Here is a 44,763-nt window from a genome sequence, read left to right on the forward strand (position 1 = left end):
CCCCCTCCCCCACGAGGGGGGAGGGGAGCGGTATTTCCCTCGCTCCCCGGATGGGAGCGGGAGGCGGGGGGCTAGGGGCAGGCGGGCAGAGACCACACCATATCCCCCTCCCCCTCCCCCTCCCCCACGAGGGGGGAGGGGAGCGGTATTTCCCTCGCTCCCCGGATGGGAGCGGGAGGCGGGGGGGAGGGGCAGGCGGGCGCAATGCCGCGTCGCAGTGGGCGAAAGCCCGCCCTACCCCTGCGGGATGTTATCGACCCCTCCCCTCGTAACTTTTTCTTGACGAATGCGGTAGCAGTAGCAGGGGGTGACGATGACCCTGATTGTTCTTGCCATTGCCTGGATGGTCGGCATCTTTCTCGCTGATGCACTACACTTGCCGCTCTGGCATCTGGTCGCCGGCAGCAGCGGGTGCGGCATTGCCGCCATCGCACTGCGTCGCAGTCCGCGTGCACGGCTCGTATTCCTGGCGTTGTGCGTGGCAGCGGCCGGTGGCGCGCGCCTGGCAGCAGCGGAGATTCCGGTGTCGCCCCACAGCATTCGGCTGCTGAATGACAGCGGCAAGGCGCAGATCCGCGGTATCGTGATCGAAGACCCGCGTCGTCTTGCCGACGGGCAACGGGTGGTGTTCGCCGCCGATAGTGTGCGTATCGGGGATGCATGGCGCCCCGCCGAAGGTCTGGCGCTGGTGACCCTGCCGCGCTACCCGGAGCGGTTCTACGGCGACCGGCTGGAACTGACCGGTGCGCTGACGACGCCGCGCGCGGCGGCGCGCCCCGGCGATTTCGATTATCGGGTTTATCTGGCGCGGCGCGGCATCTTCTCGTTGATGAAACCAGAACAGACGCGCCTGATCGCATCGGATCAGGGACATCCGTTGATCACGACGCTGCTCCGGTTCCGCGATCAGGCGCGCCGGGTGTTGCTGCGCGAACTGCCCGAACCGCAGGCGGCGCTGGCAGTCGGCATTCTGCTGGGGCTGCAATCGTCGATCCCGGATGAGGTACTGGACCACTTTAGCGCCACCGGCACGTCACACATCCTGGTCATCTCCGGCTGGAACATCACAATCATCAGCGCGGCGCTGTACAGTCTGGCGGATGGGATGAAACTGGAGCGGCGCAGGGCATTCTGGCTCATTCTGATGACCATCTGGGTCTATACGCTGTTCGTCGGCGCCACGCCGACGGTCATTCGCGCGGCGGTCATGGGCAGTATCGTGGTAATCGGGCAGCGCCTGGACCGCCCGGCGCACGCCTGGACGACCCTCTTCGCGGCGTGTTGGGCGATGACGCTGTGGAATCCGCAGACGCTGTGGGACATGGGGTTTCAACTGAGCGCACTGGCAACCGCATCACTGTTTGCGTATGGCAAAGGAACCGAGGCGCTGCTCATGCGCACGCCGCTGCGCGCCGGGTGGCTCGATTGGGCGCGTGAAGCGCTCACGGCGACGCTGGCGGCGCAAATTCTGGCGCTGCCGCTCATTCTCTACGCTTTTGGCAATCTGTCGCTGATCGCGCCACTGGCAAATGTGGTGATGCTGCCGATGGTTCCGTCGGCGATGTTGTTTGGGGCGATCGCGCTGGTCGGTGGACTGATCTGGCTGCCGCTGGGTCAATGGCTGGCGCTGCCGGCGTATCTGTTCCTTGCCTGGTTGACCGAGGGGGCGCGTCTGTTCGGTCAGTTGCCGTGGGCAGCGGTGCAGTTGCCGCCGTTTCCGCTCTGGCTGCTGCTAGCATACTATGCGATTGTGGTGGGGGCGTGGTTGTGGAATGCGAGTGTGGAGGAGGTCAGGGGTTAGGGCGGTTTTCCCCTCTTCCCCCTGCCCCCTTCTCCCGCCAGGGGAGAAGGGGGAATTTGTTCATCCCGATGCCTACAGCGGTTGTCCCCCTCTTCCCCCTGCCCCTTCTCCCACCAGGGGAGAAGGGGGAGTTTGTTCATCCCGATGCCTACAGCGGTTGCCCCCCCTTTCCACCAGGGGAGAAGGGGGAGTTTGTTCATCCCGATGCCTACAGCGGTTGTCCCCCCTTTCCACCAGGGGAGAAGGGGAGTCTGACATCCCGACCGGTAGGCGCCCGATGGTGCAGGCGCCTACCGAACGCAGGCGCGCCCGATCCCCGGATGTGGTCGATGCCATTGCATCGCACCGGCGGCAACACTCTTGACCGAGATAGAAAATACAGCACAATGTATCAAGAAGCATTGCCCGATGTTGAGTCCTGATGCCAGCCTGTCGTATCATGATTAATGCGCGGTCATTCGTACCATACTGCCGGGTCGCGCAGCGGACGCCGGGGCGCTGCGGGCTAAAGCCCTCGCTGAGGACGCAGTTCGACCATGCTCACTGCACGTGAAAGCCCCGCTGGGGCTGCTGATGCCAATGCACAGTCCATGCAGTCCACGACCGCCAACGCGCGTTGTAGAAACCGGGCGCTCGAACATCTTGCCTGACTGACCGCAAATTAGTATCAGGATCGAACTGTGGGAGCTACAGCCGTTCTCATCAAACATAAATCTCATACAGACAGTTGTGCAGTCAGCGCACGCTGAGCCTGTTGCAGCCGACGCCCGCCAGCGCAGGCAAACCCTGGAACGGATAGACTGCGTCGACTGTTTCGATAGACCGGCGCACTGCCGGACATAAAGAGGGATGATACTCTCTCTCCAACCCGCGCCCTGGCGTCATTCGGCGGCGTTTGCGCCTTGCCGCGTGTTGCCTGGCGTCGGGGCGCGCTTATTCCAATCAAGCGGCGACCACGTAGATTCACATTGCCTGCGGGCACAGCCTGCGCTGGAGCACGGACCTGCGCGGATTGCACCGGGCGGCGCGTCTTATAGCGCGACCAACCAGATAGTTGACTGTCTTGCGGCTGACAGTGGCTTCGACAGGCTTAGCCGGCTTCGACAGGCTCAGCCGGCTTCGACAGGCTCAGCCACCGTCAGCCGCTCCGCGTCCTTGATTGTCCAGATTTGGGGTGATCGCTCTGGCAGACGAGGCGCACGTTGCTGAGGACGATAGCGACGCCAGAACTCGATCCTGCTCACAAGGGTTGCGGGTTTCAGGCGTGAGCGGCATCGCGGCGGCGGACGCATTCCCCATCTGCCCGCTGCGACCGGGCGTGAGCGGCATCGCGGCGCGGCAGCGGTCTCTTTCCCCGTCTCTCGCTGCGACCAGGCGGGTGCGGCTTTCGGGCGTGAGCAGCGTCGAGGCGCAGCGGCGCCCCTGGCGGTGAGCCTGCCGAACCGCGCCCCTGCTGGCGTCCTCATACCCGCAAACGTCCCGGGCATCAAGGGTCCTGACGCGCAGCGAGGCGCGCCGCGAAGGCGGCGTGTTCGGCGCTTGCCAGCCCCTGCTGCGCCACCGCCAGCAGCCGCGCCAGGTCGTTCGCCCAGAATGCATCGACCGCCAGCCACAAGCCGGGGAACGCCTCGCTGCGCACGACTCCGTCAGCCGTCGGCAACGCCGCGTACCCCTCGTCGCGCAACGCAAACCAGTCGATCCGCCGTTCGTCAATCTGCACCACCAGATACTCGCGCACGCCATTGCGCATATAGGCGCGCTTCTTGTCGTGCAGGTCGTAGGCGGCGCTGCTGGCGGCAATCTCGACCACCAGTTCCGGCGCGCCTTCCAGGTAATCGTCGTCGCCGACGCGCGACCTGCCGCCTTCCAGTCGCAGCAGCGCGTCGGGCTGCACTTCGTTCTCCAGGTCGAGCCGCACCGTGGCGCTGTCGGCGAGTTCGACCCCCGGCGTTGCAGCCGCGTATGCACCCAGCCAGACAATAATCATTGCGTGCGGACGACCGTGCTGACGATAGCGGATGGGGGACGTCACGTAGACCACTCCTTCGACCAGTTCGGCGCGCAGCGTGTCGGGAGCGGCGTGATAGCGCCGCTCGAACTCCGCGCGCGAGAGCCGGTCGCCTGAGACGAGCGGCGGAACCGGTTGGGGCGCGGCGGCGGGCGTTTCGATTGTGGGGGAGGTGGTCATCGCTCTGCCTGCAACAATGTCGTCTAGCGTTATTATACCCCAACGCATTGCAGAGTCCACTGTACAAAGGCTTAACCACCAAGGACACGAAGCGCGCGAAGGTGAATAAAAAATGAAGCGCATTTCCTGTGTGTCCCTTTGTGACCTTCGTGGTTGCTTTTTGCAGTGAAGTCATTGCTAATACTTATGTGCAGTCATTCGTCCATACTGCCGGGGCGCTGCGAGCGAAAGCCCTCGCTGAGGACGCAGTTCGACCATGCACACTGCAGGCGGTTCGACGGTGCTCACCGCAAGTGGAAGCCCCGCCGGGGCTGCTGATGCCAGGGCGCGGTCAGCGTCCACAACTGCCGGCGCGCGTTGTGGGATCGTTGCGCCGTGAGCGCCGGGGGCGCGAACATCTTGTCTGACTGACCACAAGTGAGTATACAAAAGGTTGGCGCAACGAGCAACGCCCGCTGACAGTCCGATTCGCCGTTCAGCGTCGTTCTGAAAAAAACGGGAAGAGGCAATGCAGGTTCTCCGGGGTAAGAGGCGCGCCGTACTCACACCCCTCGAAGGCTTCGGCGTACACGACGCTGCGCCCGCGTTCGACGCCGTACAGTGCAATGAGCGTCGCGCGGAACCGGTCGGCGTCCTGCCGCATCCGTCCATCGAGACGGCGCCGCAGCCAGGCGAGGCGTTCGGCATCACCTACGGGAACCTCAGTCAGGATGCCCTGATTGTACGGCAGCCACTCATACATCTGCGACGTATGGGCGTGCAGCATCGCAAATTTCAGATCGATCACCTCGTCAATGGCGACGACGACATCCGCAGTGAAGGGGTAGGGTTTCTGGAACGTGTCGCTGACGTACACAATCACCGGCATCATGTCAAGATGCGGCGTGTCAGCGCAGACATTCGGGACGGTCACCATATATGAGGCATCCTGGATCAACTGCGCCGTATAGCGGTGATCGGGGTGATAGTCATTCGGGCGCGGCGACATGATCAGGTCGGGCCTGAACTGGCGGATGAGACGAATGATCTGGCGGCGATTTTCCAGGGTGGGCATCAGTTCGCCGTCGTGGTTATCGAGCGTGATATAGCGCACACCAATGACCCGTCCGGCTGCTTCGGCTTCGGCGCGGCGGCGGCGCGCCAGGTATGCGCCGGCTTCGGTCTGATGCCCGGCGTCGCCGTTTGTCACCGAGACGCACAGCACCTCGTGCCCCTGACGTGCATAAAGCGCCGCTGTGCCTCCTGCGGTGAAATCGACATCATCGGGATGGGCGCCAAAGATGAGCACTCGCAGTTGCTCGCCGGTCATTGGAAGACTCCTATGGCTGATACAGATCGATACGGTACGATGCCGGTTCTGTCGTGAATGGCGTAGCGCCGCTGAGCAGGAGAATGGCGCGTTGCCCTGGAGTCAGTTGTACGCTGGCGCGTCCCTGAGCATCAAGGGCGGGAGCAATGACTTTCGTCTCATCGCCATCGAACAACACCAATCGCACAATCCAGTGCTGCGGAAGAATACCGGACGTGCGCACAAACCCCATCGCCTCCCAACCGCCATCATCGGTTTCAGCACCATCGCTGAAGGCAATCTCTGGAATACGAACGTCGTCGAGCAACAGACCAGGACCGTTGATCGCAGCGTCGGAGATGACCCAGAAGCGCAGCAACACCTCCTGACCAGCGAATGGCGTCAGGTCGATACGTTCGTCGATCCAGCGTCCGCGCGCGCCACCGAGTGCGGCATCCGGCACACCGCTGATGCCGGTGAGTCCATCGCCTAGATTGTGTCCCTGGGGATCGTCGGTGCGCGTGGTAATGCCGGAGAGGGTCTGCCAGCGCATACCGCCGTCGGTGGAGACGGTCACGAAAGCGTAGTCATAATCGCGCTCGAGTTCGTGCCAGAGGCGAAATGTTAACGTTGCGCGCGGCACATTGCGTAGATCGAAGCGTCGCGTCAGAGTGGAAACACTTTCATCGCCGCGGTGGCTCCACCAGGCGAACCGCCCTTCAAGCGGCAACGCACCAACCAACTGCACCGTATCGGTCCCATCGAAATCGATGGTCAACGGACCTTCGAGCGGACCCAGGTAATCCACCCCAAACTGGCGCACCGTGGCGGAGGTTGTTCCCGCTTCGAGTCGCACAGTCGTAGCGCGCGTCGGCAGACCGCGATACGCATAGCGTCCGTCGCCTGCGGTTGGATCGTTCAAAACATTCGCCACTGCCCAATCGGCGAACAGATCCGCGAAACTGCCGATGTCCGCGCGCCGTTGTGCGGCGAGATCCGCGAGCGCCTGCGGATTATTCCCCACATCGGCGTCGATCCAGTCGGCGGGGCGAGTGTCGCCGGCGTAGTGCTCGTACACGTAGCGCATAAAGAGTTGGGAAGCGCCGTAGTGGCGCATCACGCCGCTTCCTGGCATCCATGTCGTCAATTGCGTGTCGGGGTTGCGCAGATACGCCAGCGCAGCGCCGTTGTCGCCCAACCCGTTCAGGTCCTCGGCAAGCGTCGAGAGACCTTCATTGAACCAGGTCGGGCTGCGCGGCTGGCAATGCCAGTGGATCATATGCTGAAACTCGTGCGCCAGCGTCGCGTTGTAGATGTCACTGCCAGGCGGGAAGGCGACCGCATCGATGACGAACATCTCGCGTTCGTTGCTGAAGCGATTGACCGCGCGCGTCACACCGTCGGCTGAGGAAAAATACCCGCCTGCTCCGCGAATGCGAGTGTTGAGAATGGTCAGACGTTCATCGCCATCGACGCCGGGGATGCGTTCCTCGCCGAACAGGAAGCGATTGCGCGGGTAAATTCGCTCCTCGAAGACCTGCGCCGACTGCTCGATCAGATGTTGCGGAATATCGAGGGATGTATCGACGTACATCAGCACAACCGGGCCGGCATAGCGCAGTTGTGCTGTCACGGTATAGTTCACATTGTTCGAGACATCAGCCACCCAGAAGGTCTCGATCGCACCGACCCGAACATCGAGCGGCGTAGTCCGCGCAACGTCGGGGATGTCGGCGCCGCTGAACACGGCGCTGATAGCGCGCTGATCACGGGGAGCAGGGACGGCAGCGGCCATTGCCGCCAGTTCATCGAGGGGCGTAATGGTGGACGTTGTCGGGCGCACAGGGATAACAGGCGCAGGCGAGGAAGCAATGGACGGCGCAGCCGTGGGCGACGCAGTTATCTGGATAGATGACGGCGTCGGCGCCTGCGTCACGCCTGTACAGGCGGACAGGAGCGCAACGGCGAGCAGGGCAAGGATGCCACACAGCGATTGCGATCGTCGGATCGGGAAGTGATGCATTGGTGCAGACACTTTCAATGCGCTGCTCATTGATCGCGGGTATTATACCAGTTGCGACAAAGAACGGGCAGGATCAGCGCACATCCCTGGAGCGCACAGGAGCATGCTTTTTGCACGGCGCATGGGCGTCACTGCCTCATAACCCGGCAGAAAACGCACCCTGTTTCCCCGTCACGTATGTAATACTAATCCGCGGTCATTGGACAATAATGGTTTTTGAGCAAATAATCCGGCATCGCCCGGTTTAGCCCGCGCAGGCGGGCTTTGCAGCCGTAGCCTGCGGCTTCAGCCACCGGATCGCGGAAGAAGTATTCAAAAACCGTTATTGCCGGGGCGCGGGGCGGGGCGCCAGGGCGCTGCGGGTGAAAGCCCTCGCTGAGGACGCGGTTCGACCGTGCTCACCGCAAGTGCAAGCCCTATCGGAGCTGCTCATGCCAGGGCGCGGTCAGCGTCCACGACCGCCGGTGCGCGTCGTGGATCGTTGCGCCGTGCAAACCAGGCGTTCGAACATCTTGTCTGACCGACCGCCGCTTGACACAAGAAGACACAGAACGACATTCGGCAGAGCGCCGATCCGAAGCATTCGCTACACCAACAGTCCGAGGGCGAGCAAGAAGAGCATCACGGTGATCTGGGTGCAGCGCAACCCATCGATCTGAACGGCGCGCCAGAACTCTTCGCGCCCCAACCACCACCAGACACGCGACAGATTCTGGCGCAACTGGCGACCGCGAAGCGACGCGGGCGCTTCGACACGTGCGAGGCGCAGCAAGCGGCGAGTGTGAACGGTAATCATTGCGCCCCAGAGACACACAACGACAATCTGAACAATCAGCTCAACCATGGTGTTCCTCCGGATGTGATAGTTACGCTGCTGACTGAATAGAATCTCCTGCGTCGTCCGATGTGGTGATACCTGCACGTGTGGCTGGTTCCTCATACGCGCAAGGCGCCGGGTTGCACATATCTGGGTGGCATCGCTGGCATATCCCGATCAGTGCAGATTCTTTGTGAAGCCAGGAGCACCTGCGCTGTTGCAAGGTGTATTATACCGACTTGTCCGCTCCATGTGAAGCCTTTTTGTCGATATTCTTTGCACGAGTTGCACCGCAGCGTTCTCTCTTCGGCGCATCGCCGCTCGTCATTGCTTCCAAGTATAGCCGACGTCGCTCGCCGAGATCATTTCGATTTCGTGGCAGGATGCGTGTAGTTTCGTCGCACGGACCATCTGTGGAACGTCTGCTCAGCCGACGCTGAACATCAGCCTTTCCGCACCATGCTATAATCCCATGCACACCATTGGCGAACAGTCCGCAGTTGACGAGGACGCTATGCCAGAAGAATCGCCGATACTCTTCGATTTCCCAATCAATCCGGAGTCTGCGCTGATCGACGGTCAGAGGCAGGAGCGCATGCTGCCGGTTGTGCCCCTGATCAACACCGTGTTATTCCCGCATATGCTGACACCGCTCTTCGTCGGGCGCGAACGTTCAGTGGCGGCCATCGAAGAAGCAATGAGCGGCGATCGCACGATTCTGGCGGTTGCGCAGCGCGAACCCGACATTGAGGAGGTAGGACCCGCCGATCTGTACACGATCGGCGTCGAAGCGGTGATTCAGCGCATTCTCAAAATGCCCGACGGTTCGATCTCGATCGTCGTTCAGGGGCAGCGGCGGATGCGCGTGGTGGCATACGTGCAGGATCAGCAGGCGCTCCATGCGCAGAGCGTCGCCATTTACGAAAACACCGAAAAGACCATCGCAGTCGAAGCCATGATGCGCGCGGTGCTCTCATTATTCGAGAAGGTCGTCAAACTGTCGCGCACCCTGCCCGACGACGCCTACATCATGGCGATGAACGTCGGTGAACCGGGATGGCTGGCAGATCTGATCGTCTCGACGTTGCCGCTCGATGTACCGCGTCGCCAGGAGATTCTGGAGACGCTCGATATCGAAGAGCGGCTGCGCCGTCTGTCGATCATGCTCTCGCAGGAACTCGATGTCCTCGAACTCGAAAGTCGCATTCACACCCAGGTTCAGAAGGAAGTTGATCGGTCGCAACGCGAGTTCTTTCTGCGCGAACAGATGAAAGCCATCCAGCGCGAATTGGGGCAGACCGACCCGATCCAGCGTGAGATGGACGAACTGCGCGAGCGGATTCTGGCGGCGGCAATGCCTGAGCGCGCTCAGGCAAAAGCGCTCGAAGAACTGGAGCGCATGGGGATGATGCCGCCAGCCTCGCCTGAGTATAGTGTGTTGCGCACCTATCTCGACTGGTTGATCCATCTGCCCTGGAGCCAGCAGACCGAAGATGATACCGACCTGGTGCGCGCAGCCGCAACGCTCGAGCGCAATCACTACGGATTGCCGCGCGTCAAGGAGCGGATCCTGGAGTTCATGGCCGCGCGAATGCTGGCCGGCCCGCGTCTCAAGTCGCCGATTGTCTGTTTTGTCGGGCCTCCCGGCGTGGGAAAAACCTCACTTGGTCGCTCAATCGCCGAAGCGCTCGGACGGCGCTTTGTGCGCATTTCGCTGGGGGGCGTGCACGACGAGGCGGAGATTCGCGGACACCGGCGCACCTATATCGGCGCGATGCCGGGGCGGATCGTCAAAGCGATGAAAGATGCCGGAACGATCAATCCGGTCTTTATGCTCGATGAAATCGACAAACTGGGCAGCGATTTTCGCGGTGACCCGGCTTCGGCGCTGCTCGAAGTCCTCGACCCGGAGCAAAATGTTGCATTTACCGACCATTATCTCGACCTGCCGTATGACCTGTCGCGCGTGTTGTTCATTACCACCGCCAACCTGCTCGACCCGATTCCACCGGCGCTGCGTGATCGCATGGAAGTCATTCATCTGCCGGGATACACCGAGGAAGAGAAACTGGAAATTGCACGCCGCTTTCTGGTTCCGCGTCAACTGGAAGCGAACGGTCTCGCAACCCCTGAGTACGTTACACAGAGCGCCGTGGCGCTGACGAAAGACCCGGAGGCTTTATCGAGGATGCCAGGCACAGCGCTGCGCTTTAGCGATAGCGCTCTGCGTCAGATGATTCGGGGCTATACCTATGAAGCAGGTGTGCGTAACCTCGAACGCGAAATTGGCGCCATTTGTCGGAAAGTAGCGCGACGCCTGGCGGAAGGTCGTCATCATGCCCATATTATTCAGGCGTCTGCCCTTACCCGCTACCTGGGTCCGCCGCGCTATCTCTACGGTCTGGCGGAGCAGCACGACGAGGTCGGGGTAGCGACCGGCATGAGCTGGACGGCTAACGGCGGCGATGTGATGGCGGTTGAGGTCTCATTGATGAAGGGACGCGGCGTGCTCTCGCTGACGGGGCAACTTGGCGAAGTGATGCGCGAGTCGGCGCAGGCGGCGCTCTCGTTTGCGCGCGCCAATGCCGAAGCGCTTGGCATCAAACCCAAGCGCTTCGAGACGACCGATATTCATATCCATGTGCCGGTCGGCGCCGTTCCCAAGGATGGACCATCTGCCGGGATCACGATGGCGACGGCGCTGATCTCGGCGTTTACCGGGAGGCCGGTGCGCCGCGATGTAGCGATGACGGGGGAGATCACGCTGCGCGGACGAGTGTTGCCCGTCGGCGGGATCAAGGAAAAGGTGCTCGGCGCGCATCGCGCCGGTATTCTGACTATTATTCTGCCACGGCGCAACGCCGTTGATCTCGAAGAAGTCCCGACGCACGTCAAGCGGCGGCTGAACTTTGTCTATGTCAATCATATGATGGATGTCATCGCCTGTGCGCTGTGCGAACGCAGCAGCAACAAATGCGCACCACCCACTCCCGCTGAAGAAGCGCCGGTCAATGGGGCGCAACCCTGATAACCGAGGTGACGGTCATCTGAGATGGGCTATGAACAATGCACCGCTTAGCGGCACAACCGTCCTTGATCTCTCGCGCCTGATCCCCGGTCCGTATGCGACCCTTCTGCTGGCGCACCTCGGCGCGCAGGTCATCAAGGTCGAACCGCCGGGCATGGGCGATTACCTGCGTCTGCTGCCGCCGCATGGTCCCGACGGAATGAACCCGATCTTTACGACGCTCAATCGAGGCAAACGAAGCATTGTCATCGATCTGAACGACGCAGAGGGCCAGCGTGTGCTGCGTGAACTGGCGAAACGCGCCGATGTGCTGGTGGAAAGTTTTCGTCCTGGCGTGCTGGAACGCTTTGGCGTCGGGCTGGAGTCGCTGCGCCGCGATAATCCGCGTCTGATCACCTGTTCGCTGGCGGGGTACGCCGCTGAGAGCCAGCGGGCGAGTGCGCCGGGGCACGATCTGACCTATCAGGCGGTGGCCGGCGCGCTGTGTCTGACCGACGCGCCGCCAGCGCCGCCGGCGCTGCCGCTGGCTGATCTGGCAGGCGGATTATTCGCTGCGCTTGGCATTGTTGCGGCGCTGGTGGCGCGCAGCGTTAGCGGTGAGGGGCGGCATGTGCCGGTCACGCTCGAAGAGAGCATTGGCGCACTGCTGGTGCTGGAACGCGCCGAGATGGGTCTGCCGTTTCGATTTGGTGACATGCTGCGCGGCAACCGCGCCGGTTACCGGCTGTACCAATGCAGCGACGGTCGTTACCTGGCGCTGGCGGCGCTCGAAGAAAAGTTCTGGAACGCCTTCTGTGACGCTGTCGGGCAGGAGGCGTGGCGCGCACATTTTGCCGAGATCGATCAGGCGCCGCTGGCTGCGGAGGTAGCCGCATTGCTGGCGGAACGTCCGGCGCAGGAGTGGGAAGCGTTGCTGCGCGCTGCCGATGTACCGTGCGCTGTAGCGGCGACGCTGACGGAAGCGCGTGCATATGCACCGCTGCCATTTACTCTCGGAGGCGCACTGCTTGAGGCGCCGGCGCCGAAACACAGCGAACACACCGCAGCAGTGCTGCGCGAATGGGAGATCGGATAGCCTCGTACCATCCAGGAGATGCGTATGCCGGCGATTGGGCGGAATGACCCCTGCCCTTGCGGCAGCGGCAAGAAATACAAACATTGTCACCTGCCGATTGAAGAAGCCGCGCGCGCCGAACAACTGCGCTTGCGACGCGCCGTCGATACCCTGATGCCGAAAGTGATCGATGCCGCACGCACTGCACCAGAAGTTGTCCCTGATGCGCTGCAACGCTTCTGGAACGGCAAATACGCTCCAGAGCAGATTGCCGAACTCGACGATCTGGAAGACCGTGGTGCCGACCGCTTCCTGACCTGGCTGGCGTTCGACTATCGCTTCGACGATGGGCGCACCCTGGTCGAGCGATTGGCGGAGGACCCTGCGTCGCTCGATCTGAGCGAAGCGGAGCGCCAGTTGCTGCCGCAGTGGACCGGTGTCGGGCTGCGCGCCTTTATCGTTGACGCTGTGCGCAAAGGGCAGGACATCGAGGTGCATGACCTGTTGAGCGAGCAGTCGTATGCCATTGCCGACAGCGCAGCGTCGCGCCGTCTGACGCCGGGTGATGTGGTGGTCGGGCATCTGCTGCCAGCCGGAGAAAAGCGCGTGATTGGCGGCGCTGCGGCGCACCTGACGCCTGACACCGCCGAAAAGTTGCGCGAATTTGTCGAACTTCACCTCGAAGCCTTTCGCCGCGATCATCCCGCTGCTGGTTTCGACGACCTGCTGCGTGTGAAATCAGAGGCGCTGAACCACTTCGTGATGGAACTGCCAGTCGAAGCGCCCGACCCGTCGCTGCTGGACCAGATCATCCTGCAAACGCGGGTAGCGCTCCGTCTGGCAGGCGAATCGGTCGGGCTGGGAGAGCGGAAGAAGGACGACGATGATCAGGAGAAATAAGCTCTGATGCATCGGCAGCACCCCGGCGACACCGAACGCACATATGGTGAAAATACGTCATGACATAACTCACGGTCCAGCATTCTGGCTGGCAGTCATCTGGCTCCTGACACTGCCGGCGTTATGGTATAGCCTTAATGCAGCAACTGAATTGCGCGTGGACGTTGGTCAGTGGGGGGACCACACCATATTGCGCGGCGTGCATGGCAGAGAGTCTAACCCATCGGAAGACTATCGCTGGACCGAAGAGCATACCACGATCATGTTCCCGAACCTCAGTGATCGGTACCGGATCTTGCAGATTCGGGCGCATGGTTGGCGACCGGAAGGCGTTCCGTCGCCATGTGTGCGTTTGCTCGCAGGGGAACGACTGTGGGGCGTATTTCAGACTGAACGCGCACTGCGCACGTACACTATTCTGTTGCCAGACGCTGCATTACGTTCGACCATCGATATGTCGCTGATCAGCGAGACATACACCCCATTCGGGGAAACCCGATCAGTTGGCATTGCAATCGACCGGATAACACTGCGTGCACTTAGTTCTCCGGGCAGCCCGGTGACAGGTCAATTCGCCGGTCAGGCGCTGTTGCTCGGACTAACCCTGGCGCTGATCGCGCTGCTGACGCTGCCCGGCGCGGTCCCAGCGGTTGTCGGGCTACTGGCGTCAACGACGCTGGTTTTCCTGAACGTCATTGAACCGTTATGGGTAGGGCTGGGATTAATCCACTGGCTGACCGTCGCTGCGCTACTGGCGGGCGCCACATGGTTGGTTGCGCCGCGTCTGGTGCGAGCATTGCAGCCGACAACCGACACTGATCCTTCAACGCACCCATCACCGGCGACCTGGATCACCCAGTTGCAGGTGCGGATCGCGTGGGCGCTGCTCGTAGCCGCGCTGCTTGTGCGACTGGCAGGCGCCGTTCATCCGCTCTTCGACGCGCGCGATATCCATGTCCATACCCGATGGTTGAGAACCGTCGCTGGCGGGCAGTTGTTCTTCTATTCAACTCCTGCCGAGTTTCAGAACCGGCAAACCTTCAACCCGCCCGCGGCCTACATCGTCCTGTTGCCGCTACATCTGGCGCTTAACGATATGCGCCTGACGATGCAGGCTGGCGTGGCGGCGCTGGATGCGCTGATCGCACCATTGCTGCTCCTGATTGCGCGCGAACTCGGTCTCTCGGCGCGAGCCGGGCTGTTTGCAATGGCGCTGCACGTCGCCCTGCCAATTTCGATGACCATGATGTGGTGGGGATTTGCCGCCAATGCCATCGCACAGGTGTGGTGGGCGTTGCTTCTCTGGTTGCTGCTGCGCCTGACACGCGCACCAGACCGGTCGCTCTTTGCGCTCTTCACGATTGTTGCGATCCTGTGTCTGACCACCCACATCAGCGCACTGGTGACACTCACGGCTTTCCTGGGACTGATCACGCTGATCGGATGGCGCGTCCTGCCCGATCATGGATGGCGCGCCATGGTTGCCGGGCTGTTGCTTGCGGGAACAGGCGCCGTGCTCATGTACTTTATGCCGGCTGCCGCGCCGCTGGCGAATGCTCCACGCAGTCCGACCACACTTGATCCGGTTGCATCGTTTACCGAAGGGCTGGCGTTGTGGCCAGAGCGCGTTGATCTGGTGCAACGTGGACTGATGCTGGGGTTTCTGCCACCGGTGCTGGCACTGGCAGCGGTCGGGCTGCCGTTGTTGTTCATGGCGCACCGGCGCCATCCGCTTCAACGCACGATTGTGCTATCTATGGTGGCGGTATGCATCGCCTTTTTCCTCTCGTATGTCTTTCTTCAATTGCTGACACGTTACATCTATTTTGCAACGCCGCTTGTCTGCCTGGCGGCGGGCGCTGCTCTGGCGCCGCTGGCATTGCGCCCCGGCGGACGCTGGATGGCGTACAGTCTGACGCTGTTCGTGGTCTGGAGCGGTGTTCTTCTCTGGTTTGGCGGCGTGTTGCTGCGGATCAAGCCGTCGCTGGTTCCATTGACGCAGTAGATTTCATCTTCGCCATGTGCATATATAATCTCTTATGAGACAGGTGGACGCCAGGGGACGCTGTGCGCGTCTGATGAGCACATGCATGGAGGACACAGAAACGCAATGACCACCTTCTACATCATCCGGCATGGTCAGACCGATTGGAATCTGCAGGGACGCTGGCAGGGCAAGGCGGATATTCCGTTGAACGATACAGGACGGGGGCAGGCGCAGCGTCTTGCCGGGCATCTCCACCGACAACGCATCCGCTTTGATGCGATCTACAGCAGCGACCTGCTACGGGCATGGGAAACCGCCACGCTGATCGCCAACCGGCTAGATGTCACCCCGGCGCCGCTGCCCGCGCTGCGTGAGATCGATGTTGGCGCGTGGAGCGGGCTAACCCGCGATGAGGTCGTAACCCGGTTTCACGATCTGTGGGAGCGGCTGCACTCGGGTGAGGACGTGCCGCGTGGCGGCAGCGGTGAAACCTTTGGACAACTCTATGACCGCGTCGTTGGTGCGGTGGAACGCTTGATGAGTGAGCGCCCAGGACAGACCATCGCTCTGGTGACGCACGGCGGTCCCGCGCGCGCATTGTTGCTTCACGCTGCGCGTGATAAGGTTGGCGTATTGCCGCGCCCATTGCACGTCGGCAATACGTCGTTGTCGGTCATTGCGTGCATGGCGAACGACTGGCGCATCCTCGTGGTCAATGATATGTCGCATCTCGATAGCGCCATTGAAGCGCCTGATATGATGGAGACGCAGGTGGATGATGCAGAGCGGGCGTAGGAGGTAGGGGTTAGGGGTTACGAGAACCGGGAACCGAGCAACCGGCGATGACGTTATCAATGTCTGGCGATCAGCGGCAGATGCCCAGAAAACAGTCGATCAACGATGATCAGTTTGACCGGAACAACGACCGGGAAGAGATTGCCGACATACCGGGCATAAACTCACACCAGGGGACGGGCTCATGAGCTCTGGCGACTATATTGTTGAGACCCCAGAACAGATCGAACTGGCATACGATGTAGCCGGGATCGGTTCGCGGTTGCTGGCGGCGATTGTTGATAGCGTCCTGATCGCGCTTGCCGAAGGTGTTTTGTTTTTTGCCCTGGCGCAAATTGCAAACGTGATCGAGTTTGCCGAAAGCATCTTTGTCGCAATCGGCGCGGCGCTGGGATTTGCCATTTTGTGGGGATATTACATCACCTTCGAGTTGACCTGGAATGGGCAAAGTCCCGGCAAGCGCCTGATTGGGCTGCGGGTCGTTTCGGAGGGAGGACGCCCGATTACGGTCACGGGATCGATCATTCGCAATCTCATCAGAATTGTGGACTTCCTGCCGTTTCTGTACGGCATCGGTGTGATTGCCATGTTCATCGACGGGCGGGCGCGGCGGCTGGGCGATCTTGCCGCCAGCACGCTGGTAGTGCGCGAACGCGCCGATGTGACGCTGGAGAGTCTGGTCAACAGCGATACACTAAACCTTTCGCCGCCATCCGGTGATACGACTGATCTGATCGATATCAGTTTGCTCACACCCGACGATTACGCCCTGCTGTACGACTTTCTCGATCAGCGCCGCAACCTGGCGCAGCCGGTGCGTCGGCGGCTGGCAGCGCACCTCGGCGAGGGATTGCAGGCGCGGTTAGACGTGGCGCTCGATGGCGACCCAGAACGGCTGGTCGAGCGCGTGGTGCGCGCATATCAGCGCCAGCGACGCCAGGGGACATAGGACAGATTGGATTCGCTTCGATACGCGGTTATCCCTCACTCCCCGCTTCCCCGTGCTGCGGGTCAACTGGACATTGACGCAGCCAGGCGCAATGTAGCGATGTGGATGTCAACCGTATCGGCAATGTTGTGGGCATACCCGCCAGCCATTGTGATTGCCAGCGGGATACCCGCGCGCTGACAGGCATCGAGCACCATCCGGTCACGTTCCAGCAGACCCGCCTTTGTCACCTTCAGGCGTCCAAGTCGGTCGTATTCATAAGGATCGGCGCCTGCCAGGTAGATCGCCAGGTCGGCGCGGCTGCGCTCGATTGCCTGGCGCAACCCTGCCTCCAACGCCGCCAGGTATGCGGCGTCTCCTGTTCCGTCCTCGAGTGCGATGTCGAGATCGCTGCGCTCTTTGCGAAACGGGTAGTTCCTGGCGCCGTGGATCGAAAACGAAAAAATGGTCTCGTCACTGGCGAGGATGGCGGCAGTCCCGTTTCCCTGATGGACATCACAATCGATGATGACAACCCGCCGGACGCGACCTTCCGCCTGCATGGCGCGCGCTGCGATCACACAATCGTTGAAGACGCAATACCCCTCGCCATGGTCGGCGAAGGCGTGATGGGTGCCGCCTGCCAGACTTGCAGCCAATCCATCGCCATTCAATGCCGCGCGACAGGCAGCGATGGTTGCGCCGACCGAACGCCGTGAACGCTCGACGAGTTGTGGCGACCAGGGAAAGCCGATCTGGCGCATGTCGCGGTCGCTCATTGCGCCGGTTGTGATGCGGCGCAGATAATCAGCGGCGTGAGCGCGCAGAATGTCGCGATCGCCGGCAGATTCAGGAACGATCAGATCCCCGAGACTCTCAGCCGATGCCCGTTCGCGCAGCATAGCGTATTTGACAATCGGGAAACGATGGCCCACTGGCAAAGGAAGAACGAACGTGTCAGAATAGAAGAGCTTCATTAGTCTTTCGGCAGGAGTGCGCGCACCTGTTCCAGCGTGTCGGCATCGGCAGGACGCTTGTCATGCCGCCAGCGCAGAATACGCGGGAAGCGAACGGCAATCCCCGATTTATGACGACTCGAGCGCTGAATGCCCTCAAATGCCAGTTCAAAGACCAGTTCCGGCGTGACGGTGCGCACTGGTCCGAATTTTTCCACAGTATTTCGTCTTACGAATGCATCAACCTGCAGGATCTCCTCATCGGTCAAACCGGAATACGCTTTGGCGAATGGCATCAAGCGGTCGCCGTCCCACACGGCGAACGTGTAGTCGGTGTAGAGGCTGGCGCGTTTGCCGCTGCCGCGCTGTGCATAGATCAGTACGGCGTCGATGGTGTAGGGCGCAACTTTCCACTTCCACCAGTCGCCACGCACCCGCCCGACGCGGTAGGGTGAACTGCGCCGCTTGAGCATCAGACCTTCGACGTTGCGCGTGCGCGAGGCGGCCCACTGCGCTGCCAGGTCGTCCCAATCGACGGCGGCGACCACCGGCGAAATCAGGAGCGCCTGACCGTCCGGCGCGCAGGCGGCAATCAGGCGCTCCAGTTCGGCTCTTCGCCACTCCAGCGGTTGTTCCCGCACATCAACGCCGTTGAACTCGAGCAGGTCGTATGCCAGAAGCACGGCTGGCGCCTCGTCGAGAACGGTGCGCGTCAGATTCTTGCGCCCGATCCGGCGTTGCAACTGCGCGAACGGCAACACCGCGCCATTTTTCCACGGCAAAACCTCGCCATCGATGACGACGCCATCGGGGAGCAATGCGCCGATCGCCGCGATTTCGGGGAAACGATCGGTGATCAGTTCTTCGCCGCGCGACCAGAGGAACGTCTGCCCGGCACGACGGATCAACTGGCTGCGAATCCCATCCCACTTCCATTCCGCCTGCCATTCGCTGATTGAACCAAGCGTTTCGGGCGGATCATCGAGCGGATGCGCCAGGCAGAAAGGGTAGGGACGGCTCACGTCGGCATCGGTAGTTTCGGGCACCAGCAATGCCTGATAGAAAGCGGCGGATGGCTGCCACTCACCCATCAGGCGGTGGGCAATCGCGGCGGGATCGGCGCCGCTGACACGCGCCAGCGCCCGCACAACCAGTTGCTGTGAGACGCCAACCCGAAATGTGCCCGTGATCAGCTTGTTCCACACGAAGCGTTCGGTTCCGCCAAGCGTCGCCCAGACTGCGCGTACAATCGCACATTGCTTCGCTTCGTCCTGGGTACGGAGAGGGATCAACACCTCCTCGACCCAGCGGTGGAGCGGTTGCGGGCCCGCAAACGGCAGAACTGACCGATCCACTTCCACCGACCACTCGCCAGGTTCCGGCAGCAGGAGCGTGACCGTTTCGGCAAAGTCGCCGACGGCATCGTAGCACTCGCCGAAGAGCCAATCGGGAATGCCAGCCGCATCGACCGCCCAGGCGCGCAGCGTCGGCAATGGCGCCGCCTGGCGCACCCGCCGACCGATGAGGAAGAAGATTGCCCACGCGGCGTCCGCCGGTTCTGCACATTCAAAGTAGCGCGTCAGCGCCTCGACTTTCACGCCGGTTTTCGTCGTCTCATCGAGAGTAGAGTAGAGTTGTGCGAATGTGTGCATAGGAGTTAGGAGTTAGGGGTTAGGAGTTAGGAGTTAGAGGTTAGGGGTTAGAAGTTTGCCTTCCACCTTCCCACCTTCCCACCTTCCCACCTTCCCACCTTCCCACCTTCCACCTTCCACCTTCCCACCTTCCCACCTTCCCACCTGCAACCTTCGCACTTTCAACTATCCGCCGGTTCGCCCTCGAAGCGCGTCTGAACAGCCGCTGCGTCACGACCGTGTTCCTGGAGCCAGCGCACCAGCACGGCGGCGTATCCGTGCGTCACCCATACCCGTTCGGCGCCGGTCGCGTCAATCGCTGCCAGCAGTCCGGGCCAATCGGCGTGGTCGGAAAGGACGAACCCGCAGTCAATGGCACGACGGCGCCGCGTTCCACGGATGCGCATCCATCCAGACGCGAAGCCAGTGGAGACGACGCCAAACCGGCGCATCCATGGTGTGCCATGGGCTGAAGGGGGCGCCAGGATCAGCGCCTGTGACCAGTCAAATCCGCGTGGCGCTTCGCCGACGTATCGGACAGGCGGAAGCGTCACGCCGCTAGCGCGGTAGTCTTCCGTCAGACGGACGAGCGCGCCGTGGATGAAGATCGGTCCGATGGCAGCGTCGAGACCGGCGAGCAGCCGCTGCGCCTTGCCGAGCGCATAGGCGTACAGAATGCTGGCTCTGCGTGCTTGCTGGTTGCGCCGCCACCACTCATTGATCTGCGCCAGCACGCTTTCCTGAGGGGACCAGCGGTAGATCGGCAGTCCAAACGTCGATTCGGTAATGAACGTATGGCAGCGAACCGGCTCGAACGGCGCACATGTCGCGTCCGGTTCAGTCTTGTAATCGCCGCTGACTGCCCACACCTCGCCGCGGTACGCTACACGCACCTGTGCCGACCCCAGAATATGACCTGCGGGATGGAACGAGACATCGACGCCGTTAATCGAAACGACCTCGCCATACGCGAGGGTTTCAATATGCGCCTCGGCGCCGAGGCGCGTGCGCAACACGCGCTCACCATCGCGCGTCGCCAGGTACGCCGCACTTCCGGGGCGCGCGTGGTCGCTGTGCGCGTGGGTAATCACCGCGCGCTCCACCGGCTGCCATGGATCGATGTAGAAGTCGCCAGCAGGACAGTACAGACCAACGTCGGTGAGGCATAACACGTCGTCGGACATATGGAGATGCTCTTCAGCACATCGTTCACACTACATCATACCACGCTCCAGCAGCCGTTCGACACGCGCCTCCACCGGGCTGATGCGTGCATGGCACACCGGATGTCTTCCGGCATCGTTGCGCCTTTGCGCCTTTGTGTGAGTCATGCGTCCCCGACACGCCTGCCAGTGTGCGTGGACCGTTGCGCCTGGCGCCACGAATGCGCGAACATCTTGTCTGACTGAACACCGCCTGGTATTACAAACAGCGGATGTTGAATGGAGACGATGTCTATCTTGCTTTGCCGTGACGCGGCGTGTACACCCGCTGCGGCGCCGACGCCGCTACTATCTGACGTGCTGTAGCAAGATCGGGAAAATAACCCATCGTAATCGCCTGAACCAGGATGTTCCCCAGCGCCGTGCTCTCGGTCGGACCGGCGACCACAGTACGGCGGCAGGCGTCGGCGGTCAACTGGCAGAGCAGCGTGTTCTGGCTGCCCCCACCGACGATCCGCACCGTCGTGATTGACTGACTGGTGAGCTGCTCCAGCGCCTCAATTACCTGGCGGTAGCGCAGCGCCAGGCTTTCCAGACAGCACCGCGCAATTTCACCGACCGTCTCAGGAACGGGTTGACCAGTGCGGCGGCAGTAGTCGCGGATGCGCGCGGGCATGTCGCCGACCGCCAGGAACTCCGGCGCGTCCGGGTCGATCAGCGCGCGCAATGGCGGCGCCGCCTCCGCCTGCGCAATGATCTCGTCCCACGTCAACTGGCGTCCCTCGTCGTTCCAGCGCCGCTGGCATTCCTGCAACAGCCACAGCCCGCTCACGTTCTTCAGCAGGCGGATGGTTCCGTAGACGCCGCCCTCATTCGTGACGTTCAACAGGCGCGCCTCGGCGCTGATGAGCGGCTCAGAACGTTCGACGCCAACCAGACTCCATGTGCCGCTGCTGATGTACGCGCTGTGCGCATCGAGACCCGGAATGGCCGCCACGGCGCTGGCGGTGTCGTGGGTTCCAACGGCGATGACCTCAATTGAGTGACGCAATCCAACGGCGTGCTGGATTTCCGGCAGCAGCAAACCCAGGCGCGTCCCCGGCATGACCAGCGGAGGGAGAATGCGCGCCGGCAACCCCAGGCGCTCGAGCAGGTCAGTTGCCCACACGCGCTGGCGAGCGTCGAGAAACATGGTTGTGGTGGCGTTGGTGTACTCCGCCACCCGCGCTCCGGTCAACCAGTAGTGAAAGAGGTCGGGCATGAGGAGCAACGTCGCTGCCGCTGCGAACGAGGGAGCATTCCGACCGGCATACAACTGGTACAGGGTATTGAATGGCAGGCGCTGCAAAGCGGTGCGTTCGTACAGTTCCTCTGGCGGAATAATGGCATCGACCAGTTCTGCCATCCCCTCGTTGCGCGGGTCACGGTAGGCATAGGGGTCGCCGAGCAATCCGCCACGTTCGTCGAGCAGCGCATAATCGACAGCCCATGTGTCGATGCCGATGCTGGCGAGCAGCGCCTGGTTTTCCTGTGTCGCGTAACGCTGTATGCCGGTCTGAATCTCGCGCCAGAGCCGGTTGACATCCCAGAACAGGTGACCGTCCTGCTCCACCATGCCATTGGCGAAGCGGTGGATCTCTTCCAGTGCAATGTGGCTGCCATCCCAGCGCCCGAGCATCACCCGCCCGCTGGAAGCGCCGATATCGACTGCCAGCATGTGCGCCTGATCGCTCATACCCGTTCCCCATCAACGCAGAAATGCCTCGTGGAGTCCGCCGTCAACTGTGATAATCTGCCCGGTCGTCTGTCGCAACCGCTGGCTGAGCAGCAAGAAGAAGGCTTCCGCCTGATCGGCTGGCGTCACCGCTCGTTTGAGCAGGGAGCGTTCAGCGTAGAACTGCGCCAGTTTCGCCGTCAACGCCTCGGCCGGCTCGTCGGACGCGAAGGGAATGCCGTATTTGGCGAGCGAGGCTATCACCCGCTCGCGGGGAAACATGCCGCTTCCCTGCACAACAGTCGCCGGCGCGACGCCGTTGACCCGCACCAGCGGCGCGAGTTCGATCGCCAGTTCGCGGACGAGGTGGTTGGCAGCGGCTTTGCTCGTGTCGTATGCCAGCGATCCCTTCTTCGCCACCACCGCATTGACCGAGGTGGTCAGCACCAGGCAGGCGGGCAACCCCTGCGCGCGCCAGATCGCCGCAGCTTCATCGGCGACAATGTACTGCCCGGTGACGTTGATGGCGAAGGTCAGCGCCCATTGTTCATCACGAATGCGCCCTTCCGCATCGGGCGCCACGAAGACGCCCGCCGTGACTGCAACGGCGTCGAGTCCGCCATAGGCGAGAATCAGGGTCTGCACCATCCGGCGCACACTGGCGCGATCAGTGATGTCGGCAGCCAGGCTGATCGCCGGTCCGCAGGCGGAAATGTCGCTGCCCGCCACGCCGATGCCCACGCCATGCCGGTCGATGATCGCCTGTGCGGTCGCTCCTGCCGCTGCTTCGTCCTTATCGACGCAGACCACATGGGCGCCTTCATCTGACAGCCGGAGCGCGACCTCGCGCCCGATGCCGCTGCCACTGCCGATGACGGCGATCACCTGCCGCGCCAGTTCTTTCTCGGGCGGCATCCGGCGCAGTTTTGCCTCTTCGAGTTGCCAGTATTCGATGTCGAACGCCTCTTGCAGCGACAACGCCGTGTACTCGTCAATCGCTTCCGCACCGCGCATCACTTCGATGGCAGCGGTATAGAACTCTGCCGTAACGCGCGACTCGCTCTTGTCCTTGCCCCAGGCGATCATCCCCAGTCCAGGGATCAGAATGATTGTCGGGTTGGGATTACGCATCGGCGGCGAGTCGCTCCGGCGGAAGGTTTCGTAGTAGCGGGTGTAATCAGCGCGGTACTGTTCCAATCCGTCGGATAGTTTGCGTTTCAGGTCGTCGAACGTTTCATTGTGCGGATGCCAGTCGATATAGAGCGGCTTGATCTTGGTGCGCAGAAAATGGTCGGGGCAACTGGTTCCCAGTTCCGCCAGCCGGGGCGCATCGACGCTGTTGACGAAACGCAGGGTGGTGCCATCGTCCTGGATTGTGGCAATGAAACGGCGCTGCTGGCTGATCTGGCCACGCAGCCACGGCAGAATGCTTGCGAATGCCGCGCGCCGCTGGTCGAACGGCAACGCTTCGTACGCTGGCCCGCCGAATGTTGCCTCACCGCGATCATGCTCCTCGATGTAACTGGCGGCCCGCTCGATCAGGTCGAGGGTGCGGTCGTAACAATCCAGGTCGTTATCAGCCCAGTTGATCAACCCGTGCCCGCCCAGGATCACCCCCTTCGCCTGCGGATGCTCGCGGCAGATGCGTTCGAGCGTCAAGCCGAGATCGAAACCGGGGCGCTGCCAGGGCGTCCAGATCACCTCATCACCATAAATGGCGCGCGTCAGACGTTCGCCGTTGCGCGCGGCGGCAATAGCGATTACTGCATTCGGGTGCATGTGATCGACGTGGCGGTAGGGAATGAAGGCGTGGAGCGGCGTATCGATCGAGGAAGCGCGCGGATTCAGGTTGAAGGTGCAGTGCGGATAGAGATCGACCATCGCATCTTCAGCAGCGCTCTTCGGTCCGCGCGTGGGATTGTTCAGGTATATTGAGCGCAGTTTGCAGAGTTTTTTCAGTTCCAGCGAAGCAAAATGCGCACGTGTACTCGTGCGCAGGTCGCCGCCCGACCCTTTGACCCACAGGACCTCGACCGGATCGCCGGTCAGTGGGTCACGCTCCATGATCTTCGCCGATGTGTTGCCGCCGCCGGTATTGGTGATGCGCTGATCGCTGCCCAGCAGGTTGGAACGGTAGACCAGCCGGCCGACCGGATCGAGCGTGGCGGCGTAGGCTTCGTCCCAGCCGTAATGGACGTGGCGGAAGCGCGATGGGTTGGGGTGTATTGTCATCTCCTGCTCCTGGAAGCATCAACTATTCGAGCATGAGTCGTAATGGCACACGGATTTGCACGGATCGGGACGGATTCTGACGGATTATAGCGGTTCTCGTCATAGGTGAGCGTTGGCTTCGACAGGCTCAGCCAACGCTCAGCGCCGGTATACCTGTGCTGCCGGGCCGCATCTCCTCTGATCTGCGGGCCAAAGCCCTGGCTGAGATCATTCAAGCCCCTCCGGAGCTTCCATCTGATATAAAACGCAACAGCGCAAAACACACGCCTTTGTGCCTTTGTGTCTGTATGGTAAATGACACATCACGGGCGCCGCGCGGCGAGCACGTCGGCTTCATACCGGCGCACGTCGTTCAGGAAACTGGCCCCCGCCGGCACATCGTGGCGGTGGCAATACATATCCCAGACCGCGCCCCACGGCATGCCCTTCAACTCTTCGAGCAGGGCGAGGCGCGCCGTCGTATCGCCCGCCAGCTCCAGTTCGCGCAGCCGGTCGGTTGGTTCGAGCAGCGCCAGCAGCAGGGCGCGCAGCGCATTGCGGGCGCCGATCGTCCAGGCGGCGATCCGGTTGATGCTGGCATCGAAGAAATCAAGCCCGATGTGGGTGCGCGCCAGGAAGCCGCCGCGCACCACTTCCTGCATGATCGCCTGCGTCTCGTCGTTCAACGTCACGACGTGATCGCTGTCCCAGCGCACGCCGCGACTGACGTGCAACAGAATGTCACTCACATACAGCAGAACCGATGAGATTTTGTCAGAGACCAGTTCGGTCGGGTGGAAGTGACCGGTATCCAGGCAGAGGATTAACCCCGGGCGGTTGATGGCGTACCCCAGATAGAACTCGTGCGAGCCGACGACGTAGCTTTCCGAGCCGATGCCGAAGAGTTTGGCTTCCACCGCATCGCGATTGTGCGCCGGGTCGAGCGGCGCCGCCAGGATCGCGTCGAGCGACTCGCGCAGGCGCTGGCGCGGTCCCAACCGGTCAACCGGGGTATCTTTCGTGCCATCCGGGATCCAGATGTTCGTGATGCACGGCGTGCCCAGCGTCTGACCAAAATGCGCGCCAATGCGCCGGCAGGCGATGCAGTGATCGATCCAGAAGCGGCGAACCGCCGGGTCGGGATGGGAGAGGGTCAATCCATCGGCTGCCAGCGGATGGGAAAAACATGTCGGGTTGAAGTCAATTCCGTGCCCGCCTGCCTTCGCCCAATCGAGCCATGCAGCGAAGTGCTCAGGGCGCAGTTCGTCGCGCCCGACCTTCGCACCGCCGGTTTCGGCGTAGATCGCGTGGAGGTTGAGCCGATGGCGACCGGGCAGCAATCGGTAGAGCATATCGAGATCGCTGCGCAGTTCGTCGGCATTGCGCGCTTTGCCCGGATAGTTGCCCGTGGCGGCAATCCCGCCTTCGAGCGGAGCGCCAGGGTTCTCGAAGCCGGCAACATCGTCCCCCTGCCAGCAGTGCAGGCTGATACTGACCGTCGCCAGGGTCGCCATTGCCGCTTCGGCATCGACGCCAAGGGCGGCGTAGCGCTCGCGCGCGACGGCATAGGCGGCTTCGATCTGCGCCGGAGTCGGTGCAGTGAATGTCATATGCGTCTCCTTGGCGAAATAACACGCTCACAGCATTTCTCAAATAAGGCTGACGCACAAATGCAAAGGCGCAATGCCCGGCAATCGATACGATACGCCTTTTGGTCTCCGCACCTTAAGCGCGCACAAAGGCACAAAGAATTCGCATATGAAACCCTGTCGATAACGTCCTAACCTCTCTGGTTTGGGGGATTTTGGTTTCAATCCAGATGAAAGACCTCTTCCAGTTCGACCATACTCTGATCGGCATAGGCGCCGCTGAGGTTCTCGAAATATGGCGCCATCATCGCCTGCCAGCGCGCATTGACTTCTTCCGTCGCCATGCCCGCCAGCGCCTGCTCGAAACTCTCCGGCACTTCCACATAGCCAAAGAGCAGCCCGTCATCGCGCATAAAAAGGGTGTAGTTACGCCAGCCGTGCCGTCGCAGCGCGTCGAGCATCTCGGGCCAGACATTCACATGATGGGCTTTGTATTCATCGATGAGTTCCGGTTTGACTTTGAGGGTGAAACCGACGCGTTTCATATCCTGTCTCCTCACTCCGCAATCGTCACCGAAAAGAGATCGACAAACGGGGCGCTCCGCTCAGCGGCATCCGGTCCGGCAGTGATCAGGAGATGGATCGCCTCGACCGGGCAGAAACTCGTCAGTGAGCCGACACCCAGTTTCGTGCTGTCGAGCACGGCGATGACCTGATCAACGTGACGCACCATCACTGCCTTGAGCAATCCTTCCGGGATGGAACTTTCAGTCAGTCCCTTTGTCAGGGTCAATCCACGCGCCGAGAAGAACCCTTTGTCGGCGTGCAAACGCTGCAACATCTCCTCTGCCAGCGTACCGGTCAGCGAGCCGGTTTCGCCACGCACCTGCCCGCCAATCACAATCGTAGTGATGGCAGGATAGGCGCCGAGCGAGAGGGCAAGGTGCATGCCGTTGGTGATGACGGTAAGGTTGCGCCGATTGGTAATTTGACGGGCAATGGCATAGGCGGTTGTGCTGGCATCGAGCGCCACGGTATCACCGTCGTTGATCAGGCGCGCTGCTGCGCGCGCGATGCTCTCCTTCTCCGCCGCCTGCTGCTTCAAGCGCGACGCAAAGCTGCCCTCGGGCCACAAGGGCCGGTCGAGCACAGCGCCACCCCAGATGCGGCGCAGCATGCCCTCCCGTTCGAGCAGCGCAAAATCACTGCGAATCGTCACTTCGGAGACGCCAAGTTGTTCGGCGCACCATTTGACGGAGATCTGCCCGTGACGCTGAAGCAGCGCTATGATCTGATCGCGCCGCACTTCGGGTGGAAGCGCGTCGGCGCTGTGATCGGACATATGCTCGTGAACCGGAAACGTGTCGTGCGGAATGATTGAGTAAGTGTACTGTGATTTTCGAGTGTTGTCAAGAGTTTTCGAGATTTTTCGATTTTTTGAGCAAGCGCATCCGGTATAATGGTGACAGGCGCTGTACAAGATGGAGGACGCGCATGACTCTCGAAATCACCACCGTCGCGCCGCTGCTGCTCGACCACGCGCTGCCAGGACCACCCCAGGGGCGCTGGACGGTCGAGTGGTGGGAGCGCCTGCCCGACGACGGCAACCGCTACGAAATCATTGAAGGGACCCTGGGTATGACGACTGCTCCAAGCGCATTCCATCAGTGGATTGTCGGCAGGTGTATTGAGCTGATCGGCATCCCCGCACAGGCACGCGGACTCGGCATCTGGTTCACTGCGCCTATCGGCATCATTTTGTCGCCACACGACGCGGTGCAGCCCGATTTCCTCTTCATCCGCGCTGAACGAGTCGCTGCGCTGGTGCGTGATCGCCGCATCCGTGGCGCACCCGACCTGATCATCGAAGTGCTTTCGCCGGGCAACAGCGCTGAGGCGATGGCGCAGAAACGCGCCGCCTACGCCCGCGCCGGCGTCGCGGAGTATGTGGAAATCGACCCGGCGCAACGCACTGCAACCGTACATCGCCTTGAGGAAGACGCTTATGGCGCGCCTGTCGTGTACGACGCCACCCACACCCTGCGCCTGACCTGCCTGCCCGATCTACCGCTGCTGGTGGCGGAACTCTTCGCTAACGCGCCGGACACAACGCTGTGACTTTGTTGCTACCCATCGACTGCCAGCCGCCGCAGTGCGTGCTCCAGCACTTCGATGGAACGCAGGTATTCCTCGACACTGATGTGCTCATTCGGGGTGTGATCCAGGCTTGAATCGCCCGGTCCATAGGCAAGAATCGGGCAGCGCCAGATTGGTCCAACGATGTTCATGTCGGAGGTGCCGGTTTTCAGCAGAAAGCCGGGATTTCCGCCAGCCACGCGAATCCCCTTGAGAACGGCGCGCGCCAGCGGCGTGTTCTTTTCCGCCTGGTACGCCGGGCAGAGGTCACGGAAGCGCAACACTCCGCCGTGGGAACGCTCTGCAATGACGGATGACAGCGTCTCAGGCGGAACGTCAGGCGGCAGGCGCACGCCAATCGTCAGTTCCGCCCGATCAGTCAGGCCGTCGCTCTGACTACAGATAGAGCGCAACGAGGGCAGCAACTGGTCGAACAGGCGCTCACGCCCCTGGTTGTACGCTGTGCAGTGGGCAGCCACGTCGTTCCAGAAGGCGACGGCACGCTCCGCAGCCGACGCCTCGCGCCCGGCGCTGTGGCTCATCGGCTGCTCCCAGACGCCATCGACCAGCAGGCGCCCTTTGTAGCCGAGGGTAATCCGGTCCCAGCCGCTCGGTTCACCGATGACGCAGGCGACCGGATGGTACTGTTCGGCGGCATACCGCGCGCCCTTCGACGAGGCGGCTTCTTCTTCCACGGCGCCGATCAGCACGAGGCGGAACGGCAAATGCGCTCCAGAAGCCGTCAGCCGTGCCGCAGCGCACACAAACGCTGCGAACGGTCCTTTGGCATCGACCGCGCCGCGACCGTAGAGGTTGCCATTCTCGATACGTACCGGTATTTCGCCTGGAACGGTGTCGATATGCCCCAGCAGCACTACGTCGGGACCTGCGCCCATGATGCCGACCGCATTTCCGGCTTCGTCGACGAAACTCTCGAACCCCAGGCGCGCCATTTCCGCTACCAGAACATGCGCCAGCGTGGATTCCTGCGTGGAGACGGACGGAATCTCCAGCATACGAGTAAGCAACGCAACGGGATCGAGGATCATGCCAGCACCCCGGCAATCGCGGCAATCACCGCGTCGATCTGTTCGTAGGTAATGACGAGCGGCGGCAGCAACCGCAGCACATTCGGTCCAGCGGGCAGCGCCAGGACGCCGCGTTCCATCAGGGCGATCAGGAATGGTTGCACGCGCTCCTTCAGTTCAATGCCGATCAGCAACCCCTGCCCGCGAACCGCGCGGATGCGCGGGAGGCGCAACACAGCCAGGCGTTCGCGGATATAGGCGCCTTTTTCGGCTGCCTGGCGCGACAACTCCTCGTCGCGTATGGCGCGCAGCGCGGCGCGGGCGGCAACGCAGACCAGCGGCGACCCGCCGAAGGTTGTTCCGTGACTGGCCGGCGGCAGCGGACCGAGGGTGGCGTTGATGGCGATGGCGCCCATCGGCAATCCGCCGGCGATTGACTTTGCCAGGCAGAGGAGCGCCGGAGCAACGCCGTGGTGTTCGATGGCGAACAGCGTCCCGGTTCGTCCAAACCCGGTCTGCACCTCATCGATGATCAAGAGCGCCCCGCGTTCGCAGCAGATCCGCTCGACATCAGCCAGGTAGCCGGGGGCGGCGGGGTGGACGCCGCCTTCACCCTGCACCGGTTCCAGGATGACGGCTGCGGTGCGGTCGGTGACTGCCGCATCGAGCGCCGCGATATTGTTGTACGGCACATGGGTAAAATCGGGCACGAGCGGCATAAACGGCTCGCGGTACTTCGGTTCGAACGTGGCAGAGAGCGCGCCCATCGTGCGACCATGGAATCCGCGCACTGCTGCGACAATCCCACTGCGTCCGGTCTTCAGGCGCGCAATTTTGATTGCGCCCTCGACAGCCTCGGCGCCTGAGTTGCACAGAAAGATCCTGGCGGTGAAGGGCAGCGCAGCGGCAAGTTCGGCAAGATAGGCGGCGCGCTGATCGTTGTAGAAAATCTCCGGGCAACTGATCAGGCGCTCCGCCTGTTCACGGATAGCCGCCACAACTGCGGGATGGGCATGCCCCAGGTTGGCAGCCCCCTGCCCTCCGACGCAGTCAATGTACACACGACCATCGGCATCCCAGAGCAGCGCTCCCTCGCCGCGCACAATTGCAACCTGCCGCTTGGGATAGACGCCGGACGTGTACACAGTTTCGGTGGATATGATAGACTCGCTTATCGATTGTGTCATTGTTGTCTCCTGATCCGGGGGTTTATAGGAAGATCAACCGAATATCAAACAATCTCGTGGTCGGCGTTGGATTCGACAGGCTCAGCCAACGCCAACTGCACCACAGGTGCATAGGAAGATCAACCGAATATCAAACAATCTCGTGGTCGGCGTTGGCTTCGACAGGCTCAGCCAACGCCAACCGTTTCACCAGTGCAAGCGTGGTTGTCCAGATTTGGATTGATCTTCCTATTAGAAACTTATACAAAGGCACGGGGACACAGAGCGCCGATTTATACAATCGGGCGGCGCATTCGAACATACTGCAAGACCGCTATCACGCACATGTTGCGTCTTTGCGTCAACCTTTCTGCGAAATGCTGGAAGCCTTATGAACCCAATCGTGGCAGTATCATACCTGAAAATTGCGGGGAGGAATCGGTATGCTCCAGGATGAACTTCCGCTCATTGCGCGTCTTCTGCGCGGTCAGCGCGTCGCCTCGTTAGGAACGCTCGCCGACGGTGCGCCTTTTGTGTCGCTCGTCGCCTACGTTGCCGAAGATGACCTGTGCAATTATCTGCTCTATCTGAGCGATCTCTCGCCACACACCCGCCATTTGCGCGCCGATCCGCGCACTGCATTGCTGATTGCCGAACCAGAAACTCCCACGACCGACGATGTCCAGACGCTGGCGCGGATCACGTTGAGCGGCACGGTGGCGCCGGTAGTAAAAGACACGCCGGAGTACGCAGCAGGGCACGAACGGTACCTGGCGCGGCACCCAGCAGCGGCGATGCTCTTTGATTTTGCCGATTTCAACCTCTACCGTTTCACTGCCGCCGGTGCGCGATATGTCGGCGGATTTGCGCGCGCTTACACGCTGACCGTCGATCACCTGCGGCAGGCGGCGGGGAGTGAGCCGCCTGCCCGACGCTAAACCGTCGGGCTGAGCACCATCTCGCCCGATAAAGCGTCGGGCTAAGCACCACCTCGCCCGACGCTCAAGCATCGGGCTGAGGAAACGAAGGGCGCTCAAGCGCCCTGGCCCGAAGCGACGCGGCGCCTGCCATCTCGCCCGATGCTCAAGCGTCGGGCTGAGAGAACGAAGGGCGCTCAAGCGCCCTCTCGCTGGTACTACCTTACGACTGTTCAAGCGACTGTATATCAAGAGTGGCGCCATCATCCCGACTTCGATTCACAAAGACCCATCACATTTTTCGAGACGTTGATCCAGCGTATTTTCGGCATGATGTTTTTGCTGGTTGATGACATATTGCATCACATTATTTAGATGTGACTCTGATAGCGACAAAACGCCGTATTCCTTTTGCCACGCAAAAACGATGTCGGAATTCAGGCGTGAAACGAGATGAGATGACACACCCTTTACTTGCCCGATAAAGGTAGCCAGAGCGATACTCGGTGGTACAGCGGCAACAAGATGCACATGGTCTTCCATGCCGTTAAGGGCATGTGTTATTCCGTGCAGATCATTGACTTTCGCGCGAATTGCTGCAAATAATGGCTCTCGTAGAGTAGCAGTGAGCATTGGCAATCGTTGATAAGTCGTCCAAACAAAGTGGTAAAATAATCGCGAGTACGGCACAGGGTCTCCTCCACATTATTCTTGGACTTAAACTTTCATCTATTCCTACTGCGTGCGAGCGCTGCCCCCGTCCCCTACTACCCCAGTCCCGCACAGCGCGGCTTCGTGCGGTCAGCCCGGGCGTTCACGTCCGCGCGCGCGTGCGCCCTCCCCAGCCGTGCGCTGCGGCTTGCGCGATGGATGGTTCACGCCCGCGCGCGCGTGCGCCGTCCCCGCCCAGATGACGGTCATCTGCACCGCGCCCAGGTTCAGGTCTACCCTCGCGTATGCTCACAAGGTTGCACCGTCGGAACCACCAGCGGCGCAGCCGTCCGTTCCGGGAGACAGCGGAAGACCAGCGCCGCCGCGCCCAGCAGCACCAGCGCAGTAGCGATGAAAACGGCAGGCAAGCCGAACCATGCGGCGATCATGGCGCCGAGCAGGGGCGCGGCGGCGCGCGCAGCGGAATTCACGGAGTTGTCGATGCCGAACACCGCCCCTTCATCTCCTGCGCGCGTGTAGCGCGCCAGCAGTGCGCTGAGCGCCGGGTTCATCCCACCGGTCGCCGCACCGGTCAATGCCTGGAGCATGAGCAGTTGCCATCCGGCAGTGACGAATGCCTGCGGAATGAAACAGAGCGCCGCTACCAGCGTTCCCGCCAGCAACACCCGACGATGTCCGACACGGTCGCCCAACCGCCCCAGGTAGAGCGCGCTCACCGTGCCTGCCGCCGACGAAAGCCCAACGATCACGCCAGCCAGGGTGCTGACGCCGGCGCTGCCGCGCATGAGCGATGCAACATACAGCGGCAACAGCGGCAGCAGCATGTTCGGTCCCAGCCAGTTGAGGAAGCGCGTTGTATAGGCAGCGGTGACGGCTGGCAACGCCAGAATGCGTCGCCAGTCGCTGAGGATGCCGGGACGCTGCGCCCCTTTCGGCGGCGGCGTGAAGCGCTCATGGATGCCAGACGTTACAACGACGCCAGATATGAGCAGCAGGATCGACGTAACAATAAAAGCTGCGCGAAAACCAAACGCATCGGCAACGACTCCGCCGAGCAATGGTCCGGCAGCAATGCCGGCCCACAGCCCAACCTGGAGCATCCCCATGGCGTAGCCGGTGCGTTCACGCGGCACAAGCGAGGCGGCAAGCGCGTTGATCGCGGCGATCGTGCCGGTAATAGCGCCCTGGATTGTGCGCAGCAGCGCCAGTTCCTCCGCCGAGCGGACGAATCCCATCAGCAGAATGATCGCTGCGCCGCCATACATGGCACGCTCGATCATCGCCTTGCGTCCGTAGCGATCCGCCAGCGACCCCCAGATCGGCGACGTAATCGCCATTGTGAGCGCCTGCCCGGAAAACACCATGCCCGCCCAGAATTCGAGACTCAACCCGGTGTTCGTACCCAGTTGCTCGACATAGAGCGGTAGGAACGGAAAAAACATCCCAAAACCGATTGCCGAAACCAGTTGCGCGGCGACCAGGATGAAAAGGGTGCGTTGCCAGCGTGTCATACAATAACCGTACCCTCGCCTGCAAGGGCGCGTGAGACCGGTTCGGCAACGCGTGCATCGCTGAGGATGACCCGTCCAACCCCCTGCGCCAGCGCTTCAGACGCGCCCAGAATCTTCTTCTTCATCCGGCCCTGCGCCAGCGGCAGGTACTCCTCCACATCGGCGCGCGGTATGCGCCGGACGAGGGTGCTTTCATCGGGGAAGGCGCGCAACAGACCGGGAACGTTCGTCAGCAAGACCAGCGTATCGGCGCCAAGCGCTGCGGCGACCGCAGCCGCCGCGCGGTCGCCATCGACGTTGAGCGCCTCACCGGCGTAGCTGGCGGCGATCGGCGCGATCACCGGCAGAAATCCGGCGTTCAAGAGCAGATTGAGCAGATCGGTATTGACTTTTTCAATGGTTCCGGTCCAGTCGTCGCGCAGTACTTTCTGCTTGCCGTCTTCGATAATGCGGATGATGGCTTTGCGTTGCCCTTGCAGCAAACGCCCATCGAGACCGGCGAGACCGACGGCGTTTACGTCAAGTTGCAGCAAGCGTTCGACGATGATCTTGTTGACCTTGCCAGCAGTCGCCATTAGGAAAAGTTCCAGCGTCGCACGGTCGGTGTAGCGGCTGGTGTAACCGGATGGCGAAGTGACGAAACGGGGCGGGTGTCCCAACCGTTCGGCGAGGGTGTTGGTTTCATGCGAGCCGCCATGCACCAATACGACCCGCTGACCAGCGCGCATAAGGGTGGCGAGATCGGCGCAGAGCGCGTCATAAGCGATGCCCGCGCCGCCGCCAACTTTGACCACGATCATTCGGCAGCCTCCCTGGATCGGTAGAAGAGTCGGACAATCTCCATTGCCTGGTGGTGGTTGATTCCTCCTTCACGCACACTGGCGCAGCGGATCAACCGTGCGGCGAGTTCGTCGGCAGTTGTTTCGTCGGTGGGAATATGTTGGTCATCTTCTGCCAGATCGTCAGCATACGGAACAATCCGGGCGCGGATGTCTTCGGCGGAGCGCAACACCAGATGCTCCCGTTCGCGCCAGAAACGCACGTTGCTCTTACCACAACCGAAGCATGCCAGCACCGGTGTGCGCAACGGCATGTCGTAAGGCGGCAACGCCCCAGCGTAAGCGCTATTGCCGAGATCAATCGCCTGCTGCCCTTCGTATCCTTTCTCCAGCGCCAGGCGGAAGGCGCGCAGGGTCGTATCGGCGTGGACGCCGGAACCATCATACTCGGTATTCGACGAAAACGGACTGCGGTCGAAGACGAAACCGCTGCGCGCCAGAATCCGGTAGAAGAAGGCGTCGAGGTCACGATAGCGGTTGACGAACAGTTCGCCATCGGGGAGCACGCCGAGTTTCTCGCGCACTGCCTGGCGGATGGCGGGCATGGAACGCGGGTAAAGGAGCAGGAGTCGTCGGTAGATCGCCTCGATCAGTGAACTGAGACCGATCGTGCCATTACGCTCTCCGATCCCCAGGATCGAAAAATCAGGCAGCATCATGATCCCCAGTCGCATGCACAACAGCAGCGTATCGACATACAGCCGGTCGGAGTGACCGATGTCGTTGTGAATGTGACATTCGAGGAAGGCAAACCGGATGCCGACCTGCCGCAACACCGCAATCCGATCGCCAAGATCATCAATCGTGCCGACGCCGACTGTGTCGGGGATGCCGATGCCGTCAACATGCAGCCCGTGGCTTGTCAGGCGCTCCTGCAATCGCTCGTAGAACGCGCGATAATCGTCGAGCGGGGTGCGATAGGCGTCTTCAGTGCTGATACGAACGCAGTCGAAGCCAAGGTCGCGCGCCAGATGAATGGCGTCGAAGGCTTTGTCGGCAAGCTGAACGGCGTTTGCATGAACCGTCGCTTGCTTGATCGGGCTGACGCCAATGTAGAGGTGCAGGCGACGGAAGCCGGTCTCGGCGGCGATGCGAATATCGGCGGCGACACAGCGTGCATGCGCAGCGAAGGTTGTCGTCAGTCCGTGAGCAACGGCGCGTTCCAGCAGACGACGATTGAACGCCTGTCCTGGCGGATTAGCGGGAAATGCGGGGAGTTCGATCACCCCGACCCCCAGCGAGTCCATGCCGCGCACCGCATCCCATGCCTCATCAATGGTCAGGTGGAACCCCTGGAGCGTCCCATCGCGGCACTCGCCGACTGCCTGCAACGACTCGCGGATGCTAAAGACCCCCCAGCGCACGGCTTTCAGATAGTCGAACAGTGCAAACAGTTCGACCGCTTCGTGATAGCGCGGTTGCGCCGGGTTTTCGTTGTGTAAGAAATCTGGTATGGGTGACATATCTATGCGACTCCATTGCCAGGTGACCGTCGCCACCAGCCATGCTTGCGCTCGCTGTCCCTGGCGCCCGCCAGCATTGCGCCCCTGCCCCAGGTGACCGTCACCACCGGGGGGCGCCCGCAGGCGCCGCCGGCGCTCGCCATCCCTGGCAATCGCCTGACCTTGGGCTGCGCCAGCGCGGTGACAGTCACCTGGTTCCCTGGCAACCGCCTGGGCATTGGGCTGCGCCCCAGGTGACCGTCACCACCGGGGGGCGCCCGCAGGCGCCGCCAGCGCTCGCCACCCCTGCCAACCGCCTGGGCATTGGGCTGCGCCAGCGCGGTGACCGTCACCTGGTTCCCCGGCAACCGCCGGGTATTGGGCTGCGCCCCAGGTGACCGTCACCACCGGGGGGCGCCCGCAGGCGCCGCCGGCGCTCGCCATCCCTGGCAATCGCCTGACCTTGGGCTGCGCCAGCGCGGTGACCGTCACCTGGTTCCCTGGCAACCGCCTGGGCATTGGGCTGCGCCCCAGGTGACCGTCACCACCGGGGGGCGCCCGCAGGCGCCGCCAGCGCTCGCCATCCCTGCCAACCGCCTGACCTTGGGCTGCGCCAGCGCGGTGACCGTCACCTGGTTCCCTGGCAACCGCCGGGTATTGGGCTGCGCCCCAGGTGACCGTCACCACCGGGGGGCGCCCGCAGGCGCCGCCAGCGCTCGCCATCCCTGCCAACCGCCTGGGCATTGGGCTGCGCCAGCGCGGTGACGGTCACCTAGTTCCCTGGCAACCGCCGGGTATTGGGCTGCGCCCCAGGTGACCGTCACCACCGGGGGGCGCCCGCAGGCGCCGCCAGCGCTCGCCATCCCTGGCAACCGCCTGGGTATTGGGCTGCGCCAGCGCGGTGCCGGTCGCCTCAAACTGGGTGCAATCCAGGAAACTCCAGTCCCGCCCGCTCATCGAAGCCACACATCAGGTTCAGGCATTGCACGGCGGTTCCGGCGGCGCCTTTCATCAGATTGTCGATGGCGCAGATCGACACAATCCGCCCGGTCTCCTCGTCCACCGCAAACCCGACATCGGCGTAATTGCTGCCCGCCAGAATCTTCGGCTCGGGCAGGCGGTAAACGCCCTGTTTTTCGCGCACGATGCGCACGAATGGCTCGCTGCTGTATGTAGCGCGAAACGCGCGCCACAGGTCTTTGTCGTTCACCGGTCCGCCAGCGAACGCATGCGCCGTAGCGAGTGCGCCGCGCACCAGTTCGACGCTGGTGATCGACAGATGCACGCGCTGTACGCCAAGTTCCTGTATCACTTCGGCGGTATGGCGATGCCCGACGGGTGCGAACGAGCGCACAGCGCCGCTGCGCTCCGGGTGGTGCGATGCCTCGTTCGGTTGTGCGCCCCCTTCCGAGGAGCCAACCTTTACCTCGACAATCAGATCGCGCCCCGGATCGATCAGACCGGCGCGTGTCAGTGGCAGCAGCGCGAGAATGGCCGCCGTTGCGTTGCACCCGACGCCGCTGACGTAACTGGCGCTGCGGATGGCATCACGGTGAAGTTCGGGCAATCCGTAGACGAAACGTTCGAGCCAGTGGGGCGCAGGGTGGTTCTCGCCATACCAGCGAGCATAGACGGTCGGATCGCGTAGACGAAAATCGGCTGAACAGTCGATAATCTTCGGCGCAAGACCGGCGAAACGATCAATAGCGCGCGCAGCATCACCGTGCGGCAGCGCCAGGATCAGCACATCGCACGGCGCCAACCGGTCCTGAGAAGTGAACTGAAGTTCGCGCGCTGCACTCACGCCACGCAGGTTCGGGTGCGCCGTCGTGATCGGCTTGCCTGCCAGCCGCTCGGAAGTCGCCTGCGCAACGGTGACCTGCGGATGAAACAGGAGCAGGCGCAGCAATTCGCCGCCGACATACCCGCTGCCGCCGACAATCGAGACGCGCACGCTCATAAGGCAGTCCCCTTCCGCGCAACCTCCAGCGTAAAATCGATAATCCGCGCCGGAATGTCCACACCGGTCGGCGCGATGCTGTTGCGGAACTCCATCGTGTAGTTGACTTCGTTCACCAGCAGTCTGCCGTCGGGCGCCTCCAGCACGTCGATTGCCACCACGCCGCCGCCAACCGCGTATGCCGCGCTGACACACAAATCCGCCAGGGCAGGCGTCACCGGGCAGACGGTTGCCTGCCCGCCACGGGCGGTGTTGGTGATCCAGTGGTCGCTGGTGCGGTAGATCGCACAAATGCACTCGTCGCCGACGACGAACGCGCGAATGTCACGATGATAAGGTTTGGGGATGTATTCCTGAATATAAAAGATCGAATGGTGGTACGATCCCAGGATCTGCTTGTGTTCGAGCAGCGCCTCCGCCGCCTCACGATCGTTGACTTTGGCGATCAGGCGGCCCCACGAACCGATGGCAGGCTTGAGCACCGCCGGATAGCCAAGGTCTTCAATTGCACGTAGCGCCGATTCGGGAGTGAATGCCATGCGGGTGCGCGGCGTCGGCACGCCAGCGCGGATGAGCGCCTGCGTGGTCTTGAACTTATCGCCGCAGATGTCGGCGACGTAGGCGGTGTTGACCGTCGGCACGCCTGCGTCGTTGAAGACCTTGAGCGCGTAGAGAGCGCGGGAATGGTGGATGCTTCGTTCGAGCACGACGTCGTACTCGTAGCGACCTTCATTCAGGTCGAAAATGACATCATCGTCGTCGATACGTTCATAGGCGATGCCGCGTCGTTCCAATTCGGCGAAGAGCAGTTTTTCCTCGACACGGATACGGGAGCAGAGGACGCCGACTCGCATAGGTCATTCTCCCCAGTCTTCTTCAACTTCCGGCGCAAGCGCCAGTTCCGGCGGGTTAATGCTGACCACTTCCAGTTCGGCGGCGCAGTCGGGGCAGGTCAGAATCTCGCCTTCGACTGTTCCTTCGGGCAGGATGATTTCGGCTTCACATTCCGGGCATATGGCGCGCATGTGCGTCTCCTTTTCTTATGATGTGAGTATATGTGCAATAACCGCCTCGGTAACTTCAGCCGTGGCCGCGTTGCCGCCAAGATCGGGCGTATGCGGGCCGACGGCGCGCACGTGGCGAATGGCGCGCTGGATACGTGCGCTCCAGGCAAGGATGTCGGGCGCAACGTCGGGTGGCGCACGTCGGGCGAGGTAGTCGAGCAGCAGCGCGGCGCACCCGATGGCTGCCAGCGGATTGGCGATCCCCTTCCCCGCGATGTCGGGCGCGGCGCCGTGCACCGGTTCGAACAGCGCATACCGTTCACCCAGGTTCGCCGAGGATGCCAGCCCCAATCCGCCCCCCCAGGCACAGGCGACATCCGACAGAATATCACCAAACAGGTTGGTCGTGACAAGCACATCGAAGCGTTCCGGGCGCGTCGCCAGTTGCAGCGCGCAGGTATCGATCAGCATCTCCTCTGCCCGCACGTCGGGGTATGCCTGTGCAACCTCCAGCGCGACCGTGCGGAACAACCCGCATGTTTCACGCAGCACATTCGCTTTGTGGACAATGGTCACCTTTGCTGGCGGCGCATCGTTCGCATTGCGCGCGGCGCAGCGGGCGCGCGCCAGGTCAAACGCAACCCGCACGATCCGTTCGCTGGCGCGCCGGGTAATGACACGCTCGGCAATCGCGGTCGCGCCGCCGTCTTCAACCCGTTCGCGCCCGGCGTACAACCCTTCGGTGTTCTCGCGCACCACCACCAGATCGACCCGACGCGCATGCGGATCGTCGGCAGTCGGCGGATCGGCGAAGACCGGGCGGATATTGGCGTACAGATCAAGTTCACGGCGCAGCCGCACAATCGGGCTGCGGTATCCGGCGACCGGGTGACTCGGCGAAGCGACTGCGCCGAACAATACCGCGTCCGCTGCGCGCGCGGTTTCGAGCGTGGGCGAAGGCAGCGCCTCACCGCAGCGCCGGAAACACTCCCAGCCCGCATCGGCTTCCACGAACCGCAGCGACAGACTGGTCGCCCGGAGCACGGATACGGCAGCCGGAACGACCTCGCGCCCGATACCGTCGCCGGGGATCACGAGCAGGGTGAATGGCGACGCATTCATACCGCCACTGCTCCGGGAAAGCGACGATACTTGCGGTAGAATGGCACAATCCCGCCTTCGCGCCAGACCTCGCGCATCCACTCAGGCGGCGGCGGCAGTTGAATCGTGCGCCCATCGGCGATGATGACGCCGGTTTCGGCGTTGAACTCCACCTCCTGTCCGTCTTCCAGTTGGTCGGTCAGGTCCGCCTCGAACAGCGGAATGCCCAGGTTGAGCGCATTGCGGTAGAAAATGCGCGCAAAGAGCGGCGCAATGATCGCCCCTACGCCGACCATCTTGAGCGCCAGTGGCGCATATTCGCGTGATGAACCGCAGCCGAAGTTCGGGCCGGCGATAATCAAGTCGCCAGGACGCACGGTTGAGGCAAATTCGGGGCGCGCCTCAACGAACGGGTATCTGCGCAGATCGTCCTCGTTTTTGAGCATATACGGCGCATACCGTCCGGGGACGATCTGATCGGTATTGACATTTGCGCCAAAGCGCCAGATACGAGCCATACGAGCAGTCCTTTCTTGCGTGAATGACAGGAGTTACGCAGTCGCCTCACGGACGAACCGAACCGTGTGACGGCTCTTTTTGCCTTCGGCAGAGCGGTACCGATCTTTTTTGGTGCGGTTCGGCGGCTTTGCCGCCGAACCGCACCACCTGATCAAGAGCGCCACACTGCCGCAGTCTCTGTGGAGCAAAGAACGCGCCACCGCGTCAGTCCTGTGAATGAAGTTTCCTACGCCAGCGCCTGCGCCAGATCGGCGATCAGGTCGTCGGGATGTTCAAGCCCGACCGAAATGCGCAGCAGGTTTGGCGGCGTCGTACTCTCCGGTCCCTCAACCGACGCGCGATGTTCGATCAGGCTTTCGACACCACCAAGGCTGGTGGCGCGGGTGATGATCTTCACTCTGGCTGCAACTGCCATCGCCTCCGCTTCGCCGCCTTTGACTTCAATCGAAAGCATACCGCCGAAACCGCGCATCTGCCGCGCAGCGACCACGTGGTCAGGGTGAGTTTCCAGCCCAGGATAGTGAACGCGCTCGATGCGCGGATGCTCCGCCAGAAAACGAGCGACCTGCATGGCATTCGCGGCGTGCGCGCGCACGCGATACGGGAGCGTCTGAATGCCGCGCAGCGTCAGCCAGCAGTCAAACGGCGACGGAACAGCGCCGCCATTGATCTGAAGAAAACGCACCCGTTCGGCGAACGTATCGTTTGCGCCGAACACCACAGCCCCGCCGAGCACATCACTGTGCCCGCCAATGTACTTCGTTGTTGCGTGCATCACCATGTCCGCCCCCAATTCCAGCGGGCGCTGCTGTATCGGCGTGGCCCATGTGTTGTCCACTGCGCACAACGCGCCAGCCCAACGGGCGATTTCCGCAATTGCGGCAATATCGGCGATTTTGAGCAGCGGGTTGGAGGGCGTCTCGACCCACACCAGGCGCGTGTTGGGGCGCAACGCCGCCGTGACGTTCTGCGGGTCGCGCATATCAACGCGGGTATACGCGAGTCCCCACGGCGCCATAATCTCGCGCAGCAGCCGCGTAATCCCGTGATAGGCGTCATCGGGCGCAATCACATGGTCGCCGGGGCGCAACGCCTGGAAGATGCTCATAGCCGCAGCGAGACCGGAACTGAACGCCGCGCATGTCACGCCGCCTTCGAGCGCCGCCAGGCATGTTTCGAGCATCGCGCGGTTGGGGTTGCCGTTGCGGGTATAAATGTACCCATGTGGGAAACTCCCGTCTGACGCGCGCTCGAAGGTCGTCGTCAGATAGATCGGCGGAATGACCGCCCCCGTCGTCGGATCGATCTCCTGACCGGCGTGAATGGATGTCGTTTCGGGATGCATGGCATTCTCTATCCCACCACCTCCGCCGGATGGGCGATGTACCCCAGAACCGCCGTCGCGGCGGCGACTTCGGGCGATGCCAGGTAGATCTGCGCCTCCGGCGATCCCATGCGCCCGCGGAAGTTGCGGTTGCCGGTGAACAGACAGACTTCGCCAGGCGCCAGCACCCCCATGTGCCGCCCGATGCACGCGCCGCAACCGGGGGTGCCAATGGCGGCGCCGGCTGCGAGCAGGGTCGCCAGCGTCCCGTCGGCGGTTGCCTGTTGTAATGCCTCGCTCGAAGCCGGAACGACCAGCAGCCGCACCCCGCGCGCCACTTTGCGCCCCTGCAAAATACGCGCGGCGGCAGCCATATCGTTGGCATGCCCGTTTGTGCAGGTGCCAATGTAGACCACATCGACCTCGACGCGCCCCAGTTCGCTCAGATCGCGCACGTTGTCAACGAAGTGCGGCATGCTGATCTGCGGTTCGAGCGTATCGAGATCGACCTCGACCGTCCGACTGTAGCGCGCTCCTTCCTCGACGCGCAACCACGACGGCACGGTAATGCCGCGCCGCATCGCGTGTTCCTCCCAGCCGCGACCGGTCGGCGGAATAATGCCCGCCTTGCCGCCGATCTCGATCGACAGCGTGGCAAGCGTCATCCGTTCGCTGACGCTCAATGCCTCGACGCCGTGCCACTCGACCGATTGGTAGGTTGCGCCGTCAGCGCCGATCAGGCGCGCCACGCGCAGTCCCAGGTCCTTCGCGCCGACGCCAGGGCGGAAGCGTCCGCGCGCCAGGATGCGCACCGTTTCCGGCACGCGCAGCCACGTCTGCCCGGTCGCCAGCGTCAGCGCCATGTCGGTCGAACCCATACCGGCGCCAAACGCGCCGACGGCGCCATACGCCGTCGAATGCGAGTCGCTGCCGAGGATCAGCATGCCGGGGCGCGCCAGCCCTTCTTCGACTAGCACCGGGTGTGAAACGCCGCGCCCGACATCGAAGAAGTGCGTGATCTGCTGCTGCCGCACCCAGCGCCGCAACGCCAGTTGATGCTCGGCATTCTGGATCGTCGCCGCCGGCGCCACATGGTCCACCACAACCGCCACCCGGTCGCGGTCCCACACCTGATCGGCGTTCAGTTCCTGGTGCAGGATTTTGATGATGCTGGGCGAAATACTGTCGTGCATCATCGCCAGATCAACGCTGGCGACGATATTCTCACCCGCGAAGACCGGCCTTCCGGCAGCATGCGAAAGGATCTGTTCTGCAAGCGTCTGCCCCACGACTCCCTCCTGAAGCATAAACAGAAAGCCCGCTTGCCTGGTCTGGCAAAGCGGGCCTGTCAACCAACCATTGCGCGACAAGCGAGCTTAACCAGACCAGACGTCCGGCTTTTTGCTGCGCTTGACTTGCTTGGTGATCAGAGATCGCATACCGCGTATGATAGCTTTCTTTACCGCGTTGCGCAGTGTACCATCGATGCGAATGGCTGTCAAGCAAGGAGACCGTCGCTACGAGTCGCCCCTGTGCTATAATGCACCACAAGAGCACGTAGATCGCTGGAGGATAGAACGCCATGGCGCTGCGCCGCATTTTGCGCATCGATAACCCGGACGACAAGAAAATCCTGACGACCCGCTGCTACCCGGTGCGGATGCCCAACCCGTCGCTGAAGCAACTGGTCGCCGATATGTTTGAAACCATGCACGCTGCCAATGGCGTTGGGCTGGCAGCGCCGCAGATCGGCATCACACAGCGCCTGACGGTTATCTCGATCCCTCCGACGATGGAAGAGCGACCGGATGGCACAAAGGTCGAGGTTGCGCCGGAACAGAACTTTGTCCTGATCAACCCGGAGATCGTCAAGTCCGGCAATCAGGAGGAAGTGATGCTGGAGGGGTGCCTGAGCCTGCCGGGGTGGTATGGCGAGGTGCCGCGCGCAACGTGGGTGACCGTCGAGTACACCGATTTGAACGGGCGGCGGCAACGCATCCGGCGGGCGACGGGATTGCTGGCGCGCGCTTTGCAGCACGAGATCGACCACCTGGACGGCATCCTCTTCACTGAGCGCATCCGCGATCTTTCAACCCTCAAGAATTACAGTGAAGAAATGGAATCGGCTACGGCGGAGTGAGATGGTGTCGCAGGCGAGAAGTCGGATCCAAGATATCTTTGAAAACAAGGGCGACAACCTCATCTAACGGTTGCCGCCCTCGCGCTTCACTCCTCACTCACTTCCCACATCCCATGTGGACAGCGGTGTTCTGCTTTGCATCCATCGCACGCTGCGACTCGCCAACCGGAGCGGCGGCAGGCGCCTGCTCGACGCGGTCGAACGTCACCTGTCCCTCACCGGCCAGTATGGCGGGCGCCTGCTCGACGCGGTCGAACGGAAGGGTCGTGTTCATGTCAGTCTGGTTCGTCGCCGGTTGCTGGATAACGAAACCATTGGGGGCCATCAACTGGTTCAACAACGGCTGTTCCTGCACCTTCGCCTGGCTCGCGCACGCGGCAATGCTCAGAGCCAGACCGATGCCGGCAATGAGCGCCACTCCGCGGCGCTTGACATGTCGCAGCATGTGACTCCTCTCCCTTCTGATGTGTGACTTCACTGCAAAAAGTAACCACGAAGGTCACAAAGGGACACAAATGAAATGCGCTTCATTTTATTCACCTTCGTGCGCTTCGTGTCCTTGGTGGTTAAGCCTTTGTGCAGTGGAATCATGTGGGCAATTCCTCTGATCGTCGAAATGGGAAAACCTGTGCATATCCGTTTCAATTATACCATAAAGACTGTGCAAAAACAAGTAGGGGAGCGGTCTGAGACCGCCCCCCTCCTCCGGTCTCAGACCCACCTCTCCCCTGCGCGCCAACCACCCCCCTACCCTCCCGCCGACCGGTTGGAGCCATCCAATAGAGCGATCAATCGCATGTTGCACAATACTCGCCCGTGTTGACCATGGAGCAGCGGACGTTGGCTTCGACTGGCTCAGCCAACGTCCGCTGCTCGATGGTCGCCACGGGCAAGCATTGGGCAACATCTGGTTGTTTGCTCTATTAGTTCT

General features: G+C 62.0%; 39 protein-coding genes. 11 read left to right on the forward strand and 28 right to left on the reverse strand.

Going from position 1 to position 44,763, the window contains the following annotated elements:
• Nucleotides 1-313 precede the first annotated feature (313 nt).
• A complete protein-coding gene (locus tag AC3EA7_RS03370; RefSeq protein ID WP_488612616.1) occupies nucleotides 314-1,801 on the forward strand; it encodes a ComEC/Rec2 family competence protein in 1,488 nt (495 codons plus the stop codon).
• Between the two features lie 1,486 nt (nucleotides 1,802-3,287).
• On the opposite strand, the gene AC3EA7_RS03375 is transcribed toward AC3EA7_RS03370, so the two are convergent.
• The 4 genes from AC3EA7_RS03375 to AC3EA7_RS03390 form a co-directional block, all read right to left on the reverse strand.
• On the reverse strand, nucleotides 3,288-3,989 hold the full coding sequence (locus AC3EA7_RS03375; RefSeq protein WP_488612617.1) for a Uma2 family endonuclease: 702 nt from the start codon (nucleotides 3,987-3,989) through the stop codon (nucleotides 3,288-3,290).
• A 475-nt stretch (nucleotides 3,990-4,464) separates the two neighbouring features.
• On the reverse strand, nucleotides 4,465-5,298 hold the full coding sequence (locus AC3EA7_RS03380; protein ID WP_488612618.1) for a PIG-L deacetylase family protein: 834 nt from the start codon (nucleotides 5,296-5,298) through the stop codon (nucleotides 4,465-4,467).
• A 10-nt stretch (nucleotides 5,299-5,308) separates the two neighbouring features.
• Entirely contained in the window at nucleotides 5,309-7,312 is a 2,004-nt protein-coding gene (locus AC3EA7_RS03385) for a hypothetical protein (RefSeq protein WP_488612654.1), read from the reverse strand.
• Nucleotides 7,313-7,886: 574 nt separating this feature from the next.
• Entirely contained in the window at nucleotides 7,887-8,144 is a 258-nt protein-coding gene (locus AC3EA7_RS03390; RefSeq protein WP_488612619.1) for a hypothetical protein, read from the reverse strand.
• Nucleotides 8,145-8,631: 487 nt separating this feature from the next.
• Here AC3EA7_RS03390 and lon point away from each other — a divergent pair, with 487 nt between their 5' ends.
• The 6 genes from lon to AC3EA7_RS03420 all read left to right on the forward strand — a co-directional run bounded on the left by lon (nucleotide 8,632) and on the right by AC3EA7_RS03420 (nucleotide 16,830).
• Nucleotides 8,632-11,145, forward strand: a complete 2,514-nt coding sequence (lon, locus tag AC3EA7_RS03395; protein WP_488612620.1) for an endopeptidase La — start codon at nucleotides 8,632-8,634, stop codon at nucleotides 11,143-11,145.
• Nucleotides 11,146-11,176: 31 nt separating this feature from the next.
• Complete coding sequence (locus AC3EA7_RS03400) at nucleotides 11,177-12,220, forward strand: CaiB/BaiF CoA transferase family protein (protein WP_488612621.1); 1,044 nt, start codon at nucleotides 11,177-11,179, stop codon at nucleotides 12,218-12,220.
• Nucleotides 12,221-12,244: 24 nt separating this feature from the next.
• The gene (locus AC3EA7_RS03405) at nucleotides 12,245-13,099 is read left to right on the forward strand and encodes an SEC-C domain-containing protein (RefSeq protein ID WP_488612622.1); all 855 of its coding nucleotides are present in this window, start codon (nucleotides 12,245-12,247) and stop codon (nucleotides 13,097-13,099) included.
• A gap of 43 nt (nucleotides 13,100-13,142) precedes the next feature.
• The gene (locus AC3EA7_RS03410; RefSeq protein WP_488612623.1) at nucleotides 13,143-15,104 is read left to right on the forward strand and encodes a hypothetical protein; all 1,962 of its coding nucleotides are present in this window, start codon (nucleotides 13,143-13,145) and stop codon (nucleotides 15,102-15,104) included.
• 105 nt (nucleotides 15,105-15,209) lie between these two features.
• Nucleotides 15,210-15,881, forward strand: a complete 672-nt coding sequence (locus AC3EA7_RS03415; RefSeq protein ID WP_488612624.1) for a histidine phosphatase family protein — start codon at nucleotides 15,210-15,212, stop codon at nucleotides 15,879-15,881.
• A 184-nt stretch (nucleotides 15,882-16,065) separates the two neighbouring features.
• Nucleotides 16,066-16,830: an RDD family protein gene (locus tag AC3EA7_RS03420; RefSeq protein WP_488612625.1), complete on the forward strand. Its 765-nt coding sequence runs from the start codon at nucleotides 16,066-16,068 to the stop codon at nucleotides 16,828-16,830.
• Nucleotides 16,831-16,892: 62 nt separating this feature from the next.
• Here the strand turns inward: AC3EA7_RS03420 and AC3EA7_RS03425 are convergent, their stop codons facing one another.
• From AC3EA7_RS03425 to AC3EA7_RS03460, 8 genes are all read right to left on the reverse strand, one after another.
• Nucleotides 16,893-17,786: a histone deacetylase family protein gene (locus AC3EA7_RS03425; RefSeq protein WP_488612626.1), complete on the reverse strand. Its 894-nt coding sequence runs from the start codon at nucleotides 17,784-17,786 to the stop codon at nucleotides 16,893-16,895.
• Entirely contained in the window at nucleotides 17,786-19,417 is a 1,632-nt protein-coding gene (locus AC3EA7_RS03430) for an ATP-dependent DNA ligase (RefSeq protein ID WP_488612627.1), read from the reverse strand. Before AC3EA7_RS03430 ends, AC3EA7_RS03425 begins: the two co-directional genes overlap by 1 nt.
• A gap of 161 nt (nucleotides 19,418-19,578) precedes the next feature.
• Nucleotides 19,579-20,580, reverse strand: coding sequence for a ligase-associated DNA damage response exonuclease (locus AC3EA7_RS03435; protein ID WP_488612628.1), 1,002 nt, complete (start codon nucleotides 20,578-20,580; stop codon nucleotides 19,579-19,581).
• A gap of 271 nt (nucleotides 20,581-20,851) precedes the next feature.
• Nucleotides 20,852-22,294 carry a rhamnulokinase gene (locus AC3EA7_RS03440; protein ID WP_488612629.1) on the reverse strand — a complete coding sequence of 481 codons (1,443 nt, stop codon included), beginning with the start codon at nucleotides 22,292-22,294 and terminating at the stop codon, nucleotides 20,852-20,854.
• 12 nt (nucleotides 22,295-22,306) lie between these two features.
• Nucleotides 22,307-24,505: a bifunctional rhamnulose-1-phosphate aldolase/short-chain dehydrogenase gene (locus AC3EA7_RS03445; protein WP_488612630.1), complete on the reverse strand. Its 2,199-nt coding sequence runs from the start codon at nucleotides 24,503-24,505 to the stop codon at nucleotides 22,307-22,309.
• A gap of 302 nt (nucleotides 24,506-24,807) precedes the next feature.
• The gene (locus tag AC3EA7_RS03450) at nucleotides 24,808-26,094 is read right to left on the reverse strand and encodes an L-rhamnose isomerase (RefSeq protein WP_488612631.1); all 1,287 of its coding nucleotides are present in this window, start codon (nucleotides 26,092-26,094) and stop codon (nucleotides 24,808-24,810) included.
• 200 nt (nucleotides 26,095-26,294) lie between these two features.
• Nucleotides 26,295-26,618, reverse strand: a complete 324-nt coding sequence (locus tag AC3EA7_RS03455) for an L-rhamnose mutarotase (RefSeq protein WP_488612632.1) — start codon at nucleotides 26,616-26,618, stop codon at nucleotides 26,295-26,297.
• Between the two features lie 11 nt (nucleotides 26,619-26,629).
• On the reverse strand, nucleotides 26,630-27,415 hold the full coding sequence (locus AC3EA7_RS03460) for a DeoR/GlpR family DNA-binding transcription regulator (RefSeq protein ID WP_488612633.1): 786 nt from the start codon (nucleotides 27,413-27,415) through the stop codon (nucleotides 26,630-26,632).
• A gap of 152 nt (nucleotides 27,416-27,567) precedes the next feature.
• On the opposite strand from AC3EA7_RS03460, the gene AC3EA7_RS03465 reads away from it, so the two are divergent.
• Nucleotides 27,568-28,191, forward strand: coding sequence for a Uma2 family endonuclease (locus AC3EA7_RS03465; protein ID WP_488612634.1), 624 nt, complete (start codon nucleotides 27,568-27,570; stop codon nucleotides 28,189-28,191).
• Nucleotides 28,192-28,199: 8 nt separating this feature from the next.
• Here the strand turns inward: AC3EA7_RS03465 and AC3EA7_RS03470 are convergent, their stop codons facing one another.
• Entirely contained in the window at nucleotides 28,200-29,258 is a 1,059-nt protein-coding gene (locus AC3EA7_RS03470; RefSeq protein ID WP_488612635.1) for a [LysW]-lysine hydrolase, read from the reverse strand.
• Nucleotides 29,255-30,424 (reverse strand): aspartate aminotransferase family protein, encoded by a 1,170-nt coding sequence (locus AC3EA7_RS03475; RefSeq protein ID WP_488612636.1) that lies wholly within the window; start codon nucleotides 30,422-30,424, stop codon nucleotides 29,255-29,257. Before AC3EA7_RS03475 ends, AC3EA7_RS03470 begins: the two co-directional genes overlap by 4 nt.
• Before the next feature lie 422 nt (nucleotides 30,425-30,846).
• On the opposite strand from AC3EA7_RS03475, the gene AC3EA7_RS03480 reads away from it, so the two are divergent.
• Nucleotides 30,847-31,341 (forward strand): HugZ family pyridoxamine 5'-phosphate oxidase, encoded by a 495-nt coding sequence (locus AC3EA7_RS03480; RefSeq protein WP_488612637.1) that lies wholly within the window; start codon nucleotides 30,847-30,849, stop codon nucleotides 31,339-31,341.
• Nucleotides 31,342-31,599: 258 nt separating this feature from the next.
• Here AC3EA7_RS03480 and tnpA read toward each other — a convergent pair whose 3' ends face one another.
• From tnpA to AC3EA7_RS03505, 5 genes are all read right to left on the reverse strand, one after another.
• A complete protein-coding gene (gene tnpA / locus AC3EA7_RS03485) occupies nucleotides 31,600-32,010 on the reverse strand; it encodes an IS200/IS605 family transposase (RefSeq protein ID WP_488612638.1) in 411 nt (136 codons plus the stop codon).
• A 254-nt stretch (nucleotides 32,011-32,264) separates the two neighbouring features.
• Nucleotides 32,265-33,503, reverse strand: coding sequence for an MFS transporter (locus AC3EA7_RS03490; RefSeq protein ID WP_488612639.1), 1,239 nt, complete (start codon nucleotides 33,501-33,503; stop codon nucleotides 32,265-32,267).
• Entirely contained in the window at nucleotides 33,500-34,303 is an 804-nt protein-coding gene (locus tag AC3EA7_RS03495; RefSeq protein ID WP_488612640.1) for a [LysW]-aminoadipate kinase, read from the reverse strand. Before AC3EA7_RS03495 ends, AC3EA7_RS03490 begins: the two co-directional genes overlap by 4 nt.
• Complete coding sequence (locus AC3EA7_RS03500; protein ID WP_488612641.1) at nucleotides 34,300-35,805, reverse strand: beta/alpha barrel domain-containing protein; 1,506 nt, start codon at nucleotides 35,803-35,805, stop codon at nucleotides 34,300-34,302. The genes AC3EA7_RS03495 and AC3EA7_RS03500 overlap by 4 nt, the downstream gene beginning before the upstream one ends.
• Nucleotides 35,806-35,807: 2 nt before the next feature.
• Nucleotides 35,808-36,137, reverse strand: coding sequence for a hypothetical protein (locus AC3EA7_RS03505; RefSeq protein ID WP_488612642.1), 330 nt, complete (start codon nucleotides 36,135-36,137; stop codon nucleotides 35,808-35,810).
• A gap of 41 nt (nucleotides 36,138-36,178) precedes the next feature.
• On the opposite strand from AC3EA7_RS03505, the gene AC3EA7_RS03510 reads away from it, so the two are divergent.
• Entirely contained in the window at nucleotides 36,179-36,322 is a 144-nt protein-coding gene (locus AC3EA7_RS03510; protein WP_488612643.1) for a hypothetical protein, read from the forward strand.
• A gap of 90 nt (nucleotides 36,323-36,412) precedes the next feature.
• Here the strand turns inward: AC3EA7_RS03510 and AC3EA7_RS03515 are convergent, their stop codons facing one another.
• The 8 genes from AC3EA7_RS03515 to AC3EA7_RS03550 all read right to left on the reverse strand — a co-directional run bounded on the left by AC3EA7_RS03515 (nucleotide 36,413) and on the right by AC3EA7_RS03550 (nucleotide 42,981).
• Nucleotides 36,413-36,556, reverse strand: a complete 144-nt coding sequence (locus AC3EA7_RS03515) for a hypothetical protein (RefSeq protein ID WP_488612644.1) — start codon at nucleotides 36,554-36,556, stop codon at nucleotides 36,413-36,415.
• Between the two features lie 141 nt (nucleotides 36,557-36,697).
• Nucleotides 36,698-37,744, reverse strand: coding sequence for an N-acetyl-gamma-glutamyl-phosphate reductase (gene argC, locus AC3EA7_RS03520; RefSeq protein ID WP_488612645.1), 1,047 nt, complete (start codon nucleotides 37,742-37,744; stop codon nucleotides 36,698-36,700).
• On the reverse strand, nucleotides 37,741-38,598 hold the full coding sequence (lysX, locus tag AC3EA7_RS03525; protein WP_488612646.1) for a lysine biosynthesis protein LysX: 858 nt from the start codon (nucleotides 38,596-38,598) through the stop codon (nucleotides 37,741-37,743). The genes argC and lysX overlap by 4 nt, the downstream gene beginning before the upstream one ends.
• A 3-nt stretch (nucleotides 38,599-38,601) precedes the next feature.
• A complete protein-coding gene (gene lysW, locus AC3EA7_RS03530) occupies nucleotides 38,602-38,769 on the reverse strand; it encodes a lysine biosynthesis protein LysW (protein WP_488612647.1) in 168 nt (55 codons plus the stop codon).
• A 15-nt stretch (nucleotides 38,770-38,784) separates the two neighbouring features.
• Nucleotides 38,785-39,870 (reverse strand): isocitrate/isopropylmalate dehydrogenase family protein, encoded by a 1,086-nt coding sequence (locus AC3EA7_RS03535; RefSeq protein ID WP_488612648.1) that lies wholly within the window; start codon nucleotides 39,868-39,870, stop codon nucleotides 38,785-38,787.
• Entirely contained in the window at nucleotides 39,867-40,367 is a 501-nt protein-coding gene (locus AC3EA7_RS03540) for a LeuD/DmdB family oxidoreductase small subunit (RefSeq protein ID WP_488612649.1), read from the reverse strand. Before AC3EA7_RS03540 ends, AC3EA7_RS03535 begins: the two co-directional genes overlap by 4 nt.
• 227 nt (nucleotides 40,368-40,594) lie before the next feature.
• On the reverse strand, nucleotides 40,595-41,713 hold the full coding sequence (locus AC3EA7_RS03545; RefSeq protein WP_488612650.1) for a trans-sulfuration enzyme family protein: 1,119 nt from the start codon (nucleotides 41,711-41,713) through the stop codon (nucleotides 40,595-40,597).
• Between the two features lie 8 nt (nucleotides 41,714-41,721).
• Complete coding sequence (locus tag AC3EA7_RS03550) at nucleotides 41,722-42,981, reverse strand: 3-isopropylmalate dehydratase large subunit (RefSeq protein ID WP_488612651.1); 1,260 nt, start codon at nucleotides 42,979-42,981, stop codon at nucleotides 41,722-41,724.
• Nucleotides 42,982-43,274: 293 nt separating this feature from the next.
• Between AC3EA7_RS03550 and def the strand changes: the two genes are divergently transcribed.
• Complete coding sequence (gene def, locus AC3EA7_RS03555) at nucleotides 43,275-43,832, forward strand: peptide deformylase (RefSeq protein ID WP_488612652.1); 558 nt, start codon at nucleotides 43,275-43,277, stop codon at nucleotides 43,830-43,832.
• 97 nt (nucleotides 43,833-43,929) lie between these two features.
• On the opposite strand, the gene AC3EA7_RS03560 is transcribed toward def, so the two are convergent.
• Nucleotides 43,930-44,277: a hypothetical protein gene (locus AC3EA7_RS03560; RefSeq protein ID WP_488612653.1), complete on the reverse strand. Its 348-nt coding sequence runs from the start codon at nucleotides 44,275-44,277 to the stop codon at nucleotides 43,930-43,932.
• Nucleotides 44,278-44,763: the final 486 nt, after the last annotated feature.

The organism is Roseiflexus sp. (genome assembly GCF_057785375.1).

Bases quoted from the DNA above. Each gene is read 5' to 3' on its own strand.
- AC3EA7_RS03500 (WP_488612641.1), bottom strand. From the start codon at position 35,805: ATGTCACCCATACCAGATTTCTTACACAACGAAAACCCGGCGCAACCG.
- AC3EA7_RS03470 (WP_488612635.1), bottom strand. From the start codon at position 29,258: ATGATCCTCGATCCCGTTGCGTTGCTTACTCGTATGCTGGAGATTCCG.
- def (WP_488612652.1), top strand. From the start codon at position 43,275: ATGGCGCTGCGCCGCATTTTGCGCATCGATAACCCGGACGACAAGAAA.
- AC3EA7_RS03420 (WP_488612625.1), top strand. From the start codon at position 16,066: ATGAGCTCTGGCGACTATATTGTTGAGACCCCAGAACAGATCGAACTG.
- AC3EA7_RS03415 (WP_488612624.1), top strand. From the start codon at position 15,210: ATGACCACCTTCTACATCATCCGGCATGGTCAGACCGATTGGAATCTG.
- AC3EA7_RS03490 (WP_488612639.1), bottom strand. From the start codon at position 33,503: ATGACACGCTGGCAACGCACCCTTTTCATCCTGGTCGCCGCGCAACTG.
- AC3EA7_RS03375 (WP_488612617.1), bottom strand. From the start codon at position 3,989: ATGACCACCTCCCCCACAATCGAAACGCCCGCCGCCGCGCCCCAACCG.
- AC3EA7_RS03370 (WP_488612616.1), top strand. From the start codon at position 314: ATGACCCTGATTGTTCTTGCCATTGCCTGGATGGTCGGCATCTTTCTC.
- AC3EA7_RS03430 (WP_488612627.1), bottom strand. From the start codon at position 19,417: ATGCACACATTCGCACAACTCTACTCTACTCTCGATGAGACGACGAAA.
- AC3EA7_RS03445 (WP_488612630.1), bottom strand. From the start codon at position 24,505: ATGACAATACACCCCAACCCATCGCGCTTCCGCCACGTCCATTACGGC.
- AC3EA7_RS03410 (WP_488612623.1), top strand. From the start codon at position 13,143: ATGGTGAAAATACGTCATGACATAACTCACGGTCCAGCATTCTGGCTG.
- AC3EA7_RS03380 (WP_488612618.1), bottom strand. From the start codon at position 5,298: ATGACCGGCGAGCAACTGCGAGTGCTCATCTTTGGCGCCCATCCCGAT.
- AC3EA7_RS03450 (WP_488612631.1), bottom strand. From the start codon at position 26,094: ATGACATTCACTGCACCGACTCCGGCGCAGATCGAAGCCGCCTATGCC.
- AC3EA7_RS03560 (WP_488612653.1), bottom strand. From the start codon at position 44,277: ATGCTGCGACATGTCAAGCGCCGCGGAGTGGCGCTCATTGCCGGCATC.
- AC3EA7_RS03495 (WP_488612640.1), bottom strand. From the start codon at position 34,303: ATGATCGTGGTCAAAGTTGGCGGCGGCGCGGGCATCGCTTATGACGCG.
- AC3EA7_RS03535 (WP_488612648.1), bottom strand. From the start codon at position 39,870: ATGAATGCGTCGCCATTCACCCTGCTCGTGATCCCCGGCGACGGTATC.
- argC (WP_488612645.1), bottom strand. From the start codon at position 37,744: ATGAGCGTGCGCGTCTCGATTGTCGGCGGCAGCGGGTATGTCGGCGGC.
- AC3EA7_RS03455 (WP_488612632.1), bottom strand. From the start codon at position 26,618: ATGAAACGCGTCGGTTTCACCCTCAAAGTCAAACCGGAACTCATCGAT.
- AC3EA7_RS03545 (WP_488612650.1), bottom strand. From the start codon at position 41,713: ATGCATCCCGAAACGACATCCATTCACGCCGGTCAGGAGATCGATCCG.
- lysW (WP_488612647.1), bottom strand. From the start codon at position 38,769: ATGCGCGCCATATGCCCGGAATGTGAAGCCGAAATCATCCTGCCCGAA.
- AC3EA7_RS03440 (WP_488612629.1), bottom strand. From the start codon at position 22,294: ATGAGCGATCAGGCGCACATGCTGGCAGTCGATATCGGCGCTTCCAGC.
- AC3EA7_RS03400 (WP_488612621.1), top strand. From the start codon at position 11,177: ATGAACAATGCACCGCTTAGCGGCACAACCGTCCTTGATCTCTCGCGC.
- AC3EA7_RS03475 (WP_488612636.1), bottom strand. From the start codon at position 30,424: ATGACACAATCGATAAGCGAGTCTATCATATCCACCGAAACTGTGTAC.
- lon (WP_488612620.1), top strand. From the start codon at position 8,632: ATGCCAGAAGAATCGCCGATACTCTTCGATTTCCCAATCAATCCGGAG.
- AC3EA7_RS03540 (WP_488612649.1), bottom strand. From the start codon at position 40,367: ATGGCTCGTATCTGGCGCTTTGGCGCAAATGTCAATACCGATCAGATC.
- AC3EA7_RS03465 (WP_488612634.1), top strand. From the start codon at position 27,568: ATGACTCTCGAAATCACCACCGTCGCGCCGCTGCTGCTCGACCACGCG.
- AC3EA7_RS03425 (WP_488612626.1), bottom strand. From the start codon at position 17,786: ATGAAGCTCTTCTATTCTGACACGTTCGTTCTTCCTTTGCCAGTGGGC.
- AC3EA7_RS03435 (WP_488612628.1), bottom strand. From the start codon at position 20,580: ATGTCCGACGACGTGTTATGCCTCACCGACGTTGGTCTGTACTGTCCT.
- AC3EA7_RS03390 (WP_488612619.1), bottom strand. From the start codon at position 8,144: ATGGTTGAGCTGATTGTTCAGATTGTCGTTGTGTGTCTCTGGGGCGCA.
- AC3EA7_RS03405 (WP_488612622.1), top strand. From the start codon at position 12,245: ATGCCGGCGATTGGGCGGAATGACCCCTGCCCTTGCGGCAGCGGCAAG.
- lysX (WP_488612646.1), bottom strand. From the start codon at position 38,598: ATGCGAGTCGGCGTCCTCTGCTCCCGTATCCGTGTCGAGGAAAAACTG.
- AC3EA7_RS03460 (WP_488612633.1), bottom strand. From the start codon at position 27,415: ATGTCCGATCACAGCGCCGACGCGCTTCCACCCGAAGTGCGGCGCGAT.
- AC3EA7_RS03480 (WP_488612637.1), top strand. From the start codon at position 30,847: ATGCTCCAGGATGAACTTCCGCTCATTGCGCGTCTTCTGCGCGGTCAG.